Source organism: Oceanibaculum nanhaiense (genome assembly GCF_002148795.1).
GTDB classification, from domain to species: Bacteria; Pseudomonadota; Alphaproteobacteria; order Oceanibaculales; family Oceanibaculaceae; genus Oceanibaculum; species Oceanibaculum nanhaiense.
On record NZ_MPOB01000001.1, the window covers coordinates 169936 to 225588 of the forward strand.

Consider the following 55653-nt stretch of genomic DNA (forward strand, 5'->3'; position numbering starts at 1 on the left):
GTGGTGGCCGCCAACCGCACCGTGTTCATCGCCGACACCTCGGTGCATGAACTGCCGAGCGCGGAGGAGCTGGCCGACATCGCCGTGCAGACCGCGGCCAAGGCACGGACGCTGGGCCACGAGCCGAGGGTGGCGCTGCTGTCCTTCTCCAATTTCGGCAATCCGAACCGCGAGAAGGCGCTGCGCATCCGCGAGGCGGTGGAGATCCTCGACAGCCGCAAGGTCGATTTCGAATATGACGGCGAAATGTCCGCCGATGTCGCGCTGAACCCCGAACTGCGCAAGCTCTACCCGTTCTGCCGGCTGACCGGGGCGGCCAATATCCTGATCATGCCGGCCCTGCATTCGGCCAATATTTCCTACAAGCTGATGCAGGAACTGTCGGGCGCCTCGGTTATCGGACCGCTGCTGATCGGACTGGAGAAACCGGCGCAGATCGTGCAGATGGGCGCCAACGTCTCCGACATTGTGAACGCGGCAGCCCTGGCGGCGCACGACGCGGTACGCTGACGCATAGCCGGCCTGCCGTGAATCGGCAGGATTGACCGTCGAAAAGGGCAGGGGTTCTTAGAACCCTTGCCCTTTTCTGTTTTTCCGACTTACGCTGCACGCATAAAAACTAATAACTAATGATCGTACGGCCAGACTCAACTGCGCCTTAAAAACAGGGAATGGGAGGAAACCAAAATGAAAAGACTCGTATTGTCTCTTGCCGCAGCCGCCATTGTCGGCGTTGCCGGGCTTTCCGGCGCGCAAGCCGCCGAGAAGCTGAAATACGCCCATGTGTACGAAACCACCGAGCCCTATCACAAGCGGGCGCTGTGGGCGGCTGAGGAGATCAAGAAGCAGACCAATGGCCGCTATGAGATCGAGGTCTTCCCGGCCTCCTCGCTCGGCAAGGAATCCGACATCAATGAAGGCCTCGGCCTCGGCACGGTGGACATCATCTATACCGGCGCCCTGTTCGCCGGCCGGTTCTACGGGCCGATCGCGATTTCCGGCGCGCCCTTCATGTTCCGCGACCTCGATCACTGGAAGTCCTACGCCGCCAGCGACCTGTTCCAGGAACTGTCCGCAGGCTATCGCAAGAAGACCGGCCATACCGTGCTGGCGCTCACCTATTACGGCCAGCGCCACGTCACCTCGAACAAGCCGATCCTCAAGCCCGAGGACATGAAGAACCTGAAGATCCGCGTACCGGACGCGCCGCTCTACCGGATGTTCCCGGAAGCCGTGGGCGCCAATCCGACGCCGATCGCCTTCGCCGAGGTCTATCTGGCCCTGCAGCAGGGCGTGGCCGACGCGCAGGAAAACCCGCTGCCGACCATCCAGGCCAAGAAATTCTATGAGGTGCAGAAGCACATCAACCTGACCGGCCACATCACCGACGCCCTGCTGACCATCGTCAGCGGCACGCGCTGGGACAGCATGAAGCCGGAGGATCAGAAGATCTTCGCCAGCGTGCTGAAGGAGGCCGCCGCCAAGGCGACCGCCGATATCGTCGAGTCGGAGCAGAAGCTGGCCGACTGGTTCGTGAAGGAAGGCGTCACCGTGAACAAGGTGGATCGCGGCCCGTTCCGCGAGGCCGTGGTGAAGCTGCATAACGGCCCGTCCGCGACCTGGGACAAGGCCACCTACGACAAGCTGCAGGCGCTGAAGTAAGCGAAGCGCGACGCCGGCCCGATCCATTAACTGGCCCCAGAAGCGGAATCCTGCGATGAGCGATGAAATCGCGAAAACCCAGCTGTTTCCCGAGGATGAGCCTGATTCGGCGGTCGATCTTTCCGACTTCCGGCCGGAGGATATCGTCAACCTGCTGGTGTTCTGGGCGCTGGCCGGCGTCGTTTTCCTGCAGTTCTTTACCCGTTACGCGCTGAACAATTCCATTGGCTGGACCGAGGAAATCGCCCGCTATCTGCTGATCGGCGTCGGTTTCCTCGGCTCCATCATCGCGACGCGCAAGAACACCCATATCGCGGTGCAGTTCTTCTACCGCTACCTGTCGGTCAATGTTGGCCGCGCCCTGTCCACCCTGGTCGATCTCGGCAATATCGTCTTTTACGCCGCCGCCACCTGGATCTGCATCAAGCTGGCGATGCGCACCCGGCAGTACATGGCCGTGGTCGATCTGCCGAAATCCATCGTCTACTGGGTTGTGGTGGCCGGTTTCGTTGGCATGACGATCTATGCCGTGCTGGTCGCGCTGAAGCACTGGCGCCAGGGCTATAGCGACCTGACGCAGCCGACCGGCGCCATCAAGACGACGGACTGACGCCGCCAGCCTTTCCCTCTTTTCTATCCAGTCGGAGGCCGCACCTTGCTGCTGACCCTGCTCTTCGTGATGGTTTTCGGCATGCTCATCATGGGCGTGCCTGTCGCGGTCGCGCTGTGCGGCTCCTCGCTGATCTACATCCTGCTGGCCGGCAGCGCCCCGGACGTGGTGGTGCTGCACCGGATGATCAACGGCGTGGACAGCTTCCCGTTGCTGGCGATTCCGTTCTTCATCCTGGCCGGCAATCTGATGAACTCGGCCGGCATCACCAACCGCATCTTCGACTTCGCCAAGGCCTGCGTCGGCTGGATGCGCGGCGGCCTGGGCCATGTGAATATCGGCGCCAGCGTGATCTTCGCCGGCATGTCTGGCGCGGCGGTGGCCGATGCCGGTGGTCTCGGTACCATCGAGATCAAGGCAATGCGCGATGCCGGCTATGACGACGAATTCGCCGTCGGTGTCACCGCCGCCTCCTCGACCATCGGGCCGATCATCCCGCCCTCGCTGCCCATCGTGATCTATGGCGTCATGGCCAATGCCTCCATCGGCCAGCTGTTCGCCGCCGGCTTCATCCCGGGCCTGCTGATGGCCGTCGCGCTGATGATCATGGTGGCCTGGTATTCGCGCCGGCGCGGCTATCCGCGTGATGCCGCCTTCTCGGTGCGCCGCCTGGTCATGAGCTTTTTCTATGCCATTCCATCGCTGATGACCCCGGTCATCATCATCGGCGGCATCCTATTCGGCCTGTTCACCCCGACAGAGGCGGCCATCGCCGCCGTGTTCTACGCCTTGCTGCTGGGCGTGCTGGTCTATCGCACGCTGGGCTGGCGGCGCATCGTGCGCGTCACCATGGACACCATCGAGACCACGGCGATCATCCTGCTGATTGTCGCCGGCGCCTCGATCTTCGCCTGGATCCTGACCAGCACACGCGCCACCGAACAGTTTGCCGATCTGGTGCTGCACATCACCGAAAACCCGATCCTGATCCTGCTGATGATCAATGTAATCCTGATCGTGGTCGGCTGCTTCATGGAGACCATCGCCGCCATCACCATCCTGGTGCCGGTGTTGCTGCCGGTGGTGGAGAAGCTGGGCATCGATCCGGTGCATTTCGGCATCATCATGGTGCTGAACCTGATGATCGGTCTGCTGACGCCACCGGTTGGCATGGTGCTCTATGTGCTTTCGCGCGTGTCAGGCGTATCCTTCGAACGGTGCGTGGCCGCGACCGCGCCGTTCCTCATACCGCTGGTCACGGTGCTGATTCTGGTCACCTTCGTGCCGCAGCTCTCCTTGTGGCTGCCGACCCTGATCTATCGCTAAATCCCGCCACGGGCGGGCGCCCTGTAGGAGGGGCATAGCCAATGTCCGGAACCGAGAGTCTCAGCATCCGCCTGCATCCGGCGGACAATGTTGTGGTCGCCAGGCTGGCGCTGATGCCCGGCGCCGCCCTGCCGGCGGAAGGGATTGCCGCCGCCGCGTCCATTCCGGCTGGGCACAAGGTGGCGACGGCGCCGATCAGCGCCGGGGAGCCGATCCGCAAATACGACCAGATCATCGGCTTCGCGACGGACGACATCGCGCCGGGCGATCATGTTCATGTCCATAATGTCGAGATGCGCGATTTCGAGCGTGACTATGCCTTTTCCAGTGCCGTGAAACCGACCGACTATGTGCCGGAAGCCAACCGCGCGACCTTCCAGGGCTTCCTCCGGCCCGGCGGGATGGCCGGCACGCGCAACTATATCGGCATCCTGACCTCGGTGAACTGCTCGGCCACGGTGGCGAAATATATCGCCGCCGCGATCACGCCGGAGATTCTGGCGCAATATCCGAACGTCGATGGCGTGGTGGCGCTGGTGCATTCCACCGGCTGCGGCATGGCCGATAGCGGCGAGGGCTATGCCAATCTGCAGCGGACATTGTGGGGCCATGCGCGGCATCCGAACTTCGCCGGCATCCTGATGGTCGGCCTCGGCTGCGAGGTGAACCAGATCGACTTCCTGCTGGAGGCCTACGGGCTGGAACGCGGCCCGCGCTTCCAGACCATGACGATTCAGGATATTGGCGGCACCCGCAAGACGGTGGATCGCGGCGTCGAGATCGTGAAATCCATGCTGCCCGCGGCCAACGAGGCGCAGCGCACCGCGCTGCCAGCCAGCCATCTGACGCTGGCCCTGCAGTGCGGCGGCTCCGACGCCTATTCCGGCATCACCGCCAACCCGGCGCTGGGCGCGGCGGCCGATCTGCTGGTCCGGCATGGCGGCACCGCGATCCTGTCCGAAACCCCGGAGATTTATGGCGCCGAACATCTGCTGACCCGCCGCGCCATCGACCGCAAGACCGGCGAGAAGCTGATCGAGCGCATTCGCTGGTGGGAGGAATACACACGGCGCAATGGCGGGGAGATGAACAACAACCCCTCGCCCGGCAACAAGGCCGGCGGCCTCACCACCATCCTGGAGAAGTCGCTGGGCGCGGCCGCCAAGGGCGGCACCAGCAATCTGACCGGCGTGTTCAAATATGCCGAGCCGATCAACACCAAGGGCTTCGTCTTCATGGATTCGCCGGGCTACGACCCCTGTTCGGTGACCGGGCAGGTGGCCAGCGGCGCCAATATCGTCTGTTTCACCACCGGGCGCGGCTCGGTGTTCGGCAACAAGCCCTCGCCCTCGCTGAAACTCGCCACCAATTCCGCCATGTACCGCAAGCTGGAAGAGGATATGGACGTGAATTGCGGCGACGTGCTGGATGCCGGCGTGTCAATTCAGGAGATGGGCCAGCGCATTTTCGAGCTGATCCTGCGCGTGTCTTCCGGTGAAAAATCCAAGAGCGAAGCACAGGGCTTCGGCGATGCGGAATTCATTCCCTGGCAGGTTGGCGCCGTCATGTAACGAAACGGCGGTTGACCGGCGGCATCCCTACGGGCCTATGCTGTAAAGTCAGTTTCAGCCTTCCGCCAGCCCGAGGCCCCCATGCCCGCATTCCGGCCATCGCGATCCGCGATCGTCAAGACCAGCCTGCTGCTGTCGCTGCCGGTCGGCATGGTGCTGCTGATGCTGGTGGCTGGTGGCCTGTTGAATGGCTGGCCCGCTCTGCTGGCCTGGGCCGTCACTCCCGGTATCTTCGCCCTTCTGGTGCAGCGCCATTTCGAGCGCATCGCCCGGCTGGAGGCGACGGTGGAAGGCGGATCGGCGGATATCGAGCCCAACAGTCCGCTTGCACCGCTGGCCGGTCGCATCGAATCGCTGCACCGCGCACATGCGGAAAGCCTCGCCGCCCTGCGGCAACGTCTGCATGCCGCCCATGTGGCGCTGGAATCGTTGCCCGATCCACTTTTTCTGATCGATGCCGAAGCGACCATCGTCTCCACCAACCGGGCCGCCCGAGAGATTTTCGGCGAGGCGCTGGCGGGCCGCGCCGTGGCCAGCAATCTGCGCCATCCGGAAGTGCTGAAGGCGGTGGAATCGGCGCTGGAGCAGCGGCGGGCGCGCACGGTCGAGATGACCATGCTGGTCCCGATCGAGCGCAGCTTCGCGGTCAGTGTCGAGCCCCTGTCCGAGCCGGGGCCGGACAACAGCCAGGCATTGATCCTGATGCACGAGCTGACGGCCATGAAGCGCACCGAGCAGATGCGCGCCGATTTCGTCGCCAATGCCAGCCATGAGCTGCGCACGCCGCTGTCCACGCTGGTCGGCTTTATCGAAACGCTGCGTGGCCCGGCCAAGGACGATCCAGAAGCACATGAACGCTTCCTGGAGATCATGCACGAGCAAAGCCTGCGCATGTCGCGGCTGGTGAATGACCTGTTGTCACTCTCCCGTATCGAGCTGAACGAACATACCCCGCCGCGGGGGCTGGCCGACCTGTCGCGCATCCTGGCCAGCGTGAAAGCCACGCTCGACATGCAGGCCGCAACCAAGGACATGGCAATCCAGCTCGAGCTCGAGGCCGGGCTGCCGCCCGTCACCGGCGACGAGGACGAGCTGGCGCAGGTTGCGCAGAACCTGATCGACAATGCGACGAAATATGGCCGGCCCGGCACCCCGATCCGCGTGGTGGCGCGACGGGCCGACAGCGTGCCGGCGGCGTTTCCGAAAGCGCCTCACGGCGCTGTGCTGATCCGCGTCCAGGACCAGGGCGAAGGCATTCCGCGCGAACATATTCCGCGTCTGACGGAACGGTTTTATCGGGTAGACAAGGCGCGCAGCCGCGATCTTGGCGGCACCGGCCTTGGACTGGCCATCGTGAAGCATATCGTCAGCCGCCATCGCGGCGCGCTGGCCGTCGAGAGCCAGGTCGGCAAGGGCAGCACTTTCACGGTCTATCTGCCGGTCGCCTCTCCTGCGGCCATCTCTGGTCCAGCGCCCGCTCCGGCCGCCTGAATGCCCGGGTGGCGAACCCGAATTCCGCATCGATGTAATAAAAATGTCACCAAAACGTAGTATTTATGCCGTGCAAGCCCGGTATTGATAAGCCCAAGCGCACGGTCCGCTGACGTTCTTGCCCGTGGAAAGGAAGTTTCATGCCCACCCATACCGTTAAGTCCTTCGATGAAGAGTTGAAGCGGCTGATGAATCTGATCTCACAGATGGGGGGGCTGGTCGAAACTCAGGTCCAGGACTGCATTCTGTCGCTGGCAAAGCGGGACAGCAATATCGCCGAGCGGGTGATCCAGGGCGACCTGAAGATCGACGGGCTGGAATATGATGTGAACGATCTGACCGTTCGCATGCTGGCGTTGCGCCAGCCGCTGGCCGAGGATCTGCGCCGCGTCGTCGGCGCCCTGAAGATTTCCGCGGATCTGGAGCGCATCGGAGATTATGCCGCCAACATCTCCAAGCGCGCGGTCGCGCTGAACCAGCTGCCGCCGGCGCGGCCGGCGGCCGGCATTCCGCGCATGGGCAAGATGGTCCAGCAGATCCTGAAGGAAGTGCTGGACGCCTATGTCGAGCAGGATGCCGAGAAGGCCCTGCTGGTGTGGCGCCGGGACGAGGAAGTGGACGAGATGTACACCAGCCTGTTCCGCGAATTGCTGACCTACATGATGGAAGACCCGCGCAACATCACGCCCTGTACGCATCTTCTGTTCATGGCGAAGAACATCGAGCGCATCGGCGACCATGCCACCAACATCGCCGAGACGCTGTATTACCAGGTGACCGGCCGGCCGCTGACCGCCGAGCGCCCGAAGGGCGACACCAGTGCTTTCACCGTCATCGAGCCAGAGAGCTGACGCACGCGGCTTGAAGCATTTCCCATCGCCTGCCGAGAATGGACCACACCATGAAGCCGTTGATCCTGATTGTCGAAGACGAGGCCGCGATCGTCACGCTGCTGAGCTACAATCTGGAGCGCGAGGGCTTTCAGGTTCTCGAAGCGCGCGATGGCGAGGAAGGGCTGCTGCTGGCCACCGAACGCCGGCCTGACCTCATCCTGCTCGACTGGATGCTGCCGCTGCTGTCCGGCATCGAGGTCTGCCGCCGGCTGCGCCGCACGCCACAGACCCGCAGCATCCCGATCATCATGCTGACAGCCAGGGGTGAGGAAGGCGACCGGGTGCGCGGCCTGAATGCAGGCGCCGACGATTATGTCACCAAACCCTTCAGCCCCAGCGAGCTGCTGGCGCGCGTCCGTGCCGTCATGCGCCGAGCCCGGCCGTCCGCCGATGCGGAGACGCTGCGCTGCGGCGACATCGTGATGGACATCGCCGCCCACAAGGTGAAGCGCGGGGACCGGGATGTGCATCTGGGGCCGACCGAATTCCGCCTGCTGCGCCATTTCCTGGAGCATCAGGGCCGGGTGTTCTCCCGCGAGCAGCTGCTGGACTCGGTGTGGGGGGCGGATGTCTATGTCGAGCCGCGCACCGTGGATGTGCATATCCGCCGGCTGCGCAAGGCGCTGAACGAGGAAGCCGAGGGCGATCCGATCCGTACCGTGCGCTCCGCAGGCTATGCGCTGGACGCCGTCGCCCCGCAATATGCCTGAAGTCCGGCCACTGCCTTTCCATGGCAGGCCGCTATATAAGAAATTAATGTAAAATACGAATATATTGCCGTTTATCGGCCTGTCATTCCGATTTCCGGTGCTTCTCTTCGACCTGCGACAGCAGCGATACGAGCGCCTCCTCATCGAGGTCGGCAATGTTCTTCGACAGCCGATGCGCCAGCCTGGTGGCCGTCGGCGACAGGCCGGCGGTATCGATAACCACGCGCGGATGGGAAATCTCCGCCAGGTGATGCAGCGCTTCCGCATCATCCCAGATCAGCCCGAAATAGCCGCAGATCTGATGGATCAGCCCATCGGTGGGCTGGCCGCGATGACCATGCTCAAGTGCCGAGAGATAGGCCGAGGAGACCTGCAGCGCCGCCGCCATCTCCTTCAGCGTGATTCCGCGCCCGGCGCGCAGTGCCCGCAGCTTTTCTCCGAACGGCGTCATGTCCCCTCCCGCACCCGGCGCAGCAGGACATAGAGCGCGCCGCCACCGCCATCCTTCGGCTGGGCATGGGCGAAGGCCAGCACCTTCTCCCGGTTGCCGCCCTCATTCAACCACCGCGGCACCTCGCGCTTCAGCACGCCCGCCTCGTAGCGGCCGAAATCATCGCGCCTCGTTCCCTTGCCGGTGATCACCAGGACACAGCGCAGCCCGCGCGCCTGCGACCGCGCAACAAACCCGTTCAGCGCCGCATGGGCGGCATCCTGGGTCATGCCGTGCAGATCGATGCGCGCCTCGATGGCGACCTGGCCGCGCTTCAGGCGCATCTGCGTGCGCTTGTCGAGGCCCGGCGCGCTGTCATGCTTGAGAGCGGGCAGGGTCACCGGCGCCTTTACCGGCGGCGCAGCCGGCTGCGGCAGCGGATCGTCCTTCGGCACCCGGCCGCGCTTGCGCTTGGCCGGGGCAACGCCCTCGGCCATCGGCGCCGCCGGAACCGCCTCGACATCGGGCGGCAGCTCGAACGCGCTCAGACGGCGCTTGGCCTCGGCGGGCAGCGGCTTGGCATCTTTTACGACCTGGCGGAAAAGCTCAGCCTCGTCCTTGCTGGCGCGCCGCCGGACCATGCCTAGCCGTCGATCAGGACGATGTGCAGCCGGCGTGGTCCGTGGGCGCCCATCAGGATTTTCTGCTCGATATCGCCGGTGCGCGACGGGCCGGTGATGAAATTCACCGTGCGCGGCATCGTGTCCTTGTCCTGAATGTCGCGCAGCCGCGTCCAGCCATCCTCATAGGAACCGACGATCTGGCTTTTCTTCAGCACCACGATATGGGTCTCGGGCAGCAGATTCAGCGTCGTCGGGCTGTCCGGGCCGGAGGTCAGCATCAGCGTGCCGGTCTCGGCGATGCCGGCAAGCGCCGGCGTGACGCTGGCCGTATCCGGCTCTTCCGCCCTGCCGGTCTTGATCGTCAGCGTCGGGCGCTTGCCCCAGGGCAGGCCGGAGAGCCACGCATCGGGCGCGACACGCAAATCGGCCGGCAGATTATGCTGGGCCAGATACTCGGCGATGGCATCGGGCACTTCCTGCGCGCTGGCAACCTGGCTGATGGTGGTCTGCACGCCCTCCGCCATCTCGACAAACAACGCCACCTGCGCCTCATGCGGAAGCTGCGCGCGCTGCGGGATGAGGTTGGGCCTGTGTTCCGCGATCCGCGTCTCCAGCGCGTCGGCTGGTTCGCCTTCCAGCGCACCACGGCCAAGGGAGCGGCGGATACCGGCCAGGATCTGGTCGCGCGGCGACATGTCGGGCATCAGGCGGCTCCCTTCTTGTCGCGATAGAGCTGCTGGAAGGTTCGGCCCTGCGGCGCCGGCATGTCGCGCACCGAGGTCCAGCCGCTGGCCAGCGGCAGGCTCCTGAACCGGCCTTTGCTGCGACCGAAGCGGCCGAGCAGCCCCATGGCGAGACCCGTCACCCGCTGATAGAGCACCGGGCGCTTGGCAAAAAACGCCCATAGGCCGAGGCCAGCGCGATAGGGTGCCGGCGACAGCTTCTTCTCGAATTCCCGCTTGCGCCAATGCCGCATCATCCGCGGCAGCGGAATGCGCATCGGGCACACGCTCTCGCAGCGGCCACAGAAGGTGGAGGCGTTCGGCAGGTGTCCGGCCTCCTCGACCCCGACCAGGGTGGGTGTCAGCACCGCCCCCATCGGCCCCGGATAGACCCAGCCATAGGCATGGCCGCCGACCGCGCTATAGACCGGGCAGTGATTCATACAGGCAGCACAGCGGATACAGCGCAGCATCTCCTGGAACTCGGTGCCCAGCATGCCGCTGCGGCCATTATCCAGCAGCACCACATGGAACTGTTCCGGCCCGTCCAGATCCTCCGGCCGCTTCGGACCGGTGGAGAAGGTGGTATAGACCGACATTTCCTGCCCGGTGGCCGACCGCGCGAGCAACCGCAATATGGTCGAGGCATCCTCCAGCGTCGGCACCACTTTTTCCAGACTGGCCAGTACAATATGGATTTTCGGCAGGGTCTGGGTCAGATCGCCATTGCCCTCGTTGGTCACGATGACGGTCGATCCAGTCTCGGCGATCAGGAAGTTGGCCCCAGTAATACCGACATCGGCCTTTATGAACCTGTTCCGTAGTTTCGCGCGCGCCTCGTCGAGCAGCTGGCGCGGCTCCGACAGCGGTCGGTCAACCGGCAGGTCAGTGTGGATCTTGCGGAAGCTTTCCTCGACATCCGACTGGTTCAGATGGACCGCCGGCGCGATGATGTGGCTCGGCGGTTCCTTGCGGATTTGGATGATATATTCGCCGAGATCGGTCTCGATCGGCTCGACGCCGCTTTCTTCGAGGAAATCGTTCAACGCGATCTCCTCGGCGATCATCGACTTGCCCTTGGTGACGGTTTTCGCCTCCACGGAGCGACAGATTTCCAGGATTTTCTCCCGCGCTTCCTGCGGCGTGCGCGCCCAGTGCACATGGCCGCCATTCTCGGTCACCCGGCGCTCGAAGCGCTCCAGGTAATAATCGAGATTGGCCAGCGTATGGTTCTTGATGTCGCGGCCCATGTCGCGCAGCGCCTCGAACTCCGGCAGCCGGTCGATGGCCGCGCGGCGCTTGTCCTGAAAACCGACCCGCATGTTGCCCAGCGCCCGCTGCAACCGTTCGTCATGCAGGGCGGTGGTGGCGTTGCTCTTGAAGGAATGGCTGGTGGATTGCATGGCGCTAATTCCCGCGTCCGGGTTCGCCGATGGCCGGCGTATCGGTCATACCCGCCAGTACCTCCGCGACATGGCGGACCTGCACCTTCTCGCCGCGCCGCTTCAGCTTGCCGGCCATGTTCAGCAGGCAGCCGAGATCGCCGGCCAGCAGCGTCTGCGCCCCGGTCTTCACGATGTCATCGGCCTTGTCGGAAACCATACGATCGGAAATATCCGGATATTTGATGCAGAAAGTGCCGCCGAAGCCGCAGCAGATTTCCGCCCCCGGCAGCTCCGTCAGCTTCAGCCCCGCGACCGAGCCAAGCAGGCTGCGCGGCTGCTGCTTCACATCCAGCTCGCGCAGGCCGGAACAGCTGTCGTGATAGGTCACCGTGCCGTCGAAATGCGCCTCGACGCTCTTCATCCCCATCACATCGACCAGGAAAGAGACCAGCTCATAGGTGCGGTGGCCGACATGATGGGCGCGCGGGCCCCATTCGGGGTCCTCCTTGAACAGCTCGGCATAATGCTTGCGCAGCATGCCGGCGCAGGAGCCGGACGGCGCGACCACATAGTCATACCCTTCGAAGGCGCGGATGGTGTTGCGCGCGATGTCCTTGGTATCCGCGAAATCGCCGGAATTATAGGCCGGCTGGCCGCAGCAGGTCTGCGCCTCCGGAACCTCCACATCGCAGCCCGCCTGTTCCAGCAGCCGGATCGCGGCGAAACCGACGGACGGGCGGAACAGATCGACGAGACAGGTAACGAACAGCCCGACCCGGGGTTTCTTCTGTGGCGTTTCCTCGACCATTTTAGGCGCTTCCTGCCGTGGCGTTTTTGCTTCGCCGTTAAGATGACTTCTGCCGGCTTGCTTGACAAGCCGGACCGGTATTACCAGTCAGGAAGCGGGGATCAGCCCCTTGGGCAGCAGCAGATAATAGCGGCCGGGGGATTTCATGCGGCCGGCCAGATCGGCCGCGCCGTCGCCATGGCCCCAGAACAGATCGCCGCGCACCGGGCCCCGGATCGCGCCGCCGACATCCTGCGCCACGACCAGCCGGCGCAGCCGCGCGGTGCCCGGGTCCGGATGTTCGGCGTCAAGCCAGACCGGCGTGCCCAGCGGCACGAAGCGGCGGTCTACCGCCAGGCTGCGCAGTGGCGTCAAGGCCGCGCCCTGCGCGCCGACCGGCCCGTCGCCCGGCAGTTCACGGAAGAAGACATAGGACGGATTGGCGTTCATGAGGGCCGCGGCCTCGGCCGGATTGGCCGCCAGCCAGGCGCGGATCGACTGCATGGAAACGGTCTCGCGGGTCAGCGCACCGCGGGCGATCAGTTCCCGCCCGATGGCGACATAGGGATGGCCATTCTGCCCGGCATAGCCCAGGCGCATCACCCTTCCATCCTCCAGCGTCACCCGCCCGGAACCCTGGATCTGCAGGAAGAAGGCATCGACCGGATCATCGACCCAGACGATCTCCAGATTCCGGGGATCGAGCGCCCCTTCCACGATGGCCTTGCGGTCCTCATAGGGCTTCAGATTGCCGCTGACCACCCGGCCGGCGATGCGCTGGCCCTTCAGTTCCTCGCGGAACTGGCCGAGATCGACCATGACCAGATCGTCGGGCCGACGATGCAGCGGCACCGGATAACGGGCCGAGCGCTGCAAAGCACCGCGCAGCTCCGCCTCGTAATAACCGGTGAACAGGCCGTCGGCTGAGCCGTTATTGGCGGCGCGATAGGGCTTGAAGCTGGCTTCAAAGAAATTGCGGACCGCAGCCGTGTCGCCGGCGGGTACGGATCGCGCCGCATCACAGAGCGGCAGCCAGTCGGCGATGGTGCCGAAATGCGCTTCCGGCCCGAAATTACGCGTCGGCGGCTGGGGCTTCAGCCGATCACAGGATTTCAGCAGCGCCGGCATGGCCTCGGTCAGGGAATCCGCCCGCCATCCAGGAAGCTCGGCGAAGCTGACCGGCTTCAGTGTCAGCCGGTCCGGCGCCTCGGGCACTGGGGCGCAGGCCGCCAGCACAAGCAGAAAGAAGGCCGCCGTCAGGGCGAGACTGTTAAACGCACGGCCGGAACAGGGGCGGGCAGACATGAACCGTCAGTTCGGCGTACGGGTCGCGGCCAGCAGCCAGTTCGGATCGTCCGATCTTGTATCCCGACGGAACGTCCAGATATCCACGACGGTCTCGACCTCATCGGGATCGCCGTCGATCACCTCGCCCGCCGCGTTGCGGGTCAGATTGACCTGCTCGCTGACGAATTCCACCGTCACCTCGGCGAGCGGACCATTCATGCGGGCCTCGGTGATGTCAGCCGCATTCAACGCGATGAGGCGTGTTTCCAGGGTTTCCTTGCGGGCTTCGCGGCTGTCGATGGCGCCGGCGAACCGCTCATAGACCTCGTTGGCCAGCAGCGGGCGCAGCGCCTCCCGGTCACCGCGGGCAAACGCCTCGACGATCATCTCGAAGGCTGCGCGCGAACCGTTGGCAAAATATTTTTCCTCGAAGCTGGAATCCGCGAGCTTGATCTGGGTCAGACCGGCAGCCACGGAACCCGGCGGCGCGTCTTCCAGATCAGCGGCCTGTTTCGCGCGCTGCGGCAATGCCACGACATTGTCGGCGTCATTCTCGGCTTCCGGCTTCGGGCTGAACGGATCCGGCCGATCCCGCTCATTGCCGGTGCGTCGCCCCAGCACGCTGCGCAGGCGCAGAATAAGAAACGCCGCTACCATGGCGAAAAAGATGATGTCCAGAAAAGGAAGCCCGTCGCCCATCTATATATACCGGGCCGGACCGAACTGGACCGTCACCCGCCCTTTGCGCTAAGTAATATCACGTCTGTCAGGCTGACAGCATGATGCGTGCTGTTTCAATAGACGAATCAAACCCTACATAGGGGCGAACAGACGAAAGAGCAAGCATGCCCCTTATAATCCTGGCCCTGTTGATCGGCATTCCGCTGATCGAAATTGCCCTGTTCATCGAAATTGGCGACGAGATCGGCATCTGGCCGACCATCGGGCTGTGCATTGCCACGGCGCTGGCCGGCAGCCTGATGCTGCGCGTCCAGGGGCTATCGACACTGATGCGGGCCCGCGCCGCGATGGCGCGTGACCAGATGCCGGTGCGGGAAATGCTGGATGGCATCGGCCTTGCCATCGCCGGCGCCCTGCTGCTGACGCCCGGATTCGCCACTGACACGGTGGGGCTGTTGCTGTTCATACCCGCGGTGCGGCGCTGGCTCGGCCGCGGGTTTTGGAGCTTCCTGGTCAAGAGCGGGCGTTTTCATGTCGTTGGCACGCCTTTCCCCGGCGGGCCGCGCTCCGGTGCTGCCGCGCGGGGCGGCGGCACCGTGATCGATGGAGAATATCGCGACATCACCGAGGCCGATGACGGCAAGGCCGGCAACCCGGCCTCGCCCTGGCGCCAGCTGCCCGACGAAACCGCGCCAGATGCTTCTCCTGGCCACCCCACCGACAAGACGGAAAAACAGCCATGATCCTGGTCCGCCACGGCCAGTCCGAATTCAACGTGCATTATGCCAAGACCCGGATCGACCCCGGTATTGTCGATCCGGCTCTGACCGAGGAAGGCCGGCTGCAGGCGCAGGCCGCCGCCGAGATTCTGCGCGCGCATGAGATTGAACGGGTGCTGGCCAGCCCCTTCACCCGGACATTGCAAACCGCGGAGATCATCGCCGGGGCGCTGAAGCTGCCGGTCGAGATCGAGCCTCTGGTGCATGAGCATGCCGCCTTCATCTGCGATATCGGCACGCCGGCCGGCGATCTAGCCAAACGCTGGCCGGACTGGCGCTTCGATCATCTGCCGGACCGCTGGTGGCCAGAATCCGAGCAAGAAGAGCAGCTACAAGCGCGCTGCCAGCGTTTCTGGGATCTGGTGGAAACCCACGCGGCACGACCGCGCACGCTGGTCGTCACCCATTGGGGTTTCATCCGGGCACTGACCGGCCTGCGGGTTGGCAATGGCCATCTGGTGCGCTTCACCGCACCTGGTGCTGCGGAACTGCTGCATCCGCGCGAGACAGCCTGAACGCAGCGACCTGAGCGCGGCCCGCCGGTTTCTTCGGGGATAGTTTCTTTGGGCCGCGCTTGTACACATGGCCGATCCGTGATAGCGAGCCGGCCAGTTTCCGAACCGAGGGGCGAGAGCAAGATGAGCGACACGACGGCGAGCAACGGCCAGGATCAGACAGCACAGGCGGGCGGCCTGCCGCTGGTGGTGCACGCGCAGTACATCAAGGATTTCTCCTTCGAGAATCCGAACGCGCCGATGAGCCTGCAGCCGACCGGCAAGCAGCCCGATGTCGATGTCGGTGTCGATGTGCAGGCGCGCCGGCTGCGCGAGGACGATCCGGTCTTCGAAGTGCTGCTGACCATCCGCGCCACGACAAAGAATGAGGAGCAGCAGCTGTTCCTGCTGGAACTGACCTATGGCGGCGTGTTCAGCCTGCGCGGCGCGCCGGAAGAACATCTGCACCCGATGGTGATGATCGAGTGCCCGCGCCTGCTGTTCCCCTATGCCCGGGCCATTGTCTCCGAAACCACGCGCGATGGCGGTTTCCCGCCGCTGATGCTGCAGCCGATCGATTTCGTGGAGCTGTACCGCCGCCGCGTTGCCCAGCAGAGCGATTCGCTGGCCTCCAGCGAGGCCGAAGGCACCGCCTGAGCGGAGGCAGGCATCGCCCGGCTGGCTCTGGGTTAGCCCTGCTTCAGCCAGATCGGATTTTTCAGCTTCTCCAGCATACCCGTATGCGCCTCCAGCTCTGCCTGGGTTGGCGCATGCGGGCGTGGTGGCCGTTTCTGCTCGGCCCCTGGCGGCACCACCAGGATGGTTTCGCCGGCCTGTCTTTCCTCGCCGGTTCCGGCCAGCAGCAGTCCGGGTTCACGGCCGCCGATCAGTTCCAGATAGACCCCCGCCAGCAGATCGGCATCGACCAGCGCGCCATGCAGATCGCGGTGGCTGTTATCGATGCCGAAGCGGCGGCACAGGGCGTCCAGACTGCTTTGCGCACCGGGGAACTTGCGGCGCGCGATGGCCAGCGTATCGACGGCGCGCTCTTTCGGCAGAGCAGAAAGGCCGAGTTGGGTCAGCTCGGCATTCAGGAACCGCATGTCGAATTCGGCATTGTGGATTACCAGCCTGGCATCGCCGATGAAATCCAGGAATTCCCGGGCGACCTCGGAGAAGACCGGATGGCCGGCAAGGAAGTCGGCGGACAGGCCGTGCACCCGAAAGGCCTCTTCCGGCATATCGCGCTCAGGATTGATATATTGCTGGTAGGTGCGGCCCGTCGGCAGGAAATTATCCAGCTCGACACAGGCAATCTCGACGATGCGGTGGCCGGCCTTGGGATCGAGGCCAGTGGTTTCCGTGTCGAGCGCGATCTCACGCATGGTTTCTCCGTCGGCGGCGATAGGAATCCGGATTTTCCCGGAGGAGTCTGACGATGCGTTTCAGCTGCCGCAAGCTCCGATCATGGCCAAGCCCGGTGGACACCACGAAATCGGCGCGGCGGCGCTTCTCGGCATCGGGCATTTGCTGCTGCAGGATCTGCGCGAATTTCTGCTGGGTCATGCCGGGACGGGCCAGAACGCGCCGCGCCTGCAGGATGGCGGGGGCGGACACCACGATCACCGCATCCACACGGGCAGCGCCCCCGGTCTCGTAAAGCAGCGGAATATCGAGCACGACGATCCGCTTACGGCGGCGGCGCATCCGTTTCAGGAAGGCCTGCTCTTCCTTGCGTACTAACGGATGCAGCACGGATTCGAGGCGGCGCAGCGCGGCCGGATCGGCGAAGACGATGCCGCCCAGCCTCTGCCGGTTCACCGCTGCCTTCTCGTTCGCGCCAGCTTCGACAGCCGTGGGAAACAGCGCCTGGATCGCCGGTACGGCCTTGCCACCGGGGCCGAGCAGCCGGTGCACGGCCGCGTCGGCATCATGGACCGGCACGCCGAGGCGGCGCAGCGCCCGCGCGGCGCTGGTCTTACCCATGCCGATGGAACCGGTGAGGCCGAGAATGATCATCAGCGCTTCAGGACACCTTGCAGCCGCAGGAAATCGAGCAGCGGCAGCAATGGCAGGCCCAGGATGGTGAAATAATCACCCTCAATCCGGCTGAAAAGCTGCGCGCCGAGCCCTTCCAGCTGATACGCGCCGACCGAATTGAGCACGGCCTCGCCGGCAGCATCAAGATAGGCCTCGATGAACGCCTCGCTCAAGGGACGCACGCTCAGCCGGGCCGTCGAGAGATGGTGCCAGATCCGCTGCCCGTCGCGGGCGACGACAATGCCGCTTGAGAGGGTGTGGTCGCGGCCGCGCAAGGCCTGCAAATGCGCGCGGGCATGATCGCGGTCGCCGGGTTTTTCGAACCAGACACCATTGCAATCGAGCATCTGGTCGCAGCCGATGACCAGGGCACCGGGCCGCTTACGGGAAACCCTAAGGGCTTTCGCCTCGGCCAGCACGATAGCCGTGTCGCCGGCACTGGCGCCCTCAGCCTGCAGCGCGATGCGGATTTCGGCCTCATCGACCGGCGCCGTCTCAATGCTGAAATCCAGCCCGGCACCACGCAGAAGCTGGGCGCGAATGAGGCTGCCCGACGCCAGAATCAGCGCTGTGGCCATTGCGGCAGGCCCCATGACCCGGGTGGTGTCTGTTTCAGTCTCGATCGCTGTCACTGTCTCTGCGGTCCTGATAAAGCTGGAGAATCTCGGCGGCGGTTTCCTCAATGGAGCGGCGGGTCACGTCAATGACCGGCCAGCCCTGGCGTTCGAAGAGGCGGCGCGCCTCGGTGACCTCACGGCGCACCTCATCAAGATTGATATAGTCGCTCTCAGAGCCCTGGTTCAGCATCAGCAGGCGATTTCGCCTTATCTGCACCAGCCGGTTCGGATCGTTGGTCAGCCCGACGATCAGCGGATGGGTTGCCGTGGTCACTTCGCGCGGCAGGCTGATCCCCGGCACCAGCGGCACGTTGGCAACCTTGAGGCCGCGATTGGCGATGTAGAGGCAGGTCGGCGTCTTGGAGGTGCGCGACACGCCGACCAGCACAATATCGGCATGATCAATATCGTGCAGATGCTGTCCATCATCATGCATCAGGGTGAACTGCATCGCCTCAATACGGCTGAAATAGGCAGCGTCCATCTCATGCTGCCGTCCTGGACGGCCACGTGCCTTTTTCCCCAGATAATGATGCAGCGCGCCCAGTACCGGATCGAGCACCGAGATCACCGGCAATTGCAGCTTGCGGCCGGCCGCCTCCAGCTTGCTGTGAAGATGCGGGTCGAGCAGCGTCACCAGGACGGGGCCGGGATGCGCCTCGATACCGGCGATCACCTTATCGACATGGGCCGGCGTGCGTACCAGGAACCAGGTATGTTCTATCGCCTTCACCCCTTCAAACTGAACGAGGCAGGCGCGGGCCACCTGATGGATCGTCTCGCCGGTGGAATCCGAGACGAGATGCAGATGAATCGTCGACTCCGAAGGCGTCATAGGGAACCCGTCACAGGCTGTGAGTATCGGTGAATCCAGGGGATAAGACCGGACTTATCCCGGTGCTCGCGAAAACCATCCCGGCACCCGGTTTCCGCCACCCGGTTTTGTTCGGCTTGGGATGAAAAATCGCACCCGTCCGGGGAAACTTTCCTGCGGTGCCGAGATTCCAATTCTATCCCCATGATTCAGATTTTTCGGGAAAGCTACTCTGTCGCCGTTAGGCTTGGAGAATCTCCGCGATGATCGATGTAACCCACAAACCGGCAGCGGGGTTAAGGTGCTGTGCCCAAGACTGTGGAGAAACCGGGCGGTTGCAATAATCCCCATTCATCATGCGGATAAACTACTACTACCACTATATTTTAGAATCTAGTTTAGGTAAGGGAATGCGGCCCTTCCCACCTTGGCAGGAGACCATAATGGCGATCACACCCGGCAAACGGATGTTACGTGCCCTCAAGGGAGAGCGCCTCGACAAACCGCCCTTCTGGCTGATGCGCCAAGCAGGAAGGTACCTGCCCGAATATCGCGAGATACGCAGCCAGGCTGGCGGATTCCTCGATCTCTGCTTCTCACCGAAGCTGGCCTGCGAAGTGACCCTCCAGCCAATCCGCCGCTATGGCATGGACGCGGCCATCCTGTTCTCCGATATCCTGATCGTGCCCTACGGTCTGGGCCAGGGGGTCGCTTTCAAGGAAGGCGAGGGGCCAGTCCTCGATCCGGTCCGCAACGCCAGCGATCTTTCACGCCTGTCATTGGATGGTTTTCACGAACGCGTTGCACCGGTCTATGAGACCGTTTCGCGAATTGCCGAAGCTCTGCCCAAGGAAACCACGCTGATCGGTTTCGCGGGGTCACCCTGGACGGTTGCGACCTATATCGCCGAAGGCGGCGGCAGCAAGGAATTCGTTGCCGTGAAGCGCTGGGCCTATGGCGACCCGGAAGGGTTCGGGCAGCTGATCGACCTGCTGGTCGAGGCCACTGTCAGCTATCTGAGCCATCAGGTCGAGGCCGGTGCCGAAGTATTGCAATTGTTCGACAGCTGGGCCGGCGCGCTGCCGGAGCCGGGTTTTCGGCGCTGGTGTATCGAGCCGACCATCCGTATCGTGGCCGCGTTGAAGGCAAGACATCCGGATATCCCGATTATTGGTTTTCCCCGTGGTGCCGGGACGCTTTACGTTCCCTATGCGACGGAAACGGGGATCGATGCGGTGTCGCTGGATACGACGGTTTCGGTTGCCTGGGCAGCCGAGGCGCTGCAATCGAAGCTGCCGGTACAGGGCAATCTCGATCCGATCTTGCTGGTTGCCGGCGGCGATGCCCTGGATCGCGAGGTCGAGCGCATCCTGAGTGGTTTTTCAGGCGGCGCGCATATTTTCAATCTCGGGCATGGTGTGACCCAGACAACCCCGCCAGAAACTGTGGAAAGGTTGGCGCGGCGTTTGCGCGCATGAAGACAGGAGGGGCTGGTAAGGACGGATAGGAGTACCACATCATCGCCATGACAAAGACAGCCATCGTCCTCTTCAATCTCGGCGGACCGGATCGCCCTGACTCGGTTGAGCCCTTTCTGTTCAACCTGTTCAACGACCCGGCAATCATATCCTTGCCGAATCCGTTCCGGTTTCTGGTGGCCAAGCTGATTTCCCGGAAGCGCGCGCCGATTGCCCGCGAGATTTACGAGAATCTGGGTGGTGGCTCGCCGCTGCTGCCCAATACGGAGGCGCAGGCAGAGGCGCTGTCGGCTGCCTTGCCGGATCTGGGTGAGGTGAAGTGTTTTATCGCCATGCGCTACTGGCATCCGATGACAGACGAAACCGTGCAGGCGGTGAAGGCCTTTGCGCCCGATCGCGTGGTCCTGCTGCCGCTCTATCCGCAATTTTCAACGACGACGACAGGCTCTTCATTACGTTTATGGAATAAACGGGCGGAAGCCGCCGGCCTGCGTGTGCCGACCCATGTTATTGGCTGTTATCCTAGGGCTTCAGGCTATGTGAACGCGGTTGCCGGATTGGTCCGCAAGGCGCTGGATGGCATGGAAGGCCGCAAGCGGGTGCTGTTTTCCGCCCATGGCCTGCCGAAGAAGGTGATCGACAAGGGCGATCCCTACCAATGGCAGGTGGAACGCAGCGCTGAAGAGGTCGTCAAGACACTGAATATCCCGGATCTTGACTGGATTGTTTGCTATCAGAGCCGTGTCGGACCGCTGGAATGGATTGGTCCCTCCACCGATGCGGAGATCCTGCGGGCCGGGAAAGACGGTGTCGGCATCATCGTCTGCCCGATTGCCTTCGTTTCAGAACACTCTGAAACTCTTGTAGAAATCGAACTGGAATATCGAGAGTTGGCGGAAGAATCCGGTGTTTCGGCCTTTGCCCGCGTCCCGACGCCGGGGGCGGATCCGCTGTTCATCGAAGCCCTGGCTGATCTGGTGCGTCTTGCGCTGCAACGGCCGGTTGGTGTCTGTGCCGGCGAAGGGTCACGAATTTGCCCCGCGGAGTTTGGCAAATGTCCCTGCCGGGACGCCGCATGATACGGTCCGGCGACTTGGTAGAAATGAAAAAATCCGGAGGCGGATAAATGGGCGGCGATCTCTATTCCTGGATCAAGGCACTGCATGTCATCAGCGTGATCGCCTGGATGGCGGGTATGTTCTATCTGCCGCGGCTCTACATCTACCATGTCGATGCGCCGGTGGGTTCGCCACAGTCCGAGACTTTCAAGGTGATGGAGCGCCGCTTGCTGCGGGCGATCATCAACCCGGCAATGATCGCCAGCTTTGTTTTCGGCATCTGGATGCTGTCGCTGCTGGGCAGCGCTGTCTGGTCGGAAGGCTGGTGGCATGTGAAGCTGACGATGATCATCCTCATGAGCGCCTATCACGGATTTCTGTCGCGCTGGCGGCGTGATTTCGAGGCGGACCGGAATCGCCGCTCCGCGCGATTCTATCGCTTCGCCAATGAAATTCCGACCGTGCTGATGATCGTGATTGTCGTCATGGTCATCGTAAAACCCTTCTAAACCGCGGCAAGAGGGACGAAACAAAAGCGACGCCGTGCAATGGCAGATTGACTTGCGGCGCCGGACACACTATTTGTTTGGCAAATATGGCGGTCACTCGCCGTAAATATCATTCCCAAAAAAACCGCACGCCCCTACCAGCCCTGATGCTGGCCGTCCTTACACAAGGACCGTTAGTCGGATCGCGCCGCTGGTTTTCCCACCACCTGATATCAAGAAATATCCATGCATTTGCAGGAACTTAAATCCAAGACGCCGTCCGAGCTTCTGGCCTTTGCCGAGGAGCTGGAGGTCGAGAACGCCAGCACGCTGCGCAAGCAGGACATGATGTTCGCCATTCTGAAAAGACTGGCGGAAAAAGACATACCGATCTTTGGTGAAGGCGTGCTGGAAACGCTGCAGGACGGCTTTGGCTTCCTTCGGTCACCGGAATCGAACTATCTGCCGGGCCCGGACGATATTTATGTGTCGCCCAGCCAGGTCCGGCGTTTCAGCCTGCGCACCGGCGATACAGTGTCCGGGCAGATTCGAGCGCCCAAGGATGGTGAGCGTTATTTCGCGCTGCTGAAGGTCAACGAGATCAATTTCGAGCAGCCCGAAGCGGTCCGTCATCGCATCAATTTCGATAATCTGACGCCGCTATATCCGGACGAGAAGCTGAAATTCGAGATCGACGATCCGACGGCCAAGGACCCGACGACGCGCGTCATCGACCTGATCTCACCGATGGGCAAGGGCCAGCGCGCCCTGGTCGTGGCGCCGCCGCGCACCGGTAAGACGGTGATGCTGCAGAATATTGCCCATGCGATTTCGGCGAACCATCCGGAAGTGTATCTGATCGTCCTGCTGATCGACGAACGGCCGGAAGAAGTGACCGACATGGATCGGTCAGTGAAGGGCGAGGTTATCAGCTCCACCTTCGACGAGCCGGCCAGCCGGCACGTACAGGTCACCGAGATGGTGCTGGAAAAGGCCAAGCGACTGGTCGAGCACAAGCGGGACGTGGTCATCCTGCTGGATTCGATCACCCGTCTGGCGCGTGCCTACAACACGGTCGTGCCGTCCTCTGGCAAGGTGCTGACCGGCGGTGTCGATGCCAATGCGCTGCAGCGCCCGAAGCGCTTCTTCGGTGCTGCCCGCAATATCGAGGAAGGCGGCTCGCTGACCATTATCGCCACGGCGCTGATCGATACCGGCAGCCGCATGGACGAGGTGATCTTCGAGGAGTTCAAGGGCACCGGCAATTCCGAGCTGATCCTGGACCGCAAGCTGGCCGACAAGCGCAGCTTCCCGGCCATCGACATCACCAAATCCGGCACCCGCAAGGAAGAGCTGCTGGTTGATAAGGGCACGCTCTCCAAGATGTGGGTCCTGCGCCGTGTGCTGATGCCGATGGGCACGGTGGATGCGATGGAGTTCCTGCTCGACAAGCTGAAATACTCCAAGACGAATTCGGATTTCTTCGATTCGATGAACACCTGATCGATACCCAGTACGACCTTGTATGAAAAAGGGCGGGAAAATTCTCCCGCCCTTCTTTTGTCGCCTGTTTCACGTGAAACAGAGTCCTATCGGTTAGGGCCGGTTACGGCAGGAACACCGTGGACCCCGTGGTCTTGCGGGCTTCCAGATCCTGATGCGCCTTCACCACCTCCTTCAGTGGGTAGGTCTGGTTGATGTCGATCCTCACCTTGCCGGATTTCACGACATCGAACAGATCGCTGGTGGTTGCCACCAGATCCTCGCGCTTGGCGGTATAGGTCATCAGTGTAGGCCGGGTGACGAACAGTGACCCCTTCGCCGAGAGCACGCCCAGTTCCAGCGGCGGTACATTGCCCGATGACTGGCCAAAAGCGACCATCAGACCGAGCGGCGACAGGCAGTCCAGCGACTTCATGAAGGTGTCCTTGCCAACACCGTCATAGACCACGGGAACCCCCTTGCCGCCGGTGATCTCCTTCACCCGTTCGACGAAATCCTCCTTCTTGTAGAGGATGGTATGGTGGCAGCCATGAGCCTTGGCCAGTTCGGCCTTCTTCTCATCGCCGACGGTGCCGATCACAGTGGCGCCCAGCGCGGCCGCCCATTGGCAGAGGATGAGGCCAACGCCGCCGGCGGCGGCGTGCATCAGGATGGTGTCTCCAGCCTTTACCTTGTAGGTGCGGCGGATCAGGTACTGCGTGGTCATGCCTTTCAGCATCATCGCGGCCGCCTGCTGATCGCTGACGCCTTCCGGAATTTTCACCAGCCGGTCAGCGGCGATGATGCGGGCTTCCGAATAGCTGCCGGGAGGGCCGGCGGCATAGGCAACGCGGTCGCCTTCCACCAGGTCCTTCACGTCGGGGCCAACGGCTTCCACGATGCCGGCGCCCTCCATGCCGATGCCGGCTGGCAGGGGCAGGGGATAGAGGCCGCTGCGGTGATAGGTGTCGATATAGTTGAGACCGACCGCGGTGTGGCGGACACGGGCCTGGCCGGGACCGGGCGCCGGCAGGTCGATTTCCTGCCATTGCATGACTTCCGGACCGCCGGGCTGCTGGATGCGGATTGCTTGGACCATTGGGAATTTCCTCAGGACAGGTTGTTTTTCAGGAAGGCGGCCGTGCGCTGATGCGCCAACGTGGCCGCTTCCTTGTTGTAATGCTCGCCGCCGACCCGCGCGAAGGCGTGATCGACCTCTGGATAGACATGCGCCTCGACGCGCGGGTGGTCTTTGAGGCCAGCCAGAATCTTGTCCTGGGCTGGTTTTGGGACGAATTTGTCAAGGGCTGCGATGTGCATGAGCAAGGGTTTCTTGATGCTCGCGGCTTCGCCCAGCAAATCCTGAATGCCGACACCGTAATAGCTGATGTTGCAATCGGCATCGGAGCGGGTTGCCATCAGATAGGCCATCTTGCCGCCTAGGCAGAACCCCATCGTGCCAACCTTGCCGTTACTGCCATCGATAGAGCGGGCGACCTTGACCGTCTCGATGAGATCGGAAACGCCTTTTTCGACATCGAAGCCGTTGAACAGCTCGAAGGCGCGGGCCCATTCCGCCTCGCTCTGGTCGGTAATCTGGATTCCCGGCTCCTGGCGCCAGAACAGGTCGGGACAGATGGTGATGAAGCCATCGCTGGCGAGATCGTTGCAGATATCCCGCATCACCTCATTGACGCCGAAGATTTCCTGGATCACGACGATGATGGCTGCGGGAGTCGTTTTTGGTGTGGCCATATAGGCCATGAAGGAGCCGCCATCGGCGGCCTTGATCTTTATCTCGGGCATTGGTTCCTCCGAGTTTGGACAGATGGGGAGATCATGGCGGCTTGAGGCAAAGATTCAAGCCGCTCCTACAATTCCGTCATCAGGCCGGACAGCAGAGGCAGGGCGGGTGCTTCATGATCCAGCAGCCGGGCCTTGGTCTTTTTGCCGTCGCCGCCGCTGAAGCCCACCAGGGAACCGTCCTTGCCGATCACCCGGTGGCAGGGAACGATGAGGGGGATGGGATTGGCGCCGCAGGCCATTCCGACCACACGCGGGTTGGAGCCGATCCGCGCCGCGATATCGCCATAGGTCAGGGTCTCGCCATAGGGGATGGTGAGCATTTCGTGCCAGACCGCCAGATTATGGTTTGATCCGCGCAGATCGAGCGGCAGATCGAAATCTTTCAGCTGGCGCGCGAAATAGCCGGATATCTGCCGGGCGGATTCCTGCAGGACAGGGTCGTCGCTGTGGCGCGGACCACCAGCGGCGAAACGCAATGCGCAGATGGCGCCCTGCCGCGCGGTCACGGTCATCGGGCCGACGGGGCTGTCCAGGGTGAGTTGGGCGAGGGACTCCGTCATGCATCGCCCCGGGCGGCCAGCAGGGCCTCGCTGAGCGCCTTTGGATCAAGCAGGGGCAGGGAACAGCTCTGACCGACACAGAGGTACGCAGCGCTCTGCGCAGGGGCCCCCAGAGCGGCACTGGCCGGATGGTTCGGGGGTAAGCTGCCCTTGGGCCCCAGCTGATGCAGAATGAGGCCCGGCGCGGAAATTTCAGCGATGGCGCGCAGCAGGCCGACATAGGTGGGCGTGGCCGGATCGCCGGTTAGGGTGATTTGCAGCGGGCGCTGGGCGGTATCGCAGGCATTGAGGAAGGTGGCCAGCGGGAAGAAATTGCGGCCGATCTCTCCGGCAAACCGGGGAATCAGAATATCGGCTCGTTCCCGGTATTTCTCATTTCCTGTCAGATGATAGAGGGTCGTCAGCACCTGCAACATCGTGCCATTGCCGGCGGGTACGGCATTGTCCTGGGCGTTCTTGGCGCGCAGCAAGACATCATCGGTATCGTCCGCGGTTGCGAAATAGCCGCCATCCGCCTGATCCCAGTAATGGGTGTCCAGGGTCTCAACCCAGCTGCGGGCCTGGTCGAGGAACCGCTGATGGCGCGTGACCTGGAACAGCGCAAGCGCGGCGGATGCCATGTTGGCATAATCCTCCAGCGTTGCCGGGTGGCGCAGGATATGGCCGCGCCGACTGTGACGCAACCGGCCGTCGATCGTCATTTTTTCGATCACATGATCGAAGGCGCGGATCGCGACCCGCAGCCAGTCGGCATGGGCGAAAGCGAAGCTGGCATGGGCGAGCGCGCGGATCATCAGGCCGTTCCAGTCGGCCAGCACTTTATCGTCCCAGCCTGGCCGCACGCGTTTCTCGCGATGGCTGAGCAGGGTTTGGCGAAGCTGGGCGAGCTGGCTCTCCGCCGCGCCATTGCCGAGGTCAGGCCGGCGATTGCGGTGCAGGATGGTAACGCCTTCCCAGTTACCTTCCGACGTCACGTCATAGGCGCGTTTGAAACTCTCCAGGGCCTCGTCCGGCTGATCGGCCAGCAGCCGATCGATCTCCGTCTCGCGCCAGACATAGAACTTGCCTTCCTCACCCTCGCTGTCGGCATCGAGCGAGCTGGCGAAACCGCCTTCCTCGGTGACCATTTCGCGCAGCACCCAGCCGATGGTCTCTTCCAGGCGCTGCCGGAACAAGGGCCGGCCGGTTTCCAGGGCAGCGTGAGTCAGCAATTCGATGAGCTGGGCATTGTCGTACAGCATCTTCTCGAAATGCGGGGCCAGCCATTGCGCATCGGTGGAATAGCGGGCAAAGCCGCCGCCCAGATGATCGTAGATGCCGCCCTGGCACATGCGCTCCAGCGTGAGCAGCACATAATCGCGCGAATCGCGGTTGCCGCGGCGCAGCCAGTGCCGCCACAGCATCATCAGGATGCCGGGCTGGGGGAATTTAGGCGCCCCACCGATACCGCCATGGATCGGATCGATCTCGCGGTGCAGGCGCTCGGCGATGCGGTCGAGCAGGGCCGGTTCGACGGACTCGCCGGCGGCTGGCTGTGCGAGCTGCCGCAGCGCCTCGCGCAGGGCGGTGGCGTTGCGCGAGACCTTGTCCGAACCTTCGGCATGGGCGTCGGCGATGGTCTGCAGGACCGATGTGAAGCCCGGCCGGCCGTAACGCGGCTCTTTCGGGAAATAGGTGCCGCCCCAGAAGGGCTCGCCCTCGGCCGTGAGGAACATGGTCAGCGGCCAGCCGCCCTGTTCGCCCAGCAGGGCGAGCGCGGACTGGTAGATGTGGTCGATGTCCGGACGCTCTTCGCGGTCCACCTTCACATTGATGAACAGCTGGTTCATCAGGGCGGCGGTTTCTTCGTCCTCGAAGCTCTCATGCGCCATCACATGGCACCAGTGGCAGGCGGCATAGCCGACGGAGAGCAGGATCGGCTTGCCCTCAGCGCGCGCGCGGTCGAGCGCGTCGCGTCCCCATGGCATCCAATGTACAGGGTTGTCCTTGTGCTGAAGAAGATAGGGGCTGGCTTCCTGCGCCAGAAGATTGCCGCTCATCTGTGGCCTTTCCCGCCTGCTGTGCCCGGTATAGGGTTGATATCGGCTTGGCAGAGCCAGTCTTAATGGTTGGCCGTTACAGGCTTGAGTTCAAGTCCGCACAGTCTGAGGGGCGGATGATGGCAGCGCAGGGCGATTTAATCGTTACGTAAGCGGTATATGAGGCGCCGATGAAGATCACGGTCAATATCGATTGTACACCGGAAGAGGCGCGGCGCTTCTTCGGGCTGCCCGATGTCCAGCCGATGCAGGAGGCCGTGATGGCCGAAATGCAGGAGCGGCTGCTCGGCGGCATCAAGCAGATGGATCCGGACGCCATGCTGAAGAGCTGGTTCCAGGGAGTGCCCGGTGGTATGGCCTCCATGGAGGCGCTTCAGAAGATGTTCTGGAGTCAGTTCGGCGACAGCGGAAACAAGGGAGAAAAGCCAGAGTGACCGATATCTCGACCGGAATTGCTGATAAGAATCAAGAGGACTTCGAGTCGTACTACCGCTGCCATGTTTTCTGCTGCACGAATCGCAGACCCGATGGCCACAAGCGCGGTTCCTGCGCGGCGAGCGGTTCCGAACCGCTGCGTGCCTATATGAAGGCGCGCGCCAAGGAACTCGCCATACCCGGTGTCCGGATCAACAATGCCGGCTGTCTCGACCGCTGCGAGCTGGGGCCAGTGCTGGTGATCTATCCGGAAGGCGTCTGGTACAAATATCAGACACAGGCGGATATCGATGAAATTCTGACCGTGCATCTGCGCGATGGCGGACGCGTGGCGCGTCTGATGCTGCGCCCGGAAGACGGGCCAGACCAGGCGGGCTGACCGCACTTACCGTAACGGCCCAATCATGACTGACCAGACGATCTTCGCGCTGGCGACGCCTTCAGGCCGTTCCGGCATTGCTGTCGTGCGGCTGTCCGGTCCGGCGACGGGGGCGGCGCTGCAGGCCATGACCGGGCGCCCGCTGCCGCCGGCGCGCAAGGCGGTGCGCCGGCCCGTGTGTGATCCGGAGAGCGGGGAGATGCTGGATGCGGCGCTGATTCTCTGGTTTCCCGCACCGGCCAGCTTCACCGGCGAGGATGTCGCGGAGCTGCATCTGCATGGCGGGCGGGCGGTCATCGCCGCGGTGATGCAGCTTCTCGCCCGGCAGCCGGGCCTGCGCCTGGCGGAACCAGGGGAATTTACCCGCCGCGCCTTCCTTGCCGGCAAGATGGACCTGACCGCGGTCGAGGGGCTTGCCGATCTGATCGATGCGGAGACGGAGGCCCAGCGCCGCCAGGCCCTGCGCCAGATGGGCGGGGCGTTGGCCACGCTTTATGAGGGCTGGCGCAGCCGGCTGTTGCGGGTGCTGGCGCATGCCGAGGCGGTGATCGATTTCGCCGACGAGGATTTACCGGAGGAGACCAGCACCCAGCTTCAGGCCGATGTGGCGGCGTTGCGCGCGGAAATAGCTGCGCATCTGGGTGATTCCAGGCGCGGGGAAAGGCTGCGCGAAGGGGTCCGTATCGCCATCATCGGCCCGGCCAATGCTGGAAAATCCAGCCTGCTGAACTGGCTCGCGGGACGCGATGCCGCCATCGTCTCGGCCGTGGCGGGCACAACGCGCGATGTGATCGAAGTACATCTGGATCTGGGCGGCTACCCGGTTTTGCTCGCAGACACGGCGGGATTACGGGAGACGCCGGATGCCCTGGAAGAAGAGGGGATACGGCGCGCGCGGCGCTGGGCGCAGGAGGCGGACTACCGCATTTTGCTGCTCGACGGCTCGGTAGCGAGGGATGCGCAGTCTCTGGCCCTCATCGCACAGGAAAATCCATCTATTGTGGTTCTTAATAAGGCAGACCTCATGATGTCGGGGCCTACCAGCGCTACGTCAGAAGCGGATTGTATTACAATTTCGGTCTCGTCCGGTCAGGGGTTGCAGGAATTTCTGATGCGGTTGGAACAGGAGGTAGCGCGCTTGGCAGCACCCGGGGAGGCACCCGCCCTGACGCGGATACGGCACCGTATGGCCCTGCAGGCGGCGCAGGAATCGCTGGACCGTTTCTCTGCAGCAGCGTCTCCGGATCTGGCCGCGGAAGATTTGCGGCTGGCGGTGCGGGAGATCGGTCGGATTACCGGGCGGGTCGATGTCGAGGATCTGCTGGATGTGATCTTCCGCGATTTCTGCCTCGGCAAGTAGGGGATTAGCCGTCGCTGGGTCGGGGCATATGCTGTTTCACGTGAAACATCGCTTTATGATCGCCCTTGGAATCGTTAAAGTCCGGCCATGAAGAATTTCGATGTAATTGTGGTTGGCGGCGGTCACGCCGGTTGCGAGGCAGCTGCCGCGTCGGCGCGCCTGGGCGCGCGTACACTGCTGCTGACCCATCGGCGCGATACGATCGGCGCCATGTCATGCAATCCGGCCATTGGCGGGTTGGGCAAAGGGCATCTGGTGCGGGAGATTGATGCGCTGGATGGTGTGATGGCGCGCGCCATAGATCGTGCCGGCATCCAGTTTCGTCTATTGAACCGCAGCAAGGGGGCGGCCGTGCGTGGGCCGCGCGCCCAGGCCGACCGCAAGCTCTATCGGCAGGCAATCCAGGCCTTGCTCGCGGAGCAGGCCGGTTTGACTATTCAGGAAGGGGCGGTCGAGGATCTGCGCCTTGATGCCGATGGCCGCGTGACGGGCGTCATTCTGTCTGGTGGTGAGGAAATAGCATCGGCTGCCGTGGTGGTTACTACGGGAACTTTTTTGCGCGGCATCATCCATCGCGGTGAGGAGCAGACACCGGCGGGCCGGGTTGGCGAGGCGCCATCTATCGGGCTGGCACGGACGCTGGAACGCGCCGCTTTCGCGATGGGGCGGCTGAAGACCGGAACGCCGCCAAGGCTGGACGGCAAGAGCATCGACTGGGCGGCGCTTGAGGTCCAGCCGGGCGATGATCCGCCGATCCCGTTTTCCTTCCTGACAGACAAGATCACGACACCGCAGATCGTCTGCCATATCACCGAGACCCGGCCCGAGACCCACGCGATCATCCGCGCCAATCTGCACCGGTCGGCGGTGTATTCCGGGCAGATCGCAGGGACGGGGCCGCGTTATTGTCCGTCCATCGAGGACAAGGTGGTGCGCTTTGCCGAGAAGGAACGGCACCAGATTTTCCTGGAGCCGGAGGGTCTGGACGACGACACCGTCTATCCCAATGGCATTTCGACCTCGCTGCCGGTCGAGGTTCAGGAAGCGCTGATTGCGACTATGCCGGGCCTGGCGCGGGCGCGCATCCTGCAGCCGGGCTACGCCATCGAGTATGATTTCATTGACCCGCGCGAGTTGAAGCCGAACCTGGAAACGCGCCGCCTGCCGGGACTGTTCCTGGCCGGGCAGATCAACGGGACGACCGGCTATGAGGAGGCGGCGGGGCAGGGCCTCATCGCCGGCATCAATGCGGCGCTGCTCGCGGGCGGGGCGGCAAACGTGTTTACGCTGGATCGGGCGGAAGCCTATATCGGCGTAATGATCGACGATCTGGTGACGCGCGGGGCGGACGAGCCCTATCGGATGTTCACCTCGCGCGCGGAATACCGATTGTTGCTGCGGGCCGATAATGCTGACCAGCGCCTGACCGAAAAAGGCGTGGCGCTGGGTGTGGTGGGCAGCGAGCGCGGCCGCGCGTTCACACAGAAGAAGAAGGCTTTGTCCGAGGCGCGCGGCATGCTCGAAAATCTCCGGGCGACGCCAAGCTCTTTGGCCCGTCAGGGTGTTCCGATCAATCAGGATGGTGTGATCCGGTCAGCGGCCGAGCTGTTGTCTTATCCGGACATTAGTCTCACGCGCCTGACGCAGATCTGGCCGGAGCTCTCCGCCATCGCCGCGCCGATTGCCGAACAGCTGGAAATCGACGGGCTTTATGCGGGCTATCTGAAGCGCCAGCAGGCAGATGTCGATGCCTATCGCCGCGACGAATCGCTGCTTCTGCCGGACAGGCTCGACTATGCATCCGTTGGCGGGCTCTCGACGGAAATCCGCGACAAGCTGAGCCGTGCCCGGCCAACGACATTGGGGGCGGCGGCGCGCATCCCGGGCGTGACGCCGGCGGCGCTGACGGCATTGCTGCGCCATGTCCGCGCTCGCTCTGTGGCGCTGACGGATGAGGCGAGCCTTGTCGGCTGATCGGGAGCAGGGCGTTTTGACAGCTGAGGACGTTCGGGCGGCCACGGATGTTTCACGTGAAACACTGATCCGCCTCGAGGCCTATGTCGATTTGCTCGCCAAATGGCAAAAGGCAGTCAATCTGGTCGGCCCCAGCACGCTAAAAGATGTCTGGCGTCGCCATATCCTCGATTCCCTTCAGCTTATGCCGTATAGTCCAGAACAGAGTGCTTCCGCGCTCGATCTTGGAAGCGGGGCCGGATTGCCGGGACTTATCCTGGCAATCGCAGGAGTGAAGGGGATGACGCTGGTCGAATCGGATGCGCGTAAGGTTGCCTTCCTGCGGGAGGCGACCCGGGTGACCGAGACGGAACTGGAAGTCTTTCATGGCCGGATCGAGACGCTCCCGGCCCGGAAAGTGGATCTGGTAACCGCCCGCGCCCTGACATCCGTGGCCGGACTCCTCGGCTATACTTGGCCATACCTACAGCCTGGGGGGCGCTGTCTGTTCCTGAAGGGCAGGGGCGTCGATGATGAGCTGAAAGCGGCAGAATCGCTTTGGGAAATGCGGGTCACCAAATATCCCAGCCGGACCGCGCCGGACGGGGTGATCCTTCAACTGGAGGGCATACGTCATGTTGGAGATGCTTGACGAGTCTGAGTCGCTGGTCGCGATGGTTCAGGATGGGCCGCGTATCATTTCCGTGGTCAATCAGAAGGGCGGGGTCGGCAAGACGACGACCACGATCAACCTGGGTACGGCGCTCGCCGCTTGCGGCAAGACGGTTCTGTTGATCGATCTCGACCCGCAGGGCAATGCCTCCACCGGCCTTGGCATTCCGCGGGCCGCACGGGAGCAAGACATCTATGCCGTGATTTGTGATGGGCTCGATATCGGGGCTGCGGTGACGCCGACCGTGATTCCGGGCATGTCCATCGTGCCGTCGTCGGTCAATCTGTCCGGTGCGGAAATCGAGCTGGTGAATTTCGAGCGCCGGGAATACCGCATGCAGGAAGCGCTGACCGGCCTCACCGAGAGCTTCGATTATGTCCTGATCGACTGCCCGCCCTCGCTCGGGCTGCTTACCCTGAATGCGCTGGTTGCCTCGGATGCGGTTCTGGTGCCGCTGCAGTGCGAATTCTATGCGCTGGAAGGGCTCAGCCATCTGCTGAATACGATCAAGCGGGTGAAGAAGAATCTGAACCCGCGGCTGGAAATTCAGGGCGTGGTGCTCACCATGTTCGACCGCCGCAACAACCTCTCGGAAGCGGTGGCGGCCGATGTGCGCGGCCATCTGGGCGACAAGGTCTACACCACCGTGATTCCGCGCAATGTGCGGATTTCAGAAGCGCCGTCGCACGGCAAGCCGGTCATCGTCTATGACATGCGCTGCCCGGGCGCGCAGGCCTATATCCATTTGGCCAGCGAAGTAATGAAACGCGAACGGAGCCTGGCCGCCTGATGGCACGCGAAAAGAGACAGAATCTGGGGCGGGGCCTCGACGCGCTGCTGGGCGAGGACAGCGAGGATTATGCCGAGCTCGACAAGGTGCGGCAGGGCAAGACCGCGCCGATCGAGTATCTGGAGCCGGGACCGTTTCAGCCGCGCCGACTGTTCGCCGCCGAGGAGATGGAATCGCTGATCGATTCGATCCGTGACAAGGGCGTGCTGCAGCCCATCCTGGTCCGCCGGCACCCGTCCGATCCGACGCGCTACCAGATTATCGCCGGAGAGCGGCGCTGGCGCGCGGCGCAGGCGGCGCAACTGCATGAAGTTCCGGTCGTTATCCGCGAATTCGACGACCGCGAGGCGCTGGAAGTCGCGCTGGTCGAGAATATCCAGCGCCAGGACCTGACCCCCATCGAGGAGGCCGAAGGCTATCGGCGGCTGATGGAGGAATTTGGTCATACCCAGGAGGCGCTGGCGCAGGTCATCGGCAAGAGCCGCAGCCATATCGCCAATATGCTGCGTCTGCTGGGGCTACCGGTTGCGGTGCGTGAAGCCGTGGAAGAAGGCAAGATCAGCGCCGGTCATGCCCGGGCGCTGCTGGTCGTGCCGAACAGCGAAAACCTGCTGGGGCAGGTCATCGCCAAGGGGCTCAGCGTCCGCGATACGGAAAAGCTGGTGCAGCGGGCGAAAGCGCCGGAAACCGACGATGCCGAGGGCACGGCCGCAGCGGACGGGCCGAAGCGCCGCAAGGCATCGGCGCGCGAGAAGGACACCGATACGCTGGCCCTGGAGCGCGATTTGTCTGCCCTGTTGGGACTGACGGTCAGCATCGATTTCAGGCCTGGTCAGGGTGGGGTGCTGTCCATCGAATATCGCACGCTCGAACAGCTCGACGATGTGCTGTCGCGCCTGAGCCGCGGCGGACGCCAGCCCGATGTTGAAGGTGAGGAGGCGGGGGAAGGTTTCGGCGAAGATGCCATGATGGCCTCATTCGACCCCGAGGATCCGTTGATACCCGACACTGAAGAAGAACCGGAAGAGCCGCAAGGCTGACGCGCCCTTAGGGCCCCTTAGGCCCGAGCACCGCCACGGGACCGATTGCGTGCCGACAGCGCAATGCCCAGCAGGGTCTGGCCGGTAATGGCGTCGGCCGGCAGGCCGGTTGTCTTGCACTGCATTTCCGCCTCTACCAGCCGGTTCATCGCTTCGCTGAGGCGGTTTGACGGCCAGCCACGAAGCTGGCGCGCCAGCCGATCAGACACTTTCCACAGTGCGCCGCGAAAGCCGGCCGCCTTGAAGGCGGCATCGATGGATTGTCCACCCGCCACCAGATTGCTCGCCAGATGCAGCACACGCAGATGCTGTTGCGCGGCGCGGAGGACCGGCTGGAAATTCATCCCTTCCGCCCGTGCCCGGACCAGCGCCCGGTCCAGCGATTCCGGATCTCCCTCGGCCATCGCGAAGACGATATCGTCGAGCCGCAGGGCGGCATTGTCACCGATGGCCTGGCGTGCCTCTTCCAGGGAAGCGGTGCCGCCTTCGCCGATATAGAGGATCAGCTTGTCCAGCTCCATGCGGGTCAGCAGCCGGTCGGCGCCCAGATGGTCGGCAAGAAAGGCGATGACATCGTCGCCGCAGCGGATATTCGCCTGTTGCAGATGGGTGCGCACCAGGCTGCGCAGATCACGCTCTTCATCGGCATAGCAGGCGATGGCCGCGGCGTTCCGGGCGCCCTCGAACAGTTTCCGTAGCTTGGAGCCGGCCGCCAGCGTTCCTGCTTCGGCCAGGACCAGGCAATCGCCCTGAACAGTCTCCAGCATATTCTGGAAAATCTCGGCATTGCCGTCGCCGGCGTCGCGCACCCGGATCAGCCGCCGCCCCCCGGTCAGGGAGAGTGCGGCGGCCTCGTCCGCGAGCCGGGCCGGATCGTCGCGCAGCTGGGCGCCGGTCAGATCGGCAAGGCGGAACGGATCGTCGAAGGAGGGCAGGACGGTATGGCCGAGCCTGTCCGAAAATTCCTTTATTTTCCCGGTATCTGGCCCGAAAAGCAGGACCGCCCGTATGGCCGGGTCCGGCGCACGAAGGAAGGCATCGATCTGGCGGTCACTGATCTTCATCCGCCGGTTCTGCCCCTAGTTAGCGGCTTTTGCCTGGCGGTCGAAATAGATGCCTAGGCGCACGCGCATATCGTCGCTGATCGCTTCAACGGCACGGCTTCTCGCATCATCCTCGGCCACCAGATTGGCGAATTGCGAGCGCACCAGATTGTAGCTCGCGGTGAAGCGGCTCTGCCCCTTATAGAGCACATCATTGCTGGCGGCGTCGTGCAGTGTGTAATTGGCGATCAGCTGAAGATTGGCCAGCGTCGCCGAGGCGTCGTCGCGGATCGCCAGATCGGTGCGGATTTCGTTGAGGCGTGTCTGTAGCCGGTATCGGGTGCTGGCGGGCGCGCCGCGCGGATTCAGCCTGACACGCAGGTGATTCTGCAATTCCTGGCCGATACGCTCCGGAATCGGCGCGATTTCGACGGCTGCCATATATTGCGTGGTCGCCGGGCTGTTCGCCTGCTCGCCATAGAGCGGGCGAAAGCCGCAGCCAGCCAGCGTCAGCGCCGCGACAAGCAGCGCCAGCGCGGCTATGCCGTTGTTTTTACGCCACAACATTGACAATACGATTGGGCACGACGATCACCTTGCGCGGAGCCTTGCCTTCAAGCTGCTGCAGGACGGCCGGAAGTGCAAGGGCGGCTGTTTCCGCTGTCTGTTTATCGATGTCGCGCGGCAGTTCGATGGTCCCGCGCAGCTTGCCGTTGACCTGCACGGCGATGGTCACGCTGTCATCCACCAGCATCGCCGGGTCGGCCTCGGGCCATGGGGTCTCGGCCAGCAGCGTCTGGTGGCCGAGCAGGCCCCACAGTTCCTCGGCGAGATGCGGCGTCATCGGGCCGATCAGCTGCACCAGCGTCTCCAGCCCGCGCCGCTTCATCCAGCGGCTGCCCTCATCCTGGCCGTCCAGATCTTCAAGCTGGTTGCTGAACTCGCGGATCCGGGCGACGGCCTTGTTGAAATGGAACCGGTCCAGATCGTCGGAAACGCCGGCAATCGTCTTGTGCAGCGCCTTCTCGGCGGCGGCGGCCTTGCCGTCCAGCGAGTTCGGCCGGGCGCCCTTCACCGGGGCCAGCGTGTCCAGCCCCTCGTCAATCAGCCGGTGCAACCGGTTCAGATAGCGCCAGGCGCCGTCGATGCCGGCATCGGTCCAGTCCAGATCGCGCTCCGGCGGGCTGTCCGACAGCATGAACAGCCGGGCCGTGTCGGCACCATAGCTGCCGATGATGTGCACGGGATCGACGACATTCTTGCGTGACTTGCTCATCTTCTCGGAGCGGCCGACGGTGACCGGACGGCCCCCCTCGACAGTCACGCTGTTGCCGTTTGCATCCTTCGTGACCTGTGCGGGGAACAGCCATTTGCCGTCCGCATCCTTGTAGGTCTCGTGGCAGACCATGCCCTGGGTCAGCAAGCCGGCGAAGGGCTCTTCCACGTCGGTATAGCCGCATTTTTTCAGCGCCCGCATGAAGAAGCGCGAATACAGCAGATGCAGCACGGCATGCTCAATGCCGCCGATATACTGATCGACTGAGAGCCAATAGCCGGCCTTGTCACGGTCGAAGGCTGTCTCTCCCCTTGCATCGGCGAAACGGGCGAAATACCAGGAGGATTCGAAGAAGGTGTCGAAGGTGTCGGTCTCGCGCTGCGCCGGCTTGCCGCAGGACGGGCAGGCGACATGTTTCCAGGTCGGATGCCGGTCCAGCGGGTTACCCGGCGCGTCGAAGGTGACATCATCCGGCAGCACGACCGGCAGCTGGTCCTCCGGCACCGGCACGATGCCGCAATCGGCACAGTGGATGAAGGGAATCGGGCAGCCCCAATAGCGCTGGCGCGATACGCCCCAGTCGCGCAGCCGGTAGCTGATATTGGCCTGACCCAGCCCGTTCTTCTCCAGCTCCGTTACGATGCGCTGCTTGGCGTCCTCGACCGGCAGCCCGTCCAGGAAACGGGAATTGAACAGCACCCCCTCGCCGGGGAAGGCAGTGTCGCCGATCTCGACAGTCTCCGCATTGGCCGGCTTCACCACCGGGATGACCGGCAGCCCGTACTTGCGGGCGAAATCGAGGTCGCGCTGGTCGTGTGCCGGACAGCCGAAGATCGCGCCGGTGCCATATTCCATCAGCACGAAATTGGCGACATAGATCGGCACCTGCCAGGAGGGGTCCAGCGGATGGACCGCCTTCAGCCCGGTATCGAAGCCCTTCTTCTCCGCCGTTTCGATGGCCGCCTCACTGGTGCCGATGCGGCTGCATTCGGCGATGAAGTCGGTCAGTGCCGGATTGTTTGCTGCCAGTTCGCCGGCCAGCGGGTGGTTGGGCGAGATCGCGCAGAAGGAGGCGCCGAACAGCGTGTCGGGCCGGGTGGTGAAGACTTCCAGCTTCTCGTCACGTCCCCCAGGGAGATTGGCAATAGGGAAAAAGACCCGGGCACCCTCGGACCGGCCGATCCAGTTGTGCTGCATCAGCCGCACCCGGTCCGGCCAGCGCTCCAGTGTCTGGATCGCCTGCAGCAGATCCTCGGCATAGTCGGTAATCTTCAGGAACCATTGCGACAGCCGCTTCTTCTCGACCGGCGCGCCGGAGCGCCAGCCCTTGCCGTCGATCACCTGCTCGTTGGCCAGAACCGTGTTCTCGACCGGGTCCCAGTTGACCCAGCTTTCCTTGCGGTAGGCGAGGCCGGCCTTGTGGAAATCGAGGAACATCTTCTGCTCATGCCGGTAATAATCCGGATGGCAGGTCGCGATTTCGCGCTCCCAGTCATAGGACAGGCCCATGCCCTGCAGCTGGGTGCGCATCGAGGCGATATTCTCATAGGTCCATTTGGCGGGATGGACCTTGTTCTCGATGGCGGCGTTCTCCGCCGGCAGGCCGAAGGCGTCCCAGCCCATCGGATGCAGCACGTTGAAGCCGCGCGCCTTCTTGTAGCGCGCCACCACATCGCCCAGCGTGTAGTTGCGGACATGGCCCATATGGATGCGCCCCGACGGGTAGGGGAACATCTCCAGCACGTAATATTTCGGCCGGGAGGCGTCTTCGGTCACGTTGAAGCAGCGCTTCTGTGTCCAGATGCGTTGCCACTTCGCCTCGGTTTCCTTGAAATTATAGCGTGCCATCTCGCTCGGCCTGATCTGTCGCGGGTCCGCGTCGCGCGGTTTCGGCCGGGATTATTCGCCCAACAGCGGGGGCAAAGGCAAGCCGTTCGATGGTTTCCCGTTATTCCGGGCGCCTAGCGCTGGGCGCTGGAAACCCGAAGCTGCCGGGCGCGCGTCAGGATGGTGTTCTCGAGTTCGTTGCCGATAGCTGTCTCTACCGCGGCATCCTGCCACTGGCCGGTGGTGGTGCGTTGCTGCCGGAAGATCGCGGCGCGGATGCCATCGGCGCGCAGGGCCCGGTCCAGGATGAACAGGTTGACCTTGAACCGCTCGGCAGGGTTCTCGGGTGCCGAATACCAGTCGGTGATGATGACGCCGCCGAACGGATCGGCCGAGGCGATCGGCATGAAGGAGAGCGTATCCAGCGAGGCGCGCCACAGATAGGCGTTCACGCCAATCCCGGTGCCGCCGGCCGGCGCTTCTTCCTCGCCACCGAACAGGCTGAGGCCGGCCGGGCCCAGGATGCTGCCGTTCTCTTCCTTGCCATAGATGCTGGGATTGGTGTCGCCAGGCCGCATCGTCGGGTATTCGTATTTTGTCTCGCCGCAGCCGGCCAGCAGTGCCGTCGTTACCAGACAAGCGGCCAGAAGACCGCGATCGGATTTGAGGGTAAGCGCCACAGTCGGTCCAATCCTGTCGAACAAGGAGATAAACAAGCCAAACACCGCTATTCTAACGCCACGATCCGGTCAAGACTAAGGCAAAATCACAGCAGCCCTTAATGCCATATATAAGCACCGCAGCGGTAACTGACTGGATATGAAGGACATATGAGCGCGCCCAAAATGTGTCCTTCCTGCAACATGTGTGCACAATTATCACGCGGCAAGGCCGAGTTTGGTTGACTAACGCCCTCGCATGGATAGCCTTCACCCAGTCCAAACGGGCGGCACGGCATACGTCGTCTGAACCGGGGGGATAGTGGCTGCCGGGTAACCCGCCTGGTGGCTTTATGTGAGGCAAACCTTTTTAGTAGGGGGCACAAATGAAGAAGGTTCTTCTCGGCACGACCGCTCTGGTCGCCGCAGGCCTGCTGGCTCAGCCGGCTCTGGCATCCGATCCGATCAAGCTGCAGGTGAAGGGTTACTACCAGAACCTGGTCACGTTCTCGGACGTTGACGAGCCGGCCGGTTCGACCGCGAACTACAAGGACGCGCAGTTCCGTCATGAGGGCGAAGTCCACTTCAAGGGTGAGACCAAGCTCGACAACGGCCTGACCGTCGGCTTCGACGCGCAGCTCGAAATCGTCAACGTCGGCCTGTCGGGCGGCCAGCCGCGCGACATGGACGAGACCTACATGTACTTCTCGGGCGGCTTCGGTAAGCTGCAGCTCGGCTCCGAGAACGGCGCCGCCTACCTGCTGCATGTCGGCATCCCGTCGGTCGGCCTCGGCTTCGACGACCGCAACTTCGGCGTTGCCGCCTCGAATGGTGGCCATGGCCGTCCGAACATCTCGGGCGACACCGCCAAGGGCACCTACTTCACCCCGAACATGGGTGGCTTCCAGGCTGGCGTCAGCTACAGCCCGAACATCGACCATCAGGCTCTGAGCGGCAACGGCTTCGGCGTGATGACCGTCGGCACCGGCTCGGTTGAGGACGTTGTCGGCCTCGGCCTGAAGTACTCCGGCAAGTTCGGCGGCGCCTCGGTTGCCGTGTCGGGCAGTTACGAGACCGGCGAAGTCGTCGGCGGCGGCAGCAATGTCGATCCGGAGATCTGGTCCGTCGGCCTGAATGTCGGCTTCGGCGGCTTCACCGTGGGCGCTGTCTATGCTGACAGCGAGAACTACGACAGCGGCAGCCTGAACCCGGGTGCGGACGGCGACGTCATGGCTCTGGGCCTGGCCTACAAGACCGGCCCGTGGGGCGTTTCTGCCGGCTACCAGAAGACCGACTACGAGATCGCCGGTGTGGCCACCAGCCGTACCGCCGACGAGTATGAGCTGGCTGCCAGCTACCAGCTGGGCGCTGGCGTCCAGCTGCGCGGTGGTCTGATCCATGCCGACATGGATCTGAACACCCTGCCGGACACCACCACCCTGTTCGTCGGCACCTTCCTGAGCTTCTAAAGCTCTGGTCGGTCCGAAAGGACTTGGGGAAAGGGCGCGGCTTCGGTCGCGCCCTTTTCTTTTTGCCCGCTTTTCTTTCGGGCCGCTTCGGGCAAGGATGCGCGCATGGGACGTCTGATCTGGCTCGCCTCCTATCCGAAATCCGGCAACACATGGATGCGGGCCTTCCTGCACAATCTCTTCCGCAACCCGCCAAAACCGGCCGGCATCAACGAGCTGGACCAGTTCTGCCTCAGCGAGTCCAAGCCGCACTGGTATCTGCCCTATACGGGCGGCCAGCCGACCGAAAACCTGTCGCTGGCAGAGATCATGGCGATCCGGCCGCGTGCCCAGCAGGACATGACCCGCGCCTTTCCCGATTCCGTTTTTGTGAAAACCCATAATTTTCTCGGCGAATCGCACGGTCACCCGCTGGTGAACCAGGCGGTGACGGCCGGCGCGATCTACATCGTGCGCAACCCGCTCGACGTAACCCTGTCTGCAGCCGACCATTTCGGCCTGACCATCGACCAGGCCGTGGATTTCATGGCGACGGAAGGGGCCGCGACCCTGAACAGCGCCAGCAATGTGCCGGAAGTCCTCAGCTCCTGGTCATCCCATGTGAAAAGCTGGACACAGAACCCGCATCCCGCCCTGCTGGTGCTGCGCTACGAGGACATGCTGGAAAATCCGAAGGACGCCTTCAGCCGTGTCGTCAGCTTCCTGCGGCTGCCACCCAGCCCGCAGCGGCTGGACAAGGCGCTGCGCTTCTCCTCCTTCAAGGAGCTGAGCAAGCAGGAAAAGAAAGCCGGATTCCGGGAACGCAGCCAGAATTCGCAGAGCTTCTTCCGGGTTGGCCGGCGCGACCAGTGGCGCGAGGTGCTGACACGAGATCAGATCGCGCGGATCGTCGAGCTGCAGGGCGCGCAGATGCGCCGCTTCGGCTATATCCCCGACGGGGTTGCGGCTGGGTAGGGCCTAATTGTCGGTCCACATCCGCAGTGTATTCTGGTGGATGCGGCCGAACCGCTCCAGATAGGGGCTTCCCGGCATTTCCGCTGCCAGGTCGCGGCGCAACCTGTCCATCTCATAGGCCATTTCGCGTTGCAACGGGTCGCGGATGAAGGATTGCGCCCACCCGATGGCGGCCAGCCTCGTGCCCTTGCGCACCGGCTCCACCCGGTGCAGCACCAGCGACGGATAGACCACGACGGTGCCGGCCGGCTCCTTGCAGAAATGCTCGCCATAGGGCGTAACCATAACCAGCTCGCCGCCCTCATAGGTCGCGGGGTCGCTGAGGAACAGGGTGAAAGACACGTCGGACCGCACCGCCTTGTCCTGCGACGGGCCGATCAGTGCCGCGTCGATATGCTCGCCATAATGCATGCCGACATCGTAGCGGTTGAACACAAGGTGCAGCTTGCGCGGCAGCGCATACATGGTGAAGCCATCGGTGCGCATCAGCGCGTTGGTGACCGTCTGCAGGAGCTGCGGTAGCTGCTGCGAGACCTGATCGCTCTGCAGATTCTGCTTCAGCCCTTTCTTGCCCGTCACGGTGCCGTCCTGGAATTGGGTGCGGCCCAGTTCCATGCGCAGCTTGGCAAGTTCCTCGCGGCTCAGCACATCGGGAATCTTCAGCAGCATGATGGCGTATCCTCAGCTAGTGTTCGACGCGCAAGGCCGGTTCCCTTGCCCGCCGCTTCTTGGCATGCTGGCGAAGCTAACGCTGTTTTGTCCTGCAACTCAACATCCCGCGTTCTGGAGCCTTCATGTCCGACGCCCCGTCCGACTCCGATCTCGATTCCGGCCTCGCAAAGGCCATTGCCGGCAATATCGCCACGATTCGCAACCGTATCGCCAAGGCCGCCAGGGCGGCGCGGCGCGATCCGGCGGAAATCCGGCTGATCGCGGTCTCCAAGGCGCAGCCGGCCGACCGAATCCAGGCGGCGCTGGCGGCGGGGCAGCGGCTGTTCGGCGAGAACCGGGTGCAGGAGGCGCAACTGCGCTGGCCGGATTTGCGGGCCAGCCACCCGGATCTCGACATCCATCTGATTGGTCCGCTGCAGACCAACAAGGTGAAGGAGGCGGTGGCGCTGTTCGATGCCATTCAGACGGTGGACCGGCCGAAGCTGGCGCAGGCGCTGGCGGCGGAGATGGAGAAGACCGGGCGGCGCCTGCCCTGCTATGTCCAGGTGAACACCGGGGAGGAGGAGCAGAAGGCCGGCGCGCTGCCAGATGAGGCGGATGGTTTCATCACCGAGTGCCGGACGCTCGGCCTCGATATTGTCGGCCTGATGTGCATCCCGCCGGTTGAGGAGGAGCCAGGCCTGCACTTCGCCCTGCTGCGTGAAATCGCTAGGCGCAACGGGATTGAGCATCTGTCGATGGGGATGAGCGCCGATTACGAGGCCGCCATTCCGTTCGGCGCGACCGAGGTCCGCGTCGGCACCGCGATCTTCGGTGACCGTGGCGACTGGAAGCAGCTGGTCGGCCGCTAGGCGAGTTCCACGCGCAGGATCGTTTCGGATCCGCAACGCGCCAGCAACCGGCGCAGATCGGCTTCGGCCAGCGCGACGCAGCCTTCGGTGGGCGCGTAATCCGCGCGCGCGATGTGCAGGAAGATGGCGCTGCCCATGCCGGGCAGGACCGGCTCGTCATTATAGCCAAGCTCGACCACCAGATCGTACAGACCATCCTCGCGCCACATGGTTTCGTGGCTGGCGGGGTGGGGCAGGCGGACTGGCCTGTTATAGGCGGGGTCGGCGGGATCGTCGCACCAGCCATCCAGCCGCCCGATGGGGCGGCTCGGCAGGGCGGTCAGCGGGGCGCCGCCGCGGTCCGCCCGGTAATGCAGCTGGCGCAGCGGCCAGTCGCCGAGCGGCGTGCCGCCATCGCCCTCCCGCTTGTCCGCCACCGGCCCGCCCCTTCCCAGGGCACAATGCAGGCTGAGCCCGTCGGTTTCCAGACGGCCCTGCCGGGCACCGGGTTTGGCAAGCACGCGAATTAGGGTAAGTAAAGCAGACATTTAGGGATCATGCCGGAACAACCGATAGCGGTCCAGTTCCGCTTGGGGCTAGGTCTCGCCGCGCTGACGCGCCCGCATCAGCGCCTCATATTTCTGCAAGGCGTCCTGCATCAGTGACGGCACGCCGCCGGTCTGTTTGCTCGGGGTCTGGTTGCTCGGGGTGGGCGCGGCCGGCGCGGTATCCTGCGCCTTCGCTTCGGAAGCATTCGCCTCGGACGTATTCGCCTGCGGGGGCACCTGGAACCGGGCGATCACCCTGGCGCCTTCGCCTTCCTGCTGGCGGCTGCTGGCGGCAATCAGTGCATCCAGCCCATTCGCCTGGCCGGCATTCAGCGCCATTCTTTCCGGCTCCGCCGCCTTTGCGGCGGCCTGCGCGGCCGTTTCGTTTGCGGCCGTTTCGGTTGCGGCCGTTTCGCTTGCTGCCGGGGCGGGCGCTTCGGCAATGCGGTTGCCGCCGCTGCCGCCAAAGCCAGCCTGGGCCAGCACTTCCTCGCCAACGCCACGGCCATTCTCCGCCTCGAACACGGCATGCGCGCCAGCAGCCAGAAGGCCGAGCGGCCCGCCCAGCAGGCCGGCGCCGGCCATCTGCATTTCCGGCCGGATCGTGTCGCCGGTCAGCTCGCGGTAAATGCTGGAGACGATGGGTATGTGCTGCAGCGGATTGATGAGGTCCAGAAAGTCGAAGAAGGACAGGCCCTCGGATGTGCCATTGTCGGGTGTTTCGCCAACTTCGGCATTATTAAAAGAATCGGGGGCGACGCGCTCCGTCCTGTCGGGGGCAGGGGCAGGGATGGTCAGGCGCATCGCCCCCTGAGAGGCCGCGTCCCGCTGGGAGGGAGGCAGGGACGGCGGCTGGGAGGCCAGTATCTGTGAGGCACTAACGGACATCGGATTCCTCTCTTCATCCGCCCTTGCTTGTGCAAGCCGGATGCCAAAAGGAAATCGTCTATAGATCAAGGAATTACGCGGAAGGCGCCCGGCTGTTGACGCCGTGCTCGGCAGGATTGGCCGGTCCGGGCGGGGCGGGGCGGCAGAATCTGCCCGCCCTAAAAGAGATGTCCTGAGCGTTTCGCCTTGGTCTTCAGATAGGCCTCGTTGTGGCTGTTCGACGGGAAGGCATGGGCGACGCGCTCCGTCACCTCGATGCCGTGCCGGGACAGCCCGTCCACCTTCTCCGGATTATTGGTCATCAACCGCACGCGGGTTGCCCCCAGCTGGTGGAGCATCTCGGCCGCCGGCGCGAAGGCCCGCTCGTCGGCATCGAACCCCAGATGCTCGTTCGCATCGACCGTATCGAGGCCAAGATCCTGAAGCTGATAGGCACGCAGCTTGTTGACGAGGCCGATGTCGCGGCCTTCCTGCGCCAGATACAGCAGGATGCCGGTGCCCTGTTCCGCGATCGCGCGGATCGCGCCGCGCAGCTGATCGCCGCAGTCGCAGCGCAGGCTGCCCAGCAGGTCGCCGGTGAAGCATTGCGAATGCAGCCGCACCAGCACCGGCCTGCCGGCGGCGATCTCCGCTTCCGGGCTGCCGATCAGGATGGCAATGTGCTCGACCCCGCCATCGGGCGGTCGGAAAGCGGCCAGTCTGGCATCCTCGATATCGGCCAGCGGCACCCGCGCCTCGGCGGCCAGCGTCAGCCGGGCAGCGGCCAGCGCCGGATAGGCGGCGATCTCCTCCGCCTCGATCAGCACCAGATCAGCGGCTTCGGCGGTAGCAGCGATACGTTCCGAATCGGCGTCGGCGAGCCGGGCAAGCAGGGCAGCGGGAATCAGCCGCGCTTGCTTCACCAGGGCGAGCGCTGAGGCGGCAAGCCCGTCCTCCGGTTCCGGCAGGATCGCCACCGCTTTCGACAGGGCGGGCGCGGGGCCGGCGGTGGGGTCGGCGAGCCGGCGCACGAAATCAGGATCGGCCTCGGCCGGCAGGGCCAGCGATTCGACGCTGCCGACAGGCTGGCCCGGCTTCAGGGCCGCCGCGCGCCGCGCGGTGAGCACCAGCGTCGGCCGGGATCCGGCGGCGCGGGTCAGGCCCGGCAGGCTGGCAGGCGTCACCATTTCGGCCGCCATCAGGATGCCGGCACTTTCCCGGGCGCGGTTGCGCACCAGCACCTGACCGCCGCGCCGCAGCTCCGCGATGGCGCGCTCGACGCGCTTCACCGTCGCCGCGCGCAGCGAGGCCGGCGACAGGTTCTGGGAGGCCGGTGGGGAATCCGGTGGAGGGGCCGAGGACATGAACAGTGCCTTGCGGATCGGGAAACTGAGCCCAATCTAGGCGTTGCACCGGCCGCTGAAAAGGGCGGCGGCGCCCGAAAGCTTTATCCGCCTATACGGAGACGCCTGCTTTGCCCTATCGCGACTACGACCAGGCCGGGCTGGATGCCCAGTATAACAACCGGGCGATGGTGCCTGATCATGCCGCCTATATCGACAGCTGGGCGACGCGTAGCGCCGAGGCCCGCCGGCATCTTTCCGTCGATCTCGACCTGGCCTATGGCGATGATCTGCGGCAGCGGCTGGATTTTTTTCCGGCCCCGCAACGCGACGCGCCGGTGCTGGCCTTCATTCATGGCGGCTACTGGCAGGCGCTGGACAAGCAGCATTTCAGCCATGTCGCGCCGTTGTTCGTTGCCGCCGGGATCGCTGTGGCGGTGCTGGGCTACCGGCTTGCGCCGGCGCAGCGGATGACGGCAATCGCCTCGGATATCCGCACGGCGCTGGCTTTTCTCTACCGCGAACTGCCATCGCTGGGCGGTGACCGGGCACGGATTCATCTGGCCGGCCATTCGGCGGGCGGCCATCTGGCAGCACTGGCGGCGCAGACCGACTGGCCGGCGCTCTCCCCCGAGTTGCCGTCGGGCCTGGTGCGCGGTGTGTGTTCGATCAGCGGGCTTTACGATCTGGAGCCGATCCGGCGCAGCTATCTGAACGAGGCGCTCGCGCTGGACACGGCGGAAGTGGCGGCGCTCAGCCCGATGCCGCATTTGCCGGCCAAGGCGAGCGGCCCGTTGCTGCTGGCGGTTGGCGGTGCCGAAAGTGCCGAATATCACCGCCAGCAGGCCGATTATGCCGCCCGGCTGCGGGCCGCGCGCCACCCGGTGCAGGCGATTATTCTGGAGGGTCGCCATCATTTCAGTGCCGCCGATGCGCTGGCCGAGCCGGATTCACCGCTGTTCGAGGGCGTGTTGCGGCAGATCCTGGCGCCGCGTTTCTGACAATTTTCTGTGATCAACCGGCTTCGGCTTACCCGGTTACGATGTTCTGGGATATGGTTCCCTTACAAAAGGTAAGGCCGTGGAGAGGCGATGAGCAACGGCAAGAAGATTCTGCTGGTGGAAGACGAGGATTTGCTGCGCCAGTCTCTGGCCGAGCAGCTTCAGCTCCATGAGGAATTCACCACGATTGAAGCCGCCGACGGTGCCGAGGCGCTGGCCAGGGCGAAGAGCGAGCAATTCGACCTCGTGCTGCTTGATGTCGGGCTGCCGGATATGGATGGCCGCGAGGTTTGCCGGCTGTTGCGGCGCGGCGGGCTGAAATCGCCGATCATCATGCTGACCGGCGCGGTGTCGGACGCGGACACGATCCTCGGCCTGGATTCCGGGGCCAATGATTATGTGACCAAGCCGTTCCGCCTGAACGTCCTGCTGGCCCGTATCCGCGCCCAGCTGCGCCAGCATGAGCAGAGCGACGATGCGCTGTTCACCATCGGCCCCTACAGCTTCACGCCCAGCCTGAAGCTGCTGGTCGATGCGGCGAAGAACCGCAAGATCCGCCTGACCGAGAAGGAAACGGCGATCCTGAAATATCTCTACCGCACCGGCAATCGCACGGTCAGCCGCGATGTGTTGCTGAACGAAGTCTGGGGTTATAACGCTGGCGTAACGACCCATACGCTGGAGACCCATGTCTATCGCCTGCGGCAGAAGATCGAGACCGATCCGGCCAATGCCGCGATCCTGGTGACGGAGCCGGGCGGCTATCGCCTGGTGCCCTGACGTTTGGCCGGGACGGTGGCAGATGGTGGCCTGACCGTCCGCTTCTGGGGGGTGCGCGGCAGCATCGCCTGCGCTGACCCGGCGATGATGCGCTATGGCGGCAATACCTCCTGTGTCGAGGTCCGCTGCGGTGACAGGCTCATCATCCTCGACGCAGGCACCGGGCTGAAGCCTCTGGGCGAGGCGCTCGCCGCCATGGGGGCCGCCACCGGCGCGCCTGTCGAGGCCGATCTGCTGCTGAGCCACACCCATCTCGACCATGTCACCGGCCTGCCGTTTTTCCGTCCGGCCTTCGATCCGGGAAACCGGCTCCGGCTCTGGGCCGGGCATCTCTATCCGATCCGGCGGCTGCGCGAGGTTCTGGCCGGGCTGATGGCGCCGCCGCTGTTCCCGGTGCCGCTGGATATCTTCCGTGCGATCATCGCCTATGAGGATTTCCGCGCCGGCGAGGAATTGCCGCTGGGCGGCGGGATTGCCGTGAGGACCGCGCCGCTGAACCATCCGAACGGGGCCACCGGCTACCGGATCGCCTATGGCGGGCGTTCCGTCTGCTACATCACCGATACCGAGCATCGGGAAGGCCAGCGCGACCCGGCAATCCTGGATTTGGCGGCTGGCGCCGACCTGATGATCTATGACAGCACCTACACCGATGCCGAATATCCCCTGTACCGTGGTTGGGGTCATTCCACCTGGGAGGAGGGGGTGCGTTTGGCCGAGGCCGCCGGTGTCGGCCAGCTGGCGATCTTCCATCACGACCCGAATCATGACGACAGCTTCATGGACGGCGTCGCGACGGCGGCGGCGCAGGCGCGGCCGGGCACCATCGTGGCGCGTGAGGGGCTGGAACTGACGCTGTAACGCAGGTTTCACGACCTTCTGAAGCCGCGTGATGCGCAGGCAGTGTTAAGCAGAAACATCGCCATCGACGGAGATGAGGGGCATGTCCGAACAGAATGCCGGCCATATCGCCCGCCATGTCGCCCATCATGTCAACGGGGTGCGGAACTGGCTGATCGGGCTGCCCCGCCTTCTGCCGGGCCTTTTGCCATTCGGGACGGGCCGGCGGCTGGTCCTGCCCGGGCGGCTGCGCGAGGCCATCGCCCGGCAGCAGGAAAACAGCGAAATCCTGATCGGCTGGATCCAGCTTGGCGTCGTCGTCACCTTCGCGGTGCTCTATACGCTGGCGCCCAAGACCTTCCATCCTGACGTCATGTTCGAACCGGTGCCGCTGGTGCTGGGCGTCTATGCGGTATTCACCCTGCTGCGGCTGGTGCTGGCGCACCGGCGGGCACTACCGGGGTGGCTGCTCTATGTCTCGATCCTTGCCGACATGGCGCTGCTGATGGCGGCGATCTGGAGTTTTCACCTGCAGTATCAGCAGCCGCCCTCCTTCTATCTGAAGGCGCCGACCCTGCTCTATGTCTTCATCTTCATTGCCTTGCGCGCCTTGCGTTTCGAGGCGCGTTTCGTGCTGCTGGCAGGCGCCGCGGCCGCGCTGGGCTGGCTCGGTCTGGTCGGCTACGCCACCCTGTCCCGCCCGGACGACACGATGATCACGCGGAACTATGTGGAATATCTGACCTCCAACAGCGTGTTACTGGGGGCGGAATTCGACAAGATCATCTCCATCGCCATGGTTACCGTCATTCTCGGCCTCGCCATCCTCAGGGCGCGCGGGTTGCTGGTGCGTGCGGTGGTTGAAGGGCAGGCGGCGCGCGACCTGTCGCGCTTCTTCGCGCCGGAGGTGGCGGCGAAGATCACCGGGACCGAGCACCAGATTCGCGCCGGCGAGGGCGAGGTCCGCGAGGCGGCCATTCTGACGCTGGATCTGCGCGGCTTCACCGCCCTGTCGACGGCGCTGCCCGCGCGCCAGGTGCTGGCCCTGCTGGCGGACTACCAGGCGCGTGTGGTGCCGGTGATCCAGGCGCATGGCGGGTCCATCGACAAGTTCCTGGGCGATGGCATCATGGCGACTTTCGGCGCCGCCCTGCCGACCGGCCGCCATGCCGCCGATGCGCTGCGCGCCGTTACCGCCATCATGGCGACCATCGATGGCTGGAACGCCGAACGGCTGGCTGCCGGGCAGTCGCCGATCCGCGTCGGCGCGGCGGTCAGTGCCGGGCCGGTGCTGTTCGGCGCGGTGGGCGACGAGACGCGGCTGGAATATACGGTGATCGGCGAGGCGGTGAATCTGGCGGCAAAGCTGGAAAAACACACCAAGGCGGAAGGGGTGCGCGCCTTATCCACCCGGATGGCGCTGGAACTGGCGGAACAGCAGGGCTATCGCCCGGTGCAGCAGCATCGCGTGCTGGCCGCCTGTGTTGTGGAGGGCATTGCCGGTCCGCTCGACCTTGTCGTGCTGGCGGAGTAGGGCGCTTCCACTAACTATTTGATACAAAGCCATTTATCGGCTGGCTGGGGCGCCAGGATTCGAACCTGGGATCACGAGACCAAAACCCGTTGCCTTACCGCTTGGCCACGCCCCATCGCCGGGTGCCCTGAACGGGCGGCGCGCAAGATAGGCGCAAATCCGGCGCGGTGCAACCTGTGGCGATGCGCGGCGGCTTAACAGAATGGGTATTCTTTGTTATGGGTTGGTAGTGCCGCCGCTTGGCGGCGCCATCCAGTCGGGAGATCGGCTTGGCACAGGCAAAGCCCAAAGCGAAGACGGCCGGGAAAAACAGTACGGCCAAGCGCAATATGCCCTGGAGCATCAAGGGCGTCTCGACCGAGGCGCGGGACGCGGCGCGGGCGGCTGTCGAGGCCTCTGGCGGCACCATGGGCGAGTGGCTGGGCGAAGCGATCCGTGCGGTCGCCGCCGAGGAACGCGGCGTTGCGGAAATGCCGGATGCGGTGCCGGCGGCGCCCGAGATGACCCCGGAAATGCTGGAACCGCTGGCCGAGCGCATCGCCGCCGCCGAGCGCCGCACCGCCCTGATGGTAGCGCCGCTGCACGAATTGCTGGAGACCATTGCCCGGCGGCTGGAAGGGCTGGAAAGCCGCCTGCCGTCGCCACCGGTGCCTTCCGGGGAGCAGCTGACGGCGCCCTCGCCATCCGATGATACGCCGGCGCCGGACAGTGCGCCGCCAGCGGACCGGCCCTGATCTAACCCTGCCCTTGACCTTATTCTGACTGGGCCTGTTGGTATTCCGCTGCTTTTTCGGACATACTGAAATCCGCATTACCCGTATTCGAGGGCCGGCATGGCGCAGATATCGCCCTGGAGTGTTAAGGGAGTTTCGCCCGAGGACCGCGAGGCAGCGAAGCGGGCCGCGCGGCAGGCGGGGCTGCCGGTGGGCGCCTGGCTCAGCCAGACCATCCGCCATGCCGGCCATGAGCCTGGCGCCGGCATGACGCCGGCGGCGGCTCCCTCTGATCCCGATTCGGCGGCGGAAATCCGGGCGCTGCGCGCGGAAGTCACGACCCTGGCCGGTCGGTTGGAGGCGTTGCGCGACGGCATGACCGGGCTGCAGGCGGAATTTGCGGCGCTGGCTGAAAGCCGGTCGCCGTCCAATGATCCGGACGGACCGTCAGTGGACCAGCCGGGAGAATTGTCGCCGGAAGCCCTGGCCACGCAGAAGGCGCTGGAACGCGCGGTTCTGCGGCTCTCCGACCGGCTTCGGGTGCTGGAGTCTGAAGCCGAGGCGGCACGCACCGGGGCTTCCGCCGGTTTTCTGAGGCGGCTTTTCGGCCGTGGCTGACGGTGCTGGTACTACCCGGCTTAACAGCGGCCCCTTTCGCGGTATAGGATGGTAGGGTTGGGACTACCGGGCGCCGACACGCCGATCGGGAAAAGGCTATAGGATGCGGAAGGCTGGTTCGAAAGCCACGCCCTGGAGCGTGAAAGGGATCGATGACGCGACGCGGGCCGTCGCGCGCGAAGCCGCGCAGGAGGCCGGGCTGACCCTAGGCGCCTGGATCGACCGCGCCATTTTGCGGCATGCCGGCATAACCCCGGTTCCCGCCAATGATATGCCGGATGCCGGTACAGGGACTGAGGCGGATCCAAAGACGCTGGAAACCCAGGTCGCCGTTGCCGAAGGGCGGATCGAAGACCATCTCCGGCCGGTCGGCCTGGCGGTAGCGCGCATCGCGCAGCGGATGGTCCTGCTGGAGCGCGGCCTGAAATCCCTGCCGCCGGACTGGCCCTCCACCGTGACCATGCCCGGCGGCGCAGCGGATCCGTCTCTGCCTGTGGACGAGAACCCTGTGGGCGAGGACCATATGGCTGGCGGCGTCGCCGACGATACGCCGGATGACGATGCGCCGGACGATGAGATCGTTTTTCCGCCCTCAACAACGGACGATGAGGCGACAGGCGAAAAGACCGCGGGCGAAAAGCCAGCGGGCGAAAAGCCTGAATCGCCGGAAGAGAACTGGGAAGCGCGCTGGGACCGCTTCAAGACGGAGCTGGCCGGTGAAAGTTCTGAGGAGACACGGGACGACGCGCCGGAACCGCCAGCAGCGGTAGCGGCCGGCGAAAACACCCCGTCTCCGCCCGGCTCCCCGCCAACCGCGGCGGATCAACGGCCGGTAAGGCGGCATTTCCCGGGCAAGCTCATAGTCGGCGGCCTCGTTCTGGTCATCGGTGTGGGCAGCGGGATCGCGCTGATGAGCCAGAGCGAGCGGCTGGGTATGGCGCCAGCCCTGCAGCGGGCGGCGGACGGCGTCATCGGGCTCGGCGAGGACGCCAGGCAGGTCTTGCAGAGCGGCACGCGCTGGATTGAGGAGCGGGCCTGGCAGCTGCGTGGCGGCCGGGACGGCGTCGAGGGCGGCGCTTCGTCAGAGTCTGCGGCACCCGATCCGGCGACGCCCGACATGTCCGCTTCGCCGCCTTTGGTGCAGCCCGAACCGGCGCAAGCCTCAGCGCCGCCAGCGTTATCCCCGGCTGCATCAGACCGATCTGAACCGGCGCCATCGCCCGAGCCCGCAGCACCCTTGCCAGTGGCACCGAAGGCAGCACCTGCGCCGACAGCGGCTGGTACAGCCTCTGGCGATGCGCGGCCAGCGGCAAAGCCAGAGGTCGCGGCCCTGCCGGATACCAAGGGGCCGGCTCCCAAAAGCCCGGATCTCAAGGGCTCCACTGTCAGTCCAAGCGCATCAGCGCCGGGCTTCGCCGGGCTGATGGAACAGCGTGCGCGCCAGGGCGATCCCGAGGCGCAGCACGATCTGGCGGTGCTCTATGCGACGGGTGAGGGCCGCCCCCAGGATATGCGGGAAGCGGCCTACTGGTTCCGTGAGGCGGCAATCCAGGGGATTCCCGGCGCACAGTACAATCTCGGCGTGCTCTACGAAAAAGGCACTGGTGTGCAGCAGGACGATGTTCGTGCGCTGCTCTGGTATCACAGTGCGGCCGAGCGCAACCATCCGCGCGCGCAGTATAATCTGGGCCTGTTCTATGCCCAGGGGCGGGGCATACCGGTGAACTACGCCGAGGCCCGCAAATGGCTGCGCCGTGCCGGCGACCAGAATATGACGTCGGCGCTGTTCGAGCTTGGGCAGATGGAGGAGCGCGGGCTGGGCGATGCGCCTGACCTGAGCAAGGCGCGCGCGCTCTATGCCCAGGCGGCGGCGCTGGGCGATCAGGCGGCGGCGGAACGGTTGGTTGCGATGCCGCTGAGCAACAGCGCGCCACCATCCGAAGCGACCGGTAGTGCTGCCAGGGGTGATGCGGGCGCGGCGCCGGCCTCCGCCAAGCCCCTGTCGCCGGACGCGGAACGGGAGACGATTCGCGCGATCCAGCAGATCCTGATCCGCCTCGGCTATGAAGTCGGGGCGGCGGACGGACTGCTTGGCGATCGCACGCGTGAGGGCATCCGCGATTATCAGCGCCGCCACGACCTGCCGGTCAACGGTACGCCATCGGCACTGCTGCTGCAGCATATGCTGCAAACCATGGGCGAAAAACCCGCCGCCGACCGGGCCGCCCGAGGCTAGAGCGGCTGTTTTCTTAAAGTCTAAAGCCCGGCGGGCCGCAGCCTGGTCGCCCGCACCCACCAGCTCGGCTGCACCGTTTGCAACGCTGCGGCGCCGGATTCCGCCGATTCTTCATCCTGCATCAGCGCGAAGCAGGTCGGGCCGCTGCCGGACAATCGTGCCAGCAGGCAGCCCGGCAGCGCTTCCAGATGGCTGAACACAGTGCCGATCTGTGGCACGAGAGCCAGGGCGGCGTCCGTCAAATCATTGCGCTGGGTGCGAAGGAAATCCAGCAAGCGGGCTGGTTCTTCGAGAGGTAGGACCGGTGCCGCTGCCCCGTATTTGCCGCTACGGGCGTGGAAGACGGCGGGGGTTGACAAAGGTACCCCGGGATTGACCAGCAGCACCGGTAGTGCCGGCAGCGACGATAGCGGTACCAGTGTCTCGCCGATGCCGGTCAGGCGGCAGGGCTGGTCCAGCAGGCAGACCGGCACATCGGCACCCAGCTCCAGCCCCAGCGCCATCAGCCGCTCCGTTGGTATTTCCAGGTTCCATAACCGGGCCAGTGCGCGCAGCGTGGCGGCGGCGTCAGCCGAGCCACCACCAATGCCGGCGGCGACCGGCAGGTTCTTTTCCAGCGTCAGCGAAGCTGCGGGCGGTATGTCAGCGTCCCCGGCCAGCAGGCGGGCGGCACGCAGCACCAGATTGTCGGCCTCGCCATCCAGGGCACCGGCGAACGGCCCGGTAATGGAAAGGCTCAGGGAATCGGCGGATTTCGCGGTAATCCGGTCGCCGGTTTCCGCGAAAGCGACGAGGCTGTCCAGCAGGTGATAGCCGTCCGCGCGGCGGCCGGTGACATGCAGGAACAGGTTCAGCTTGGCGGGGGCCTCCGCCGTTACGGAGGCGGCGGTCATCCGCCGCGCTTGGCGTCGCGCTTGGCGGACTCCGGCAGCCCGTCTTTCAGCTTCTTATCGACGGCCTCGATCAGGCTCTGGTCCTCGGGTTTCAGCGTCAGCACGCGCTGCCACTGGAACCGGGCTTCCAGCCGGCGTCCGACCTGCCAGTAGGCATCGCCGAGATGGTCATTGATGACGGGATCGTTGGGCTGCAGCTCAATGGCGCGTTCCAGCTGCCGCACCGCATCCTCGAAGCGCCCCTTGCGGTAGAGCACCCAGCCCAGGCTATCGACGATATAGCCGTCGGTCGGCCGCTGTGCCACGGCGCGCTCGATCATCTCATGCGCCTCGTCCAGCTTGATGTCCTGGTCGATCCAGGAATAGGCCAGGTAGTTCAGCACCAGCGGCTGCTCGGGCTGCAGGTCCAGAGCCTTCTGGAAATCGGATTCGGCCAGCGCCCACTGCTTGGCGCGCTCATGCGCGATGCCGCGCACATAGTACAGAGTCCAGTTCGCCCCTGTTCCCTGATCGATGCGGGCCATCGCTGCGTCATAGGCGGCGATCGCTTCCTGATATTTCTCCTGTCCGCGCAGCAGATCGCCGACCCGGACCAGCGCTTCGTGGCGGTCCTTGTGGCGTTCCGACATGGCGCGGAAATGGGCGACGGCCTCGTCGCGCCGCTTCATCGCATTCAGCGATTCGCCGATTGCCATGGCGGCGTTCCAGCCATAGGGCGAGTCGTCCGGGACATCCCTGAAGGCAGCGATGGCCTCTTCCCAGCGGCGCTGGTCCTGTAGCAGGTCGCCAATCAGCAGGATTTTGCTTGCATGGCCGGGATCGAGATGCAGCGCCAGCTGCGCATGGATAAGTGCGGCTTCGGTGGCACGGTCATTGCGCAATCCGGTGGCGATGTCGTAGAGCGCTTCGGCGAGGCCGCCGAGCACATCCGTCGCCACGGGGTTCGGTGCCTGCCCCCGGTCCAGCCGCGCTATCCAGAGGTCAATGATCCGCCCGTCCGACTGGTCGCGGCGTGCCGAATTGTACAGCGCCCGCGCTTTGTCCGTCTTGCCCTGGCTTTCGTAGATCCAGCCCAGCGTCATGACCA

General features: G+C 64.1%; 57 protein-coding genes and 1 tRNA gene (2 of these 58 cut by a window edge). 32 read left to right on the forward strand and 26 right to left on the reverse strand.

Features of this window, described 5'->3' with window-relative positions; translation table 11 throughout:
- The 8 genes from BKM74_RS00785 to phoB all read left to right on the forward strand — a co-directional run.
- Positions 1-510, forward strand: partial view of an NADP-dependent malic enzyme gene (locus BKM74_RS00785; RefSeq protein WP_086463796.1) — the 3' portion only. 1764 nt of this gene lie to the left of the window's left edge; only the last 510 of its 2274 coding nucleotides appear in the window; the start codon falls outside the window, past its left edge; the stop codon is at positions 508-510.
- Between the two features lie 177 nt (positions 511-687).
- On the forward strand, positions 688-1662 hold the full coding sequence (locus BKM74_RS00790) for a sialic acid TRAP transporter substrate-binding protein SiaP (protein WP_176342327.1): 975 nt from the start codon (positions 688-690) through the stop codon (positions 1660-1662).
- 55 nt (positions 1663-1717) lie between these two features.
- On the forward strand, positions 1718-2272 hold the full coding sequence (locus tag BKM74_RS00795; RefSeq protein WP_086463798.1) for a TRAP transporter small permease: 555 nt from the start codon (positions 1718-1720) through the stop codon (positions 2270-2272).
- A 45-nt stretch (positions 2273-2317) separates the two neighbouring features.
- Positions 2318-3598, forward strand: a complete 1281-nt coding sequence (locus tag BKM74_RS00800; RefSeq protein WP_086463799.1) for a TRAP transporter large permease — start codon at positions 2318-2320, stop codon at positions 3596-3598.
- Positions 3599-3639: 41 nt separating this feature from the next.
- On the forward strand, positions 3640-5169 hold the full coding sequence (locus tag BKM74_RS00805) for a UxaA family hydrolase (RefSeq protein ID WP_086463800.1): 1530 nt from the start codon (positions 3640-3642) through the stop codon (positions 5167-5169).
- A gap of 81 nt (positions 5170-5250) precedes the next feature.
- Positions 5251-6660, forward strand: a complete 1410-nt coding sequence (locus BKM74_RS00810; RefSeq protein ID WP_086463801.1) for an ATP-binding protein — start codon at positions 5251-5253, stop codon at positions 6658-6660.
- 140 nt (positions 6661-6800) lie between these two features.
- Positions 6801-7511, forward strand: coding sequence for a phosphate signaling complex protein PhoU (phoU, locus tag BKM74_RS00815; RefSeq protein ID WP_086463802.1), 711 nt, complete (start codon positions 6801-6803; stop codon positions 7509-7511).
- A 38-nt stretch (positions 7512-7549) separates the two neighbouring features.
- Entirely contained in the window at positions 7550-8263 is a 714-nt protein-coding gene (gene phoB, locus BKM74_RS00820) for a phosphate regulon transcriptional regulator PhoB (RefSeq protein ID WP_086463803.1), read from the forward strand.
- Positions 8264-8345: 82 nt separating this feature from the next.
- On the opposite strand, the gene BKM74_RS00825 is transcribed toward phoB, so the two are convergent.
- The 7 genes from BKM74_RS00825 to BKM74_RS00855 all read right to left on the reverse strand — a co-directional run bounded on the left by BKM74_RS00825 (position 8346) and on the right by BKM74_RS00855 (position 14196).
- Entirely contained in the window at positions 8346-8714 is a 369-nt protein-coding gene (locus BKM74_RS00825) for a helix-turn-helix domain-containing protein (protein WP_086463804.1), read from the reverse strand.
- Entirely contained in the window at positions 8711-9334 is a 624-nt protein-coding gene (locus BKM74_RS00830) for a Smr/MutS family protein (RefSeq protein ID WP_086463805.1), read from the reverse strand. The genes BKM74_RS00825 and BKM74_RS00830 overlap by 4 nt, the downstream gene beginning before the upstream one ends.
- Before the next feature lie 2 nt (positions 9335-9336).
- Positions 9337-10020: a LutC/YkgG family protein gene (locus tag BKM74_RS00835; RefSeq protein WP_086463806.1), complete on the reverse strand. Its 684-nt coding sequence runs from the start codon at positions 10018-10020 to the stop codon at positions 9337-9339.
- Complete coding sequence (locus BKM74_RS00840; RefSeq protein WP_086463807.1) at positions 10020-11441, reverse strand: LutB/LldF family L-lactate oxidation iron-sulfur protein; 1422 nt, start codon at positions 11439-11441, stop codon at positions 10020-10022. The genes BKM74_RS00835 and BKM74_RS00840 overlap by 1 nt, the downstream gene beginning before the upstream one ends.
- Before the next feature lie 4 nt (positions 11442-11445).
- Positions 11446-12231, reverse strand: a complete 786-nt coding sequence (locus BKM74_RS00845; RefSeq protein ID WP_086463808.1) for a (Fe-S)-binding protein — start codon at positions 12229-12231, stop codon at positions 11446-11448.
- 87 nt (positions 12232-12318) lie between these two features.
- Positions 12319-13515 carry a murein transglycosylase A gene (gene mltA, locus BKM74_RS00850; RefSeq protein ID WP_086463809.1) on the reverse strand — a complete coding sequence of 399 codons (1197 nt, stop codon included), beginning with the start codon at positions 13513-13515 and terminating at the stop codon, positions 12319-12321.
- A gap of 6 nt (positions 13516-13521) precedes the next feature.
- Positions 13522-14196 (reverse strand): Tim44/TimA family putative adaptor protein, encoded by a 675-nt coding sequence (locus BKM74_RS00855; RefSeq protein WP_086463810.1) that lies wholly within the window; start codon positions 14194-14196, stop codon positions 13522-13524.
- A 146-nt stretch (positions 14197-14342) separates the two neighbouring features.
- On the opposite strand from BKM74_RS00855, the gene BKM74_RS00860 reads away from it, so the two are divergent.
- The 3 genes from BKM74_RS00860 to secB all read left to right on the forward strand — a co-directional run bounded on the left by BKM74_RS00860 (position 14343) and on the right by secB (position 16108).
- Positions 14343-14921 carry an FxsA family protein gene (locus BKM74_RS00860; protein WP_086463811.1) on the forward strand — a complete coding sequence of 193 codons (579 nt, stop codon included), beginning with the start codon at positions 14343-14345 and terminating at the stop codon, positions 14919-14921.
- On the forward strand, positions 14918-15472 hold the full coding sequence (locus tag BKM74_RS00865; protein ID WP_086463812.1) for a histidine phosphatase family protein: 555 nt from the start codon (positions 14918-14920) through the stop codon (positions 15470-15472). The genes BKM74_RS00860 and BKM74_RS00865 overlap by 4 nt, the downstream gene beginning before the upstream one ends.
- 123 nt (positions 15473-15595) lie before the next feature.
- On the forward strand, positions 15596-16108 hold the full coding sequence (gene secB, locus BKM74_RS00870) for a protein-export chaperone SecB (RefSeq protein WP_086463813.1): 513 nt from the start codon (positions 15596-15598) through the stop codon (positions 16106-16108).
- Between the two features lie 32 nt (positions 16109-16140).
- Here the strand turns inward: secB and dnaQ are convergent, their stop codons facing one another.
- The 4 genes from dnaQ to BKM74_RS00890 are packed head-to-tail and all read right to left on the reverse strand — an operon-like array spanning position 16141 to position 18943.
- Positions 16141-16836, reverse strand: coding sequence for a DNA polymerase III subunit epsilon (dnaQ, locus tag BKM74_RS00875; RefSeq protein WP_086463814.1), 696 nt, complete (start codon positions 16834-16836; stop codon positions 16141-16143).
- Complete coding sequence (gene coaE, locus BKM74_RS00880; RefSeq protein WP_086463815.1) at positions 16829-17470, reverse strand: dephospho-CoA kinase; 642 nt, start codon at positions 17468-17470, stop codon at positions 16829-16831. Before coaE ends, dnaQ begins: the two co-directional genes overlap by 8 nt.
- Positions 17470-18069, reverse strand: coding sequence for a Maf family protein (locus tag BKM74_RS00885; protein ID WP_217895425.1), 600 nt, complete (start codon positions 18067-18069; stop codon positions 17470-17472). The genes coaE and BKM74_RS00885 overlap by 1 nt, the downstream gene beginning before the upstream one ends.
- Positions 18070-18103: 34 nt before the next feature.
- Complete coding sequence (locus BKM74_RS00890) at positions 18104-18943, reverse strand: pyruvate, water dikinase regulatory protein (protein ID WP_086463817.1); 840 nt, start codon at positions 18941-18943, stop codon at positions 18104-18106.
- A 422-nt stretch (positions 18944-19365) separates the two neighbouring features.
- Here BKM74_RS00890 and hemE point away from each other — a divergent pair, with 422 nt between their 5' ends.
- The 4 genes from hemE (at position 19366) to rho (ending at position 23449) form a co-directional block, all read left to right on the forward strand.
- Positions 19366-20400 (forward strand): uroporphyrinogen decarboxylase, encoded by a 1035-nt coding sequence (gene hemE, locus BKM74_RS00895; protein ID WP_245825710.1) that lies wholly within the window; start codon positions 19366-19368, stop codon positions 20398-20400.
- A gap of 47 nt (positions 20401-20447) precedes the next feature.
- Positions 20448-21479 carry a ferrochelatase gene (gene hemH / locus BKM74_RS00900; protein WP_086463818.1) on the forward strand — a complete coding sequence of 344 codons (1032 nt, stop codon included), beginning with the start codon at positions 20448-20450 and terminating at the stop codon, positions 21477-21479.
- A gap of 47 nt (positions 21480-21526) precedes the next feature.
- Positions 21527-21967, forward strand: a complete 441-nt coding sequence (gene hemJ, locus BKM74_RS00905; RefSeq protein WP_086463819.1) for a protoporphyrinogen oxidase HemJ — start codon at positions 21527-21529, stop codon at positions 21965-21967.
- Between the two features lie 225 nt (positions 21968-22192).
- Complete coding sequence (rho, locus tag BKM74_RS00910; RefSeq protein ID WP_086463820.1) at positions 22193-23449, forward strand: transcription termination factor Rho; 1257 nt, start codon at positions 22193-22195, stop codon at positions 23447-23449.
- A gap of 103 nt (positions 23450-23552) precedes the next feature.
- Here the strand turns inward: rho and BKM74_RS00915 are convergent, their stop codons facing one another.
- The 4 genes from BKM74_RS00915 to BKM74_RS00930 form a co-directional block, all read right to left on the reverse strand.
- A complete protein-coding gene (locus tag BKM74_RS00915; protein ID WP_086463821.1) occupies positions 23553-24527 on the reverse strand; it encodes a quinone oxidoreductase family protein in 975 nt (324 codons plus the stop codon).
- An 11-nt stretch (positions 24528-24538) separates the two neighbouring features.
- The gene (locus tag BKM74_RS00920) at positions 24539-25192 is read right to left on the reverse strand and encodes a dienelactone hydrolase family protein (RefSeq protein ID WP_456152404.1); all 654 of its coding nucleotides are present in this window, start codon (positions 25190-25192) and stop codon (positions 24539-24541) included.
- A 107-nt stretch (positions 25193-25299) separates the two neighbouring features.
- Positions 25300-25794, reverse strand: a complete 495-nt coding sequence (locus BKM74_RS00925) for a methylated-DNA--[protein]-cysteine S-methyltransferase (protein WP_086463823.1) — start codon at positions 25792-25794, stop codon at positions 25300-25302.
- Positions 25791-27833 (reverse strand): thioredoxin domain-containing protein, encoded by a 2043-nt coding sequence (locus tag BKM74_RS00930; RefSeq protein WP_086463824.1) that lies wholly within the window; start codon positions 27831-27833, stop codon positions 25791-25793. Before BKM74_RS00930 ends, BKM74_RS00925 begins: the two co-directional genes overlap by 4 nt.
- Before the next feature lie 170 nt (positions 27834-28003).
- On the opposite strand from BKM74_RS00930, the gene BKM74_RS00935 reads away from it, so the two are divergent.
- The 7 genes from BKM74_RS00935 to BKM74_RS00965 all read left to right on the forward strand — a co-directional run bounded on the left by BKM74_RS00935 (position 28004) and on the right by BKM74_RS00965 (position 34463).
- Complete coding sequence (locus BKM74_RS00935; RefSeq protein ID WP_086463825.1) at positions 28004-28267, forward strand: DUF6489 family protein; 264 nt, start codon at positions 28004-28006, stop codon at positions 28265-28267.
- The gene (locus BKM74_RS00940) at positions 28264-28647 is read left to right on the forward strand and encodes a (2Fe-2S) ferredoxin domain-containing protein (RefSeq protein WP_086463826.1); all 384 of its coding nucleotides are present in this window, start codon (positions 28264-28266) and stop codon (positions 28645-28647) included. Before BKM74_RS00935 ends, BKM74_RS00940 begins: the two co-directional genes overlap by 4 nt.
- A 25-nt stretch (positions 28648-28672) precedes the next feature.
- On the forward strand, positions 28673-30007 hold the full coding sequence (gene mnmE / locus BKM74_RS00945) for a tRNA uridine-5-carboxymethylaminomethyl(34) synthesis GTPase MnmE (protein WP_176342328.1): 1335 nt from the start codon (positions 28673-28675) through the stop codon (positions 30005-30007).
- An 87-nt stretch (positions 30008-30094) separates the two neighbouring features.
- Positions 30095-31981: a tRNA uridine-5-carboxymethylaminomethyl(34) synthesis enzyme MnmG gene (gene mnmG / locus BKM74_RS00950; RefSeq protein WP_086463828.1), complete on the forward strand. Its 1887-nt coding sequence runs from the start codon at positions 30095-30097 to the stop codon at positions 31979-31981.
- Positions 31982-31997: 16 nt separating this feature from the next.
- A complete protein-coding gene (gene rsmG, locus BKM74_RS00955; RefSeq protein WP_245825765.1) occupies positions 31998-32612 on the forward strand; it encodes a 16S rRNA (guanine(527)-N(7))-methyltransferase RsmG in 615 nt (204 codons plus the stop codon).
- Entirely contained in the window at positions 32596-33423 is an 828-nt protein-coding gene (locus tag BKM74_RS00960) for a ParA family protein (protein WP_086463830.1), read from the forward strand. Before rsmG ends, BKM74_RS00960 begins: the two co-directional genes overlap by 17 nt.
- Positions 33423-34463 carry a ParB/RepB/Spo0J family partition protein gene (locus BKM74_RS00965; RefSeq protein ID WP_086463831.1) on the forward strand — a complete coding sequence of 347 codons (1041 nt, stop codon included), beginning with the start codon at positions 33423-33425 and terminating at the stop codon, positions 34461-34463. Before BKM74_RS00960 ends, BKM74_RS00965 begins: the two co-directional genes overlap by 1 nt.
- 17 nt (positions 34464-34480) lie before the next feature.
- Here the strand turns inward: BKM74_RS00965 and holA are convergent, their stop codons facing one another.
- The 4 genes from holA to BKM74_RS00985 form a co-directional block, all read right to left on the reverse strand.
- Positions 34481-35527, reverse strand: coding sequence for a DNA polymerase III subunit delta (gene holA / locus BKM74_RS00970; RefSeq protein WP_086463832.1), 1047 nt, complete (start codon positions 35525-35527; stop codon positions 34481-34483).
- 15 nt (positions 35528-35542) lie between these two features.
- Complete coding sequence (locus tag BKM74_RS00975; protein ID WP_086463833.1) at positions 35543-36073, reverse strand: hypothetical protein; 531 nt, start codon at positions 36071-36073, stop codon at positions 35543-35545.
- Positions 36060-38630: a leucine--tRNA ligase gene (leuS, locus tag BKM74_RS00980; RefSeq protein ID WP_086463834.1), complete on the reverse strand. Its 2571-nt coding sequence runs from the start codon at positions 38628-38630 to the stop codon at positions 36060-36062. Before leuS ends, BKM74_RS00975 begins: the two co-directional genes overlap by 14 nt.
- Positions 38631-38743: 113 nt before the next feature.
- Entirely contained in the window at positions 38744-39289 is a 546-nt protein-coding gene (locus BKM74_RS00985) for a DUF3576 domain-containing protein (RefSeq protein WP_086463835.1), read from the reverse strand.
- A gap of 365 nt (positions 39290-39654) precedes the next feature.
- Here BKM74_RS00985 and BKM74_RS00990 point away from each other — a divergent pair, with 365 nt between their 5' ends.
- Both BKM74_RS00990 and BKM74_RS00995 read left to right on the forward strand, forming a co-directional pair.
- Positions 39655-40737, forward strand: a complete 1083-nt coding sequence (locus BKM74_RS00990; protein WP_086463836.1) for a porin — start codon at positions 39655-39657, stop codon at positions 40735-40737.
- 105 nt (positions 40738-40842) lie between these two features.
- On the forward strand, positions 40843-41691 hold the full coding sequence (locus BKM74_RS00995) for a sulfotransferase domain-containing protein (RefSeq protein ID WP_086463837.1): 849 nt from the start codon (positions 40843-40845) through the stop codon (positions 41689-41691).
- Between the two features lie 3 nt (positions 41692-41694).
- On the opposite strand, the gene BKM74_RS01000 is transcribed toward BKM74_RS00995, so the two are convergent.
- Entirely contained in the window at positions 41695-42360 is a 666-nt protein-coding gene (locus BKM74_RS01000; RefSeq protein WP_086463838.1) for a Fe2+-dependent dioxygenase, read from the reverse strand.
- A 125-nt stretch (positions 42361-42485) separates the two neighbouring features.
- Here BKM74_RS01000 and BKM74_RS01005 point away from each other — a divergent pair, with 125 nt between their 5' ends.
- On the forward strand, positions 42486-43214 hold the full coding sequence (locus BKM74_RS01005) for a YggS family pyridoxal phosphate-dependent enzyme (RefSeq protein ID WP_086463839.1): 729 nt from the start codon (positions 42486-42488) through the stop codon (positions 43212-43214).
- On the opposite strand, the gene BKM74_RS01010 is transcribed toward BKM74_RS01005, so the two are convergent.
- From BKM74_RS01010 to ribA, 3 genes are all read right to left on the reverse strand, one after another.
- On the reverse strand, positions 43211-43741 hold the full coding sequence (locus BKM74_RS01010) for a L,D-transpeptidase family protein (protein ID WP_086463840.1): 531 nt from the start codon (positions 43739-43741) through the stop codon (positions 43211-43213). The two genes, BKM74_RS01005 and BKM74_RS01010, sit on opposite strands and share 4 nt — an antisense overlap.
- Before the next feature lie 48 nt (positions 43742-43789).
- On the reverse strand, positions 43790-44545 hold the full coding sequence (locus tag BKM74_RS01015) for a hypothetical protein (RefSeq protein WP_086463841.1): 756 nt from the start codon (positions 44543-44545) through the stop codon (positions 43790-43792).
- A 242-nt stretch (positions 44546-44787) separates the two neighbouring features.
- On the reverse strand, positions 44788-45972 hold the full coding sequence (gene ribA, locus BKM74_RS01020) for a GTP cyclohydrolase II (protein WP_176342329.1): 1185 nt from the start codon (positions 45970-45972) through the stop codon (positions 44788-44790).
- A 110-nt stretch (positions 45973-46082) separates the two neighbouring features.
- On the opposite strand from ribA, the gene BKM74_RS01025 reads away from it, so the two are divergent.
- From BKM74_RS01025 to BKM74_RS01040, 4 genes are all read left to right on the forward strand, one after another.
- A complete protein-coding gene (locus BKM74_RS01025; RefSeq protein ID WP_217895426.1) occupies positions 46083-46952 on the forward strand; it encodes an alpha/beta hydrolase in 870 nt (289 codons plus the stop codon).
- Positions 46953-47042: 90 nt separating this feature from the next.
- Positions 47043-47732: a response regulator transcription factor gene (locus BKM74_RS01030; RefSeq protein WP_086463842.1), complete on the forward strand. Its 690-nt coding sequence runs from the start codon at positions 47043-47045 to the stop codon at positions 47730-47732.
- A gap of 3 nt (positions 47733-47735) precedes the next feature.
- A complete protein-coding gene (locus BKM74_RS01035; protein ID WP_086463843.1) occupies positions 47736-48593 on the forward strand; it encodes an MBL fold metallo-hydrolase in 858 nt (285 codons plus the stop codon).
- Positions 48594-48675: 82 nt separating this feature from the next.
- Complete coding sequence (locus BKM74_RS01040) at positions 48676-50106, forward strand: adenylate/guanylate cyclase domain-containing protein (RefSeq protein WP_086463844.1); 1431 nt, start codon at positions 48676-48678, stop codon at positions 50104-50106.
- Between the two features lie 41 nt (positions 50107-50147).
- Here the strand turns inward: BKM74_RS01040 and BKM74_RS01045 are convergent.
- Positions 50148-50221 (reverse strand) — tRNA-Gln (locus BKM74_RS01045).
- A gap of 154 nt (positions 50222-50375) precedes the next feature.
- Between BKM74_RS01045 and BKM74_RS01050 the strand changes: the two genes are divergently transcribed.
- From BKM74_RS01050 to BKM74_RS01060, 3 genes are all read left to right on the forward strand, one after another.
- Positions 50376-50840, forward strand: coding sequence for a hypothetical protein (locus BKM74_RS01050; RefSeq protein WP_086463845.1), 465 nt, complete (start codon positions 50376-50378; stop codon positions 50838-50840).
- Between the two features lie 99 nt (positions 50841-50939).
- Entirely contained in the window at positions 50940-51437 is a 498-nt protein-coding gene (locus tag BKM74_RS01055; protein WP_086463846.1) for a hypothetical protein, read from the forward strand.
- A 103-nt stretch (positions 51438-51540) separates the two neighbouring features.
- Positions 51541-53673 (forward strand): SEL1-like repeat protein, encoded by a 2133-nt coding sequence (locus tag BKM74_RS01060; RefSeq protein ID WP_086463847.1) that lies wholly within the window; start codon positions 51541-51543, stop codon positions 53671-53673.
- A 20-nt stretch (positions 53674-53693) separates the two neighbouring features.
- Here BKM74_RS01060 and BKM74_RS01065 read toward each other — a convergent pair whose 3' ends face one another.
- The gene (locus BKM74_RS01065) at positions 53694-54566 is read right to left on the reverse strand and encodes a 4-(cytidine 5'-diphospho)-2-C-methyl-D-erythritol kinase (protein ID WP_086463848.1); all 873 of its coding nucleotides are present in this window, start codon (positions 54564-54566) and stop codon (positions 53694-53696) included.
- Positions 54563-55653, reverse strand: the 3' portion of a protein-coding gene (locus BKM74_RS01070) for a tetratricopeptide repeat protein (protein WP_176342330.1). 640 nt of this gene lie beyond the right edge of the window; the window shows 1091 of its 1731 coding nt (coding positions 641-1731); its start codon lies beyond the right edge, outside the window — the gene reads right to left on this strand; its stop codon occupies positions 54563-54565. Before BKM74_RS01070 ends, BKM74_RS01065 begins: the two co-directional genes overlap by 4 nt.

Bases quoted from the DNA above. Each gene is read 5' to 3' on its own strand.
- BKM74_RS00790 (WP_176342327.1), top strand. From the start codon at position 688: ATGAAAAGACTCGTATTGTCTCTTGCCGCAGCCGCCATTGTCGGCGTT.
- BKM74_RS00795 (WP_086463798.1), top strand. From the start codon at position 1,718: ATGAGCGATGAAATCGCGAAAACCCAGCTGTTTCCCGAGGATGAGCCT.
- BKM74_RS00805 (WP_086463800.1), top strand. From the start codon at position 3,640: ATGTCCGGAACCGAGAGTCTCAGCATCCGCCTGCATCCGGCGGACAAT.
- BKM74_RS00810 (WP_086463801.1), top strand. From the start codon at position 5,251: ATGCCCGCATTCCGGCCATCGCGATCCGCGATCGTCAAGACCAGCCTG.
- phoU (WP_086463802.1), top strand. From the start codon at position 6,801: ATGCCCACCCATACCGTTAAGTCCTTCGATGAAGAGTTGAAGCGGCTG.
- phoB (WP_086463803.1), top strand. From the start codon at position 7,550: ATGGACCACACCATGAAGCCGTTGATCCTGATTGTCGAAGACGAGGCC.
- BKM74_RS00825 (WP_086463804.1), bottom strand. From the start codon at position 8,714: ATGACGCCGTTCGGAGAAAAGCTGCGGGCACTGCGCGCCGGGCGCGGA.
- BKM74_RS00830 (WP_086463805.1), bottom strand. From the start codon at position 9,334: ATGGTCCGGCGGCGCGCCAGCAAGGACGAGGCTGAGCTTTTCCGCCAG.
- BKM74_RS00835 (WP_086463806.1), bottom strand. From the start codon at position 10,020: ATGCCCGACATGTCGCCGCGCGACCAGATCCTGGCCGGTATCCGCCGC.
- BKM74_RS00840 (WP_086463807.1), bottom strand. From the start codon at position 11,441: ATGCAATCCACCAGCCATTCCTTCAAGAGCAACGCCACCACCGCCCTG.
- BKM74_RS00845 (WP_086463808.1), bottom strand. From the start codon at position 12,231: ATGGTCGAGGAAACGCCACAGAAGAAACCCCGGGTCGGGCTGTTCGTT.
- mltA (WP_086463809.1), bottom strand. From the start codon at position 13,515: ATGTCTGCCCGCCCCTGTTCCGGCCGTGCGTTTAACAGTCTCGCCCTG.
- BKM74_RS00855 (WP_086463810.1), bottom strand. From the start codon at position 14,196: ATGGGCGACGGGCTTCCTTTTCTGGACATCATCTTTTTCGCCATGGTA.
- BKM74_RS00860 (WP_086463811.1), top strand. From the start codon at position 14,343: ATGCCCCTTATAATCCTGGCCCTGTTGATCGGCATTCCGCTGATCGAA.
- BKM74_RS00865 (WP_086463812.1), top strand. From the start codon at position 14,918: ATGATCCTGGTCCGCCACGGCCAGTCCGAATTCAACGTGCATTATGCC.
- secB (WP_086463813.1), top strand. From the start codon at position 15,596: ATGAGCGACACGACGGCGAGCAACGGCCAGGATCAGACAGCACAGGCG.
- dnaQ (WP_086463814.1), bottom strand. From the start codon at position 16,836: ATGCGTGAGATCGCGCTCGACACGGAAACCACTGGCCTCGATCCCAAG.
- coaE (WP_086463815.1), bottom strand. From the start codon at position 17,470: ATGATCATTCTCGGCCTCACCGGTTCCATCGGCATGGGTAAGACCAGC.
- BKM74_RS00885 (WP_217895425.1), bottom strand. From the start codon at position 18,069: ATGGCCACAGCGCTGATTCTGGCGTCGGGCAGCCTCATTCGCGCCCAG.
- BKM74_RS00890 (WP_086463817.1), bottom strand. From the start codon at position 18,943: ATGACGCCTTCGGAGTCGACGATTCATCTGCATCTCGTCTCGGATTCC.
- hemE (WP_245825710.1), top strand. From the start codon at position 19,366: ATGGCGATCACACCCGGCAAACGGATGTTACGTGCCCTCAAGGGAGAG.
- hemH (WP_086463818.1), top strand. From the start codon at position 20,448: ATGACAAAGACAGCCATCGTCCTCTTCAATCTCGGCGGACCGGATCGC.
- hemJ (WP_086463819.1), top strand. From the start codon at position 21,527: ATGGGCGGCGATCTCTATTCCTGGATCAAGGCACTGCATGTCATCAGC.
- rho (WP_086463820.1), top strand. From the start codon at position 22,193: ATGCATTTGCAGGAACTTAAATCCAAGACGCCGTCCGAGCTTCTGGCC.
- BKM74_RS00915 (WP_086463821.1), bottom strand. From the start codon at position 24,527: ATGGTCCAAGCAATCCGCATCCAGCAGCCCGGCGGTCCGGAAGTCATG.
- BKM74_RS00920 (WP_456152404.1), bottom strand. From the start codon at position 25,192: ATGGCCTATATGGCCACACCAAAAACGACTCCCGCAGCCATCATCGTC.
- BKM74_RS00925 (WP_086463823.1), bottom strand. From the start codon at position 25,794: ATGACGGAGTCCCTCGCCCAACTCACCCTGGACAGCCCCGTCGGCCCG.
- BKM74_RS00930 (WP_086463824.1), bottom strand. From the start codon at position 27,833: ATGAGCGGCAATCTTCTGGCGCAGGAAGCCAGCCCCTATCTTCTTCAG.
- BKM74_RS00935 (WP_086463825.1), top strand. From the start codon at position 28,004: ATGAAGATCACGGTCAATATCGATTGTACACCGGAAGAGGCGCGGCGC.
- mnmE (WP_176342328.1), top strand. From the start codon at position 28,673: ATGACTGACCAGACGATCTTCGCGCTGGCGACGCCTTCAGGCCGTTCC.
- mnmG (WP_086463828.1), top strand. From the start codon at position 30,095: ATGAAGAATTTCGATGTAATTGTGGTTGGCGGCGGTCACGCCGGTTGC.
- BKM74_RS00960 (WP_086463830.1), top strand. From the start codon at position 32,596: ATGTTGGAGATGCTTGACGAGTCTGAGTCGCTGGTCGCGATGGTTCAG.
- BKM74_RS00965 (WP_086463831.1), top strand. From the start codon at position 33,423: ATGGCACGCGAAAAGAGACAGAATCTGGGGCGGGGCCTCGACGCGCTG.
- holA (WP_086463832.1), bottom strand. From the start codon at position 35,527: ATGAAGATCAGTGACCGCCAGATCGATGCCTTCCTTCGTGCGCCGGAC.
- BKM74_RS00975 (WP_086463833.1), bottom strand. From the start codon at position 36,073: ATGTTGTGGCGTAAAAACAACGGCATAGCCGCGCTGGCGCTGCTTGTC.
- leuS (WP_086463834.1), bottom strand. From the start codon at position 38,630: ATGGCACGCTATAATTTCAAGGAAACCGAGGCGAAGTGGCAACGCATC.
- BKM74_RS00990 (WP_086463836.1), top strand. From the start codon at position 39,655: ATGAAGAAGGTTCTTCTCGGCACGACCGCTCTGGTCGCCGCAGGCCTG.
- BKM74_RS00995 (WP_086463837.1), top strand. From the start codon at position 40,843: ATGGGACGTCTGATCTGGCTCGCCTCCTATCCGAAATCCGGCAACACA.
- BKM74_RS01000 (WP_086463838.1), bottom strand. From the start codon at position 42,360: ATGCTGCTGAAGATTCCCGATGTGCTGAGCCGCGAGGAACTTGCCAAG.
- BKM74_RS01005 (WP_086463839.1), top strand. From the start codon at position 42,486: ATGTCCGACGCCCCGTCCGACTCCGATCTCGATTCCGGCCTCGCAAAG.
- BKM74_RS01010 (WP_086463840.1), bottom strand. From the start codon at position 43,741: ATGTCTGCTTTACTTACCCTAATTCGCGTGCTTGCCAAACCCGGTGCC.
- BKM74_RS01015 (WP_086463841.1), bottom strand. From the start codon at position 44,545: ATGCGCCTGACCATCCCTGCCCCTGCCCCCGACAGGACGGAGCGCGTC.
- ribA (WP_176342329.1), bottom strand. From the start codon at position 45,972: ATGTCCTCGGCCCCTCCACCGGATTCCCCACCGGCCTCCCAGAACCTG.
- BKM74_RS01030 (WP_086463842.1), top strand. From the start codon at position 47,043: ATGAGCAACGGCAAGAAGATTCTGCTGGTGGAAGACGAGGATTTGCTG.
- BKM74_RS01040 (WP_086463844.1), top strand. From the start codon at position 48,676: ATGTCCGAACAGAATGCCGGCCATATCGCCCGCCATGTCGCCCATCAT.
- BKM74_RS01055 (WP_086463846.1), top strand. From the start codon at position 50,940: ATGGCGCAGATATCGCCCTGGAGTGTTAAGGGAGTTTCGCCCGAGGAC.
- BKM74_RS01060 (WP_086463847.1), top strand. From the start codon at position 51,541: ATGCGGAAGGCTGGTTCGAAAGCCACGCCCTGGAGCGTGAAAGGGATC.
- BKM74_RS01065 (WP_086463848.1), bottom strand. From the start codon at position 54,566: ATGACCGCCGCCTCCGTAACGGCGGAGGCCCCCGCCAAGCTGAACCTG.